50 protein-coding genes and 3 pseudogenes (1 of these 53 running past the window's edge) are annotated in these 56,022 nt (G+C 63.8%); 18 read left to right on the plus strand and 35 right to left on the minus strand.

Annotated features, from left to right (window positions below; all coding sequences use genetic code 11):
* The 4 genes from M1B35_RS21505 to M1B35_RS21520 all read left to right on the plus strand — a co-directional run.
* On the plus strand, window positions 1-224 hold the final stretch of the coding sequence (locus M1B35_RS21505) for a methyltransferase (protein ID WP_268263000.1). 526 nt of this gene lie to the left of the window's left edge; 224 of the gene's 750 nt are visible here — the last part of the coding sequence; its start codon lies beyond the left edge, outside the window; its stop codon occupies window positions 222-224.
* A gap of 11 nt (window positions 225-235) precedes the next feature.
* Window positions 236-844: a DUF4136 domain-containing protein gene (locus M1B35_RS21510; RefSeq protein ID WP_268263001.1), complete on the plus strand. Its 609-nt coding sequence runs from the start codon at window positions 236-238 to the stop codon at window positions 842-844.
* 37 nt (window positions 845-881) lie between these two features.
* Window positions 882-1,439, plus strand: a complete 558-nt coding sequence (locus M1B35_RS21515; RefSeq protein WP_123329776.1) for a DUF4136 domain-containing protein — start codon at window positions 882-884, stop codon at window positions 1,437-1,439.
* Window positions 1,440-1,577: 138 nt separating this feature from the next.
* The gene (locus M1B35_RS21520) at window positions 1,578-3,581 is read left to right on the plus strand and encodes a pilus assembly protein TadG-related protein (protein ID WP_268263029.1); all 2,004 of its coding nucleotides are present in this window, start codon (window positions 1,578-1,580) and stop codon (window positions 3,579-3,581) included.
* Window positions 3,582-3,587: 6 nt separating this feature from the next.
* On the opposite strand, the gene M1B35_RS21525 is transcribed toward M1B35_RS21520, so the two are convergent.
* Together M1B35_RS21525 and M1B35_RS21530 are read right to left on the minus strand one after the other, a co-directional pair.
* Complete coding sequence (locus M1B35_RS21525) at window positions 3,588-6,332, minus strand: ATP-binding protein (RefSeq protein ID WP_268263002.1); 2,745 nt, start codon at window positions 6,330-6,332, stop codon at window positions 3,588-3,590.
* The gene (locus tag M1B35_RS21530) at window positions 6,329-6,766 is read right to left on the minus strand and encodes a TadE/TadG family type IV pilus assembly protein (protein WP_268263003.1); all 438 of its coding nucleotides are present in this window, start codon (window positions 6,764-6,766) and stop codon (window positions 6,329-6,331) included. The genes M1B35_RS21525 and M1B35_RS21530 overlap by 4 nt, the downstream gene beginning before the upstream one ends.
* 73 nt (window positions 6,767-6,839) lie before the next feature.
* Here M1B35_RS21530 and M1B35_RS21535 point away from each other — a divergent pair, with 73 nt between their 5' ends.
* Both M1B35_RS21535 and M1B35_RS21540 read left to right on the plus strand, forming a co-directional pair.
* Window positions 6,840-7,310 (plus strand): prepilin peptidase, encoded by a 471-nt coding sequence (locus tag M1B35_RS21535; protein WP_268263004.1) that lies wholly within the window; start codon window positions 6,840-6,842, stop codon window positions 7,308-7,310.
* Between the two features lie 144 nt (window positions 7,311-7,454).
* Complete coding sequence (locus M1B35_RS21540; protein WP_279653866.1) at window positions 7,455-8,222, plus strand: response regulator transcription factor; 768 nt, start codon at window positions 7,455-7,457, stop codon at window positions 8,220-8,222.
* Between the two features lie 43 nt (window positions 8,223-8,265).
* Here the strand turns inward: M1B35_RS21540 and M1B35_RS21545 are convergent, their stop codons facing one another.
* From M1B35_RS21545 to cpaB, 8 genes are read right to left on the minus strand one after another with little or no spacing between them, the layout of a single operon-like run.
* Entirely contained in the window at window positions 8,266-8,538 is a 273-nt protein-coding gene (locus M1B35_RS21545; protein WP_268263006.1) for a DUF3613 domain-containing protein, read from the minus strand.
* A 14-nt stretch (window positions 8,539-8,552) separates the two neighbouring features.
* Window positions 8,553-9,260, minus strand: a complete 708-nt coding sequence (locus M1B35_RS21550; protein WP_268263007.1) for a tetratricopeptide repeat protein — start codon at window positions 9,258-9,260, stop codon at window positions 8,553-8,555.
* 10 nt (window positions 9,261-9,270) lie between these two features.
* Window positions 9,271-10,155 (minus strand): type II secretion system F family protein, encoded by an 885-nt coding sequence (locus M1B35_RS21555; RefSeq protein WP_268263008.1) that lies wholly within the window; start codon window positions 10,153-10,155, stop codon window positions 9,271-9,273.
* A 1-nt stretch (window position 10,156) separates the two neighbouring features.
* Window positions 10,157-11,041, minus strand: a complete 885-nt coding sequence (locus M1B35_RS21560; protein WP_268263009.1) for a type II secretion system F family protein — start codon at window positions 11,039-11,041, stop codon at window positions 10,157-10,159.
* Window positions 11,042-11,057: 16 nt separating this feature from the next.
* On the minus strand, window positions 11,058-12,332 hold the full coding sequence (locus M1B35_RS21565) for a TadA family conjugal transfer-associated ATPase (RefSeq protein WP_123329794.1): 1,275 nt from the start codon (window positions 12,330-12,332) through the stop codon (window positions 11,058-11,060).
* Window positions 12,329-13,516, minus strand: coding sequence for a CpaE/TadZ family protein (locus M1B35_RS21570; RefSeq protein WP_268263010.1), 1,188 nt, complete (start codon window positions 13,514-13,516; stop codon window positions 12,329-12,331). The genes M1B35_RS21565 and M1B35_RS21570 overlap by 4 nt, the downstream gene beginning before the upstream one ends.
* A complete protein-coding gene (locus M1B35_RS21575) occupies window positions 13,513-14,754 on the minus strand; it encodes a type II and III secretion system protein family protein (RefSeq protein ID WP_123329798.1) in 1,242 nt (413 codons plus the stop codon). Before M1B35_RS21575 ends, M1B35_RS21570 begins: the two co-directional genes overlap by 4 nt.
* 20 nt (window positions 14,755-14,774) lie before the next feature.
* Window positions 14,775-15,713 (minus strand): Flp pilus assembly protein CpaB, encoded by a 939-nt coding sequence (gene cpaB / locus M1B35_RS21580; protein ID WP_123329800.1) that lies wholly within the window; start codon window positions 15,711-15,713, stop codon window positions 14,775-14,777.
* A gap of 330 nt (window positions 15,714-16,043) precedes the next feature.
* Between cpaB and M1B35_RS21585 the strand changes: the two genes are divergently transcribed.
* Complete coding sequence (locus M1B35_RS21585; protein ID WP_123329801.1) at window positions 16,044-16,250, plus strand: Flp family type IVb pilin; 207 nt, start codon at window positions 16,044-16,046, stop codon at window positions 16,248-16,250.
* A 55-nt stretch (window positions 16,251-16,305) separates the two neighbouring features.
* Window positions 16,306-16,719 carry a response regulator gene (locus M1B35_RS21590; protein WP_123329915.1) on the plus strand — a complete coding sequence of 138 codons (414 nt, stop codon included), beginning with the start codon at window positions 16,306-16,308 and terminating at the stop codon, window positions 16,717-16,719.
* Window positions 16,720-16,906: 187 nt separating this feature from the next.
* On the opposite strand, the gene M1B35_RS21595 is transcribed toward M1B35_RS21590, so the two are convergent.
* From M1B35_RS21595 to M1B35_RS21610, 4 genes are all read right to left on the minus strand, one after another.
* Window positions 16,907-18,577, minus strand: a complete 1,671-nt coding sequence (locus M1B35_RS21595) for a ShlB/FhaC/HecB family hemolysin secretion/activation protein (protein WP_123329803.1) — start codon at window positions 18,575-18,577, stop codon at window positions 16,907-16,909.
* Between the two features lie 193 nt (window positions 18,578-18,770).
* A complete protein-coding gene (locus M1B35_RS21600) occupies window positions 18,771-20,207 on the minus strand; it encodes a collagen-like triple helix repeat-containing protein (RefSeq protein WP_268263011.1) in 1,437 nt (478 codons plus the stop codon).
* A gap of 447 nt (window positions 20,208-20,654) precedes the next feature.
* Complete coding sequence (locus M1B35_RS21605; protein ID WP_268263012.1) at window positions 20,655-21,506, minus strand: MaoC family dehydratase; 852 nt, start codon at window positions 21,504-21,506, stop codon at window positions 20,655-20,657.
* A 2-nt stretch (window positions 21,507-21,508) separates the two neighbouring features.
* Complete coding sequence (locus M1B35_RS21610; protein WP_268263013.1) at window positions 21,509-22,864, minus strand: 3-oxoacyl-ACP reductase; 1,356 nt, start codon at window positions 22,862-22,864, stop codon at window positions 21,509-21,511.
* A gap of 135 nt (window positions 22,865-22,999) precedes the next feature.
* On the opposite strand from M1B35_RS21610, the gene M1B35_RS21615 reads away from it, so the two are divergent.
* A complete protein-coding gene (locus tag M1B35_RS21615) occupies window positions 23,000-24,277 on the plus strand; it encodes an acetyl-CoA C-acetyltransferase (RefSeq protein WP_268263014.1) in 1,278 nt (425 codons plus the stop codon).
* 95 nt (window positions 24,278-24,372) lie between these two features.
* On the opposite strand, the gene M1B35_RS32340 is transcribed toward M1B35_RS21615, so the two are convergent.
* Window positions 24,373-25,140 (minus strand): methyl-accepting chemotaxis protein, encoded by a 768-nt coding sequence (locus M1B35_RS32340; protein ID WP_425273437.1) that lies wholly within the window; start codon window positions 25,138-25,140, stop codon window positions 24,373-24,375.
* Between the two features lie 90 nt (window positions 25,141-25,230).
* A pseudogene (locus tag M1B35_RS32345) lies at window positions 25,231-26,319 on the minus strand (cache domain-containing sensor histidine kinase); the annotation flags it as partial.
* A 457-nt stretch (window positions 26,320-26,776) separates the two neighbouring features.
* Here M1B35_RS32345 and M1B35_RS21625 point away from each other — a divergent pair.
* A complete protein-coding gene (locus tag M1B35_RS21625) occupies window positions 26,777-27,673 on the plus strand; it encodes a PA4780 family RIO1-like protein kinase (RefSeq protein WP_123329816.1) in 897 nt (298 codons plus the stop codon).
* A gap of 118 nt (window positions 27,674-27,791) precedes the next feature.
* Here M1B35_RS21625 and cueR read toward each other — a convergent pair whose 3' ends face one another.
* The 3 genes from cueR to M1B35_RS21640 form a co-directional block, all read right to left on the minus strand.
* Window positions 27,792-28,205 (minus strand): Cu(I)-responsive transcriptional regulator, encoded by a 414-nt coding sequence (gene cueR / locus M1B35_RS21630; protein ID WP_268263015.1) that lies wholly within the window; start codon window positions 28,203-28,205, stop codon window positions 27,792-27,794.
* A complete protein-coding gene (locus M1B35_RS21635) occupies window positions 28,205-30,598 on the minus strand; it encodes a heavy metal translocating P-type ATPase (RefSeq protein WP_268263016.1) in 2,394 nt (797 codons plus the stop codon). Before M1B35_RS21635 ends, cueR begins: the two co-directional genes overlap by 1 nt.
* 111 nt (window positions 30,599-30,709) lie before the next feature.
* Complete coding sequence (locus M1B35_RS21640; protein WP_123329822.1) at window positions 30,710-31,093, minus strand: hypothetical protein; 384 nt, start codon at window positions 31,091-31,093, stop codon at window positions 30,710-30,712.
* 146 nt (window positions 31,094-31,239) lie between these two features.
* On the opposite strand from M1B35_RS21640, the gene M1B35_RS21645 reads away from it, so the two are divergent.
* Window positions 31,240-31,437 (plus strand): heavy-metal-associated domain-containing protein, encoded by a 198-nt coding sequence (locus tag M1B35_RS21645; protein ID WP_123329824.1) that lies wholly within the window; start codon window positions 31,240-31,242, stop codon window positions 31,435-31,437.
* A gap of 94 nt (window positions 31,438-31,531) precedes the next feature.
* Window positions 31,532-32,728, plus strand: coding sequence for a multidrug effflux MFS transporter (locus M1B35_RS21650; RefSeq protein WP_268263017.1), 1,197 nt, complete (start codon window positions 31,532-31,534; stop codon window positions 32,726-32,728).
* Between the two features lies 1 nt (window position 32,729).
* On the opposite strand, the gene M1B35_RS21655 is transcribed toward M1B35_RS21650, so the two are convergent.
* From M1B35_RS21655 to M1B35_RS21665, 3 genes are all read right to left on the minus strand, one after another.
* Window positions 32,730-32,900, minus strand: coding sequence for a hypothetical protein (locus M1B35_RS21655; RefSeq protein ID WP_185039128.1), 171 nt, complete (start codon window positions 32,898-32,900; stop codon window positions 32,730-32,732).
* Window positions 32,901-33,046: 146 nt separating this feature from the next.
* Window positions 33,047-34,060 (minus strand): zinc-binding alcohol dehydrogenase family protein, encoded by a 1,014-nt coding sequence (locus tag M1B35_RS21660; protein ID WP_123329828.1) that lies wholly within the window; start codon window positions 34,058-34,060, stop codon window positions 33,047-33,049.
* A 30-nt stretch (window positions 34,061-34,090) separates the two neighbouring features.
* The gene (locus M1B35_RS21665) at window positions 34,091-34,384 is read right to left on the minus strand and encodes a putative quinol monooxygenase (RefSeq protein ID WP_268263018.1); all 294 of its coding nucleotides are present in this window, start codon (window positions 34,382-34,384) and stop codon (window positions 34,091-34,093) included.
* A gap of 121 nt (window positions 34,385-34,505) precedes the next feature.
* Between M1B35_RS21665 and M1B35_RS21670 the strand changes: the two genes are divergently transcribed.
* The gene (locus M1B35_RS21670; protein WP_123329832.1) at window positions 34,506-35,435 is read left to right on the plus strand and encodes a LysR family transcriptional regulator; all 930 of its coding nucleotides are present in this window, start codon (window positions 34,506-34,508) and stop codon (window positions 35,433-35,435) included.
* 110 nt (window positions 35,436-35,545) lie between these two features.
* The gene (locus M1B35_RS21675; protein ID WP_268263019.1) at window positions 35,546-36,922 is read left to right on the plus strand and encodes an MFS transporter; all 1,377 of its coding nucleotides are present in this window, start codon (window positions 35,546-35,548) and stop codon (window positions 36,920-36,922) included.
* A gap of 61 nt (window positions 36,923-36,983) precedes the next feature.
* Here M1B35_RS21675 and M1B35_RS21680 read toward each other — a convergent pair whose 3' ends face one another.
* The 3 genes from M1B35_RS21680 to M1B35_RS21690 form a co-directional block, all read right to left on the minus strand.
* Window positions 36,984-37,937, minus strand: a complete 954-nt coding sequence (locus tag M1B35_RS21680; RefSeq protein ID WP_123329836.1) for an adenosine deaminase — start codon at window positions 37,935-37,937, stop codon at window positions 36,984-36,986.
* 111 nt (window positions 37,938-38,048) lie between these two features.
* Window positions 38,049-39,014, minus strand: a complete 966-nt coding sequence (locus tag M1B35_RS21685; protein ID WP_123329838.1) for a 2-oxoglutarate and iron-dependent oxygenase domain-containing protein — start codon at window positions 39,012-39,014, stop codon at window positions 38,049-38,051.
* A gap of 66 nt (window positions 39,015-39,080) precedes the next feature.
* Window positions 39,081-40,163, minus strand: a complete 1,083-nt coding sequence (locus M1B35_RS21690; RefSeq protein ID WP_123329840.1) for a BMP family ABC transporter substrate-binding protein — start codon at window positions 40,161-40,163, stop codon at window positions 39,081-39,083.
* Window positions 40,164-40,430: 267 nt separating this feature from the next.
* Here M1B35_RS21690 and M1B35_RS21695 point away from each other — a divergent pair, with 267 nt between their 5' ends.
* The gene (locus tag M1B35_RS21695; protein ID WP_268263020.1) at window positions 40,431-41,522 is read left to right on the plus strand and encodes a calcium:cation antiporter; all 1,092 of its coding nucleotides are present in this window, start codon (window positions 40,431-40,433) and stop codon (window positions 41,520-41,522) included.
* Window positions 41,523-41,582: 60 nt separating this feature from the next.
* On the opposite strand, the gene M1B35_RS21700 is transcribed toward M1B35_RS21695, so the two are convergent.
* The 3 genes from M1B35_RS21700 to M1B35_RS21710 form a co-directional block, all read right to left on the minus strand.
* A complete protein-coding gene (locus tag M1B35_RS21700) occupies window positions 41,583-42,941 on the minus strand; it encodes an 8-oxoguanine deaminase (RefSeq protein WP_268263021.1) in 1,359 nt (452 codons plus the stop codon).
* Between the two features lie 183 nt (window positions 42,942-43,124).
* Complete coding sequence (locus M1B35_RS21705) at window positions 43,125-43,811, minus strand: SDR family oxidoreductase (protein WP_268263022.1); 687 nt, start codon at window positions 43,809-43,811, stop codon at window positions 43,125-43,127.
* A 25-nt stretch (window positions 43,812-43,836) separates the two neighbouring features.
* On the minus strand, window positions 43,837-44,187 hold the full coding sequence (locus tag M1B35_RS21710; protein WP_268263023.1) for a MerR family transcriptional regulator: 351 nt from the start codon (window positions 44,185-44,187) through the stop codon (window positions 43,837-43,839).
* 82 nt (window positions 44,188-44,269) lie between these two features.
* Between M1B35_RS21710 and M1B35_RS21715 the strand changes: the two genes are divergently transcribed.
* Entirely contained in the window at window positions 44,270-44,734 is a 465-nt protein-coding gene (locus M1B35_RS21715; RefSeq protein ID WP_268263024.1) for a hypothetical protein, read from the plus strand.
* Window positions 44,735-44,741: 7 nt separating this feature from the next.
* On the opposite strand, the gene M1B35_RS21720 is transcribed toward M1B35_RS21715, so the two are convergent.
* From M1B35_RS21720 to M1B35_RS21750, 7 genes and pseudogenes are all read right to left on the minus strand, one after another.
* The gene (locus M1B35_RS21720; RefSeq protein ID WP_268263025.1) at window positions 44,742-45,668 is read right to left on the minus strand and encodes an ABC transporter permease; all 927 of its coding nucleotides are present in this window, start codon (window positions 45,666-45,668) and stop codon (window positions 44,742-44,744) included.
* Window positions 45,668-46,774: an ABC transporter permease gene (locus M1B35_RS21725; protein WP_123329854.1), complete on the minus strand. Its 1,107-nt coding sequence runs from the start codon at window positions 46,772-46,774 to the stop codon at window positions 45,668-45,670. The genes M1B35_RS21720 and M1B35_RS21725 overlap by 1 nt, the downstream gene beginning before the upstream one ends.
* A gap of 11 nt (window positions 46,775-46,785) precedes the next feature.
* Window positions 46,786-48,351 (minus strand): ABC transporter ATP-binding protein, encoded by a 1,566-nt coding sequence (locus M1B35_RS21730; RefSeq protein WP_268263026.1) that lies wholly within the window; start codon window positions 48,349-48,351, stop codon window positions 46,786-46,788.
* Between the two features lie 564 nt (window positions 48,352-48,915).
* Window positions 48,916-49,497 carry an IMPACT family protein gene (locus tag M1B35_RS21735; protein WP_123329859.1) on the minus strand — a complete coding sequence of 194 codons (582 nt, stop codon included), beginning with the start codon at window positions 49,495-49,497 and terminating at the stop codon, window positions 48,916-48,918.
* A gap of 13 nt (window positions 49,498-49,510) precedes the next feature.
* Window positions 49,511-50,173: a TetR/AcrR family transcriptional regulator gene (locus tag M1B35_RS21740; protein WP_123329861.1), complete on the minus strand. Its 663-nt coding sequence runs from the start codon at window positions 50,171-50,173 to the stop codon at window positions 49,511-49,513.
* An 87-nt stretch (window positions 50,174-50,260) separates the two neighbouring features.
* Window positions 50,261-51,654: pseudogene (locus M1B35_RS21745) on the minus strand (uracil-xanthine permease family protein).
* A gap of 132 nt (window positions 51,655-51,786) precedes the next feature.
* A complete protein-coding gene (locus tag M1B35_RS21750; protein WP_123329865.1) occupies window positions 51,787-52,707 on the minus strand; it encodes a LysR family transcriptional regulator in 921 nt (306 codons plus the stop codon).
* A 123-nt stretch (window positions 52,708-52,830) separates the two neighbouring features.
* Between M1B35_RS21750 and aptA the strand changes: the two are divergent.
* Window positions 52,831-54,179, plus strand: a pseudogene (aptA, locus tag M1B35_RS21755) (omega-aminotransferase AptA).
* 74 nt (window positions 54,180-54,253) lie between these two features.
* Window positions 54,254-55,747, plus strand: a complete 1,494-nt coding sequence (locus M1B35_RS21760; protein WP_268263027.1) for a CoA-acylating methylmalonate-semialdehyde dehydrogenase — start codon at window positions 54,254-54,256, stop codon at window positions 55,745-55,747.
* Window positions 55,748-56,022 lie beyond the last annotated feature (275 nt).

Genomic DNA, 56,022 nt, shown 5'->3' on the forward strand with positions numbered 1-56,022 from the left:
CCCCGCAGCAACCGCTCGATCCCCGTGAATTGGCGACGCAACTTGAGGGCCTGTGGCAGGTCGAAACCCAGAGTGGCGTGCGGGTTTTCCACGATTACATGCCGGTGGAGTTCCAGGCCCGCGCCGAGCTGGCGGACCTCCTGGAAATGGAACTGGCGCACCGCCGACACCCAAGTTTCGCCGGGCTTGGGCGTTACCTGCATTGGATGTGCCGGCCGATCTAACGGAGTGCCCCATGAAACGCCGTCTTGGTCTGATCCTCCTGTGTTCGGGGCTTGCCGCCTGCCAAGGCCGCAACCCCTATGTCGCCAGTTCCACTCCCTTGCCGCCGGCGCCGCCGCAAGCGGCGACCACGTTCGACCGCAGCGCCTACCCGGCGCCGTCGCGGGATTACGGACGCTACCGCAGTTGGGCCTGGCTCAACGGGCGCCAGCCCGCCGGCTCGGCCTGGGCGGATTCGGCACAGATCGCCGAGGCGGTGGGCAACGCCCTGGATCAGCGCGGCCTGCGACCGTTGTACGATCAGCGCCCGGCGGACTTGTGGGTCAGCGCTGATGTGCACCTGGAAAAACGCCTGCGCCAGGTCCAGGACGACTACGGCTACGGCGGTTACGGTGGCTACAACCGTTACGGCCCGGGTTACGGCATGTACGGCAGCGTGCCGGTCGTGCGCACGTACGAGGTTCAAGTGGTGGTGGTTCGGGTCAACCTGTTCGACGGTCCCACTGGCCAGCCGGTGTGGAGCGCCAGCGCTGAAACCAGCAGCCGGGGCAGTATGAGCGAACGTGCCGCTGCCTTGCGTGAGGCGCTGGAAAAGGCCATGTCGGCCTATCCTCCCAGCTAGTCTGTTCAGAGTGCTGCTTTCTCATCGGAGAACAATCATGTTCCATCGCCTCGTTCTACTGGTCTGCGCCGCGCTGCTTAGCGCCTGCGCCGCCAACCAGGTCAACCACGACTTCGACGCCAGTCGCGACTTTGCCGCTTATCGAAGCTGGAGCTGGAAAGAGCCCGGCCTGCAGTACCGCCCGGATGACCCTCGGATTAAAAGCGACTTGACCGAGCAGCGGATTCGCCAGGCAGTGGCTGAGCAACTGGACCAGCGTGGCCTGCGTCCCGTGATGGGGGCGGCCCGGGCAGACGTGAATGTCCAGACCTACCTGATCATTGAAGACCGCCAGCAGCAGGTCACCACCAATTACGGCGGTGGCTGGGGTGGCCCGTGGAACGGCTACTGGGGCGGCCCGATGTACAACGAAACCCGCAACGTCACCTATAAGGTGGCGACCATCCAGATCGACCTGCTGGACGCCAAGGACGGCAAGCTGGTGTGGCGCGGCAGCGATGAGCAGATGCTCAGCAGCTCGCCCAACCCCAGCGATCGCAGCGCTGCCGTGCGCGCCACTGTGGCGCGGATACTGGCCAACTACCCGCCCCGCTAACGCCGCGCTTCAGGCTGGCGCTTAAGGGCGCAATACCGTCAGTCAGCGGCGCTGGCACCTTGCCAGCGCCGGCTGCAGGCCTTGTCTACACTGCTTTGCATCTATCCAGACAGCGCTTGGCTGTGGGCCGGCAAAGGAGTGCTCGATGTCTTCCCCGAGAGGCTGGTCCGGCCCGGGCGACAACGTGGTGCCATTGGTTTGATCGCGGCGGTGAGCCTGGGCCTGGCCTTGCTCTTGATGCTGCTGGTGGTGGACAGCGGGCGGCTGTATCTGGAGCAGCGCAAGTTGCAGCGGGTGGCGGACAACGCCGCGTTGGAGGCGGTCAGCCGCGGCGGCACCTGCCAGGCCGGGTTGACGGCGGCGCAATACGCCAACCAGAGCGCTGTGCGTAACGGGTTTACCCCGGATGCCGACAGCACCCTCAATACCACCTGTGGCGGCCTGGTGACCGGCGCCAACGGCGTGCGCACCTTCAGCCCGAATGCCAGCCAGTCGGCGGCGGTGCGGGTGATCTTCAGCGATTCGGTGCACACCAGTGTGGCGCGGGGCGTGGGTGCGCTGTTTTCCGCGGGGCCGGTCAGCCTCAATACCCAACTGACAGCCACCGCGGTGGCGGCCGCCCCGGTGCCGAACGTGGCGCAGTTGAGCATTCGCAGCACCCTGGCCACCATCAACACGGCCAGCTCGGTACCGCTCAATGCGGTGGTCGGCGGCATGCTGGGGGGTAATGTCAGCATTGGTGCCCTGGGCTGGAATGGGCTGATCGGCAGCGACATCAACCTGCTCAGCTACCTCAATCAATTGGCGATCAACCTCAACGTCGCTGCCGGCAACTACACCCAGTTACTCAACACCACGGCCACCGTGACTCAGCTGATTCAAGCCGCGGTCACCGTGCTGCAGGCCAATGGTGCGACCGCGGAGGTACTGACCGCCCTGGGGGCGCTGCAAGTGGCGGCGCTCAATGCCAGCCCGGTGAAACTCGGCGATATCCTGCAATTGCAGACCGGCCTGCCTTCCACTGCCCTTGATGCGAATGTGCAGGTGTTCCAGCTGTTGCAGGCGATGGTCCAGCTGTCCAACAGCAAGAGTGCGGCCGCGGTCACCATCCCTGCCAACCTGTTGGGGCTGGCGAACCTGACGGTGCAGGTCAAGGTGATCGAGCCGCCGCAATTGTCGGCCATCGGTGATCCACGCCTGGCCAAGGCCGACCCGCTGGGCGCTAACCGCATCTATGTGCGCACAGCCCAGGTGCGCACCCTGGTCAGGATCAACGTGCCCTTGTTGTCGTCGGACTCTGTGCTGACCACCGCGGTTTCCAATCTGGTGGCGCCGTTGACGCCGCTGCTCAACAGCCTGCTGAGCCTCAACCTGGTCAGCACCCTGGGCTCGGCGTTGTGCCTGCTGGGGGCGGGCTGCGAGCAGTTGTATCCGGCCCTGGCATCGTTCAGTACGATTGATGTCGCCTTGGATGTGGGCGGCGCCAAGGCCTATGTCACTGACTACAGTTGCCCGGTCAACAACACCGGCAGCAAAAGCCTGTCGGTCCGCAGCGTTACATCCTTGGCGGATCTGAAACTCGGTCAGATAGACCCGGCCAATGCCTTTTCCTCCGCTGCGGAGCCCACGGTCAAGCCGTTGCCGCTGGTGGACCTGGGCACTCGCACTTGCTACCAGTTCCTGGTGTTGCCGGGGCGCTGCGATCCAGTCGTGCATTACGCGGCAGGGGGGATTGCGGTGATGGTGGATAGCAGCGTGGCCCAGACCTCCCAGGACTTGCTGTTTTCCAGTGCGGCCGCGCCGTACCCCATCCCGCCCGACGTCAAACTGGCATCGAGCTACCAGACGGTGGTGCCGACCAGCAATATTGTCGGCAGCCTGGCCAGCACCCTGTCAGGGATTAATCTGATCGTCTACAAACCGGTCAATGCCAATCCCTTGGGGGCGATCGTCACCGGGCTGGCCGGTGCCATCAGTGGCGTGACCAACCTCCTGTTGCCCAAAGTCACCGGCCTCCTGAGCCCCGTGCTCGACCCCCTGCTGAACAACCTGCTGTCGATGCTGGGCATTAATCTGATGGACGTCGAAGTCGGCGCCAACCTGACTTGTGGCCAGGCGGGCAGGGCCTACCTGGTGATCTGAAGAGGCTCAGCTCAGGGGCAGCTCGATGCAGAAGCGCGCCCCTTGTTCGGCGTTGCTCACGCTCAGGCGGCCGCCCATGTTTTCGACGATGCCATAGCTCACCGACAGGCCGAGGCCGGTGCCGGTGCCAATGGGTTTGGTGGTGAAAAAGGGCTCGAAAATCCGTTCCAGCAGGCGCGGGTCGATGCCGCCGCCGTTGTCTTCCACCCACAGGCGCACCCATTGCTCGTCCCGGTCGGCGCTGAGGCTGATCCACGGCTGCCCGTGAGCCTGATCAGCGCGTGGGTCGAGCAGGGCATCGCGGGCGTTGACCATCAGGTTGATCAGCACCTGCTCCAGTTGGTCGACATGGCCGCGCACCTGAACCTGCAGGTCGATCTCTCCGAGCCGCAGTTCCACGCCCTTGCCGCGCATGCCCTCGCTGAGCAGCGACAGGCTGCCTTCCACGGCCTGGGCCGGGTTGAAGGGGCGCTGCTCGATCTCCGAGCGTCGGCCGAAGACCCGCATGTGATCGACGATGCGCGCCGCACGTTGCACCTGGGCGTCGATCCGGTTGAGTTTTTCCTGGAGGTAGTCGATCTGCACCTCGCCCTTGCCCAGGCGCTTGAGCACGTTGACGATGGCCATGCGCATCACGTTCAGCGGCTGATTGATTTCGTGGGCCAGGCCGGTGGCCATTTCGCCGAGGGTGGCCATTTTCGCGCTCTGGGTAAGCTGCAATTGGGAGCGTCGGACTTCCGTGTTGTCGCGGCCTACGGCCTGGATCTCCAGAAGTTGCCCCTGGGCATCGAACACCCCGCGATCCGACCAGACCCACCACGCATGTTCGCGCCCGGGCAACTGCAGGCTGATTTCCGCCGTGCTCACCGGGAACTCGGGGCTCAGCAGGGCGATGCGCTGGACAAATGCCTGATGCTGCTCGGCCGACAGCCAGTCGCCGAGGTGGCTGCCCGGCAATTGCTCCGGCGCGCACTCCAGGTAGTTGGCCAGCGGACGGTTGCCGAACGTCAGGGTCAGGTCCGGGCGGTAGCGGCAGATCATCGCTGGCGAGTCTTCCACCAGGATCCGATAACGCTCTTCACTTTGCCGGACCTGCTCGGCGGCCAGGGTTGCGCTGGTGACATCCAGCCACAGCCCCACGGCTTCCACCGGCAAGCCCAGGTCGTCGCGCAGCAGCTTGGCCTCGTCCAGCACCCAGTGGTATTCGCCCTGGCGGTCACGCAGTCGATAGCGGCTGTGGACCGCGCCTTCGCGCAGCAGTTGGCGGGTGCGTTGGAAGTACAGTTCACGGTCATCGGGGTGGACCCAGTCCACCACCGCGCCGCCAGGACAGTCTTCCAGGCTCCAGCCCAGCAGCGGTTGCAGGCTGGCGCTGAAGAAACTCACCGGTAACGCGCCCTCGACGTAGGCCTGCACGTAGATCACCGCCGGGGAACTGGCGATCAGGTTGTCGAGGCGGGCGTGGGCGGCGGCGGCCTGTTGCTGCTGCTCCTTGATGTCGCTGATGTCGAGCATGAACCCGACAAAGCGCCGCTGTTCGCCGTGGCCCAGGGCCTGGCCCTGGACCCGATACCAGAGCGGCGGCGCCGTGGTGTCTGCAGGCAACAGGCGCACGCACAGCAGCAGTGGCTTGTCGTGTTGCAGGGCTTGCAGGCCGCTGGCCAGCTCTTGCCGGTCAGCCGGGTGGATGCGCTGCAACCAACGCTCCACGGACAGGCGACGGGTGTCGGTGTCCAGTTGCAGGCTGCGGGCCAGGGGGGCGGCGACCTGGATCTCGGCGTGCCCGGGCAGCCATTCCCACCAGCCGGTGCCGAGCAGTTCCTGCAAGGCCGCCAGGCGTTCCAGATGCTGTTGGTTGCGCTGCTCACGCAGGCGGCCGAGCAAGGGGGCGGCGAGGGCGGCGCAGAGCATCAGCCAGTCACCGTCTTGCAACGCCACAGTGGGCGCCGCCGAGTAGCCGCCGCACAGCAACCAGGCGGCGACTCCCTGATCATCTCGATAGGGCACCAGCAGCCCTTCGCCGTTGCCGAAGAGCCCCAGCAGGCGCGGGTGGGGCTCAAGGCCATGGAGCAGTTGCAGGCGCAGGGGCGCATTGCCGGCGAGGCTGTCCAGGGCGCTGCCCAGTACCTGGCCGGGTTGCCACAGGTCTGCCGCGTCGTGGGCACGGTAGCAGGCGTGGATCTGCCACTCGTGTTGCTGTTCATCGAGCAGGGCGATCGCCACGCTGGGAATGGCCCAGCGCTGGGCCAGCCCTTGCAGCTGGTCCTGCAGCACGTCGGCCAGGCGCGACAGGCTGCAGCGGCGCAGTTGTTCGCTGAACTGGCCCGCGAGCCCCTGGCAGGTTTCCCGGATTCGCCCGTGTTGCCGCTCCTGGAGCAGGTCGCCGATGTCCAGCAACTGCATCAGCCAGGCATCGGCCCACGGCTGTACCCAACCGCGCAGGTGCAAGGTGCTACGGCCAGGGCCCTGGAAGTCCAGGTCCAGCAGTTGGCCGGTCCAGTCGGCGGGGCCGCCTTCAATCGCCAGCGCACGCTGGGGCCACAGGTAGTCCGCCAAGTGCAATGATGCCAATGCCTGGGGCCGTTGCAGCAGGGCGTGGCGCAACGGGCCGGCGATCTCCAGCACCCGGCCCTGGCCGTCCAGCAGCAGCTGCAGGCCGACCGGTTGGGCGGGCAAGGTCGGCAGGGCTTGCGTGGCCAGAGAGGGCGAGCGGCCGAGCAGGCGGCCCAGGAGTTTGTCCCCAGGGGTCAAAATTGCATTCTCGAGGTGACTTGCAGCTGCGCTGGCAGGTTGGGCACGGTGCCGATCCCGGGTAGCACCAGGAAGGGCATGACCTGATTCAGTTTGCTGGTGGGGTAATTCACCGCAACGGTGAGGATGCCGCCGCTGTAGACCGCGCTGTAGTCGCTGGCGGCGAAGTTGAAGGCGCTGGGTATCCACGCGGTTTTCTGGGCCACCACTTGCTTGGCCAGGGTTTCCACGGCGCTTGCGTAGTTGGGTGTGTTGGGGTCGATCGACACCGAACGCCTGAGGGCTTCGGCGGTGGCCTCGTGGAAGGATTGCACCAGCAGCAATGGCAGGCTGTAGCTGACCAGCCCATAGAACACGGCAAAAAAAATCACGAATACGGCGGCGAACTCGATGGCCACTGCCCCTTTTTCCGCGTTTCGCAGGCCCTGTTTCATAAGTGCGTCTACCCTGACGACCACTGAGTCATCTGAGCATAGATTCATTCAGCCAAAAGGGACGTTTAACTGAATGCAAGGCCTCGTTTTGTACAGCTGGCTGATGCTTTGCGCGGCCCAGGACATTCGTCAGCGGCACATCGCCAACCTCCTGACCCTGGGCGCCGCGCTCCTGGCGCTGCTGTACCTGCTGTGGACGGGCAGCACCTGGTGGGGCGCCACGCCTGCCCAGGGCGGCTGGGCTCTGCTGCTTGCGCTGCTGTTGACCTTGCCCGGCTACGCCCTGGGGCGCATGGGCGCGGGGGATGTGAAGTTGCTGGCGGCGTTGGGCCTGGCGACCGATCAACTGCACCTGCTGGGCACGTTGATCGGGGCCGGGGCCACCAGTCTGCTGTGGATACTGCTAGCGCCAAGAATCTGGCCCCTTATGGGTCAAGGGCTTAAACAGGGTCTGCGACACCTGGACCCGCAACAGTCAAAGAATTGTGCTTTTGCCCCCTTTATCCTGCTCGGAATGCTCTCCACGGCGCTTTGGATCCACTAGTCGCCGAGGTGATTAATGCCATGTACATAGTCCGAAAGTGGGTCTACGTTTATCTCGGAGCAGCCCGCGAAATGCATGACGCAACAGCAATGGTCAGCCATTGACCTAGGCATGGAGTGAGACGTGAACAAGCCAAGTGTCCAGATGAAGGTGCTTGTGGTGGACGATCAGCCCTTGATCGTCGAGGAGCTGTGCGAGTTTCTCGAAGGCAGCGGATACCGTTGCGTCCCGTGTGATTCCAGTCGTCAGGCGGTTGAGTTATTCAGCAACGACGAGGAAATTTCCCTGGTCCTGTGCGACCTGCACATGCCCGAGCTGGACGGCATCCAACTGGTCCAAGAGCTGCATCGGGTGGCCGGCAAGCAACGGGTGTTCGAGGCCATCATGCTCACCGGTCGCGCCGACAAGCAGGACGTGATCAAGGCCCTGCGTGCCGGTTTCGCCGACTACTACCAAAAACCCATTGTCCTCGACGAACTGCTGGCGGGCCTGCAACGCCAGGAAGCGGCCCTCGAGGAGCAACAGAAAAACCTGCAACTGGGGCACCTGAACCAGAAGCTGCAGTTCCTTTCCCAGTCCATCGATGACCTTTACCAGGACCTCGACAAGGTTCGCCGCAGCCCCCAGGCCGCGACGGGCGAGGACGACGGCGAGGCGGGAGGCGAGCTGGACCGGATCGAGATGCCGGCGATGTTCAATCAGTTGTCACCCCGGCAGTTGGATGTGGCGCGCCTGGTGGGCAAAGGCCAGACCAACTACCAGATCGCCTGTGAACTGGGGATCACCGAAAACACCGTGAAACTCTACGTGTCCCAGGTCCTGCGCCTGACCCACATGCACAACCGCACCCAGTTGGCCCTGGCGCTGTCCCCCAGCAGCTCGGTCCACGGGCAGCGCCTGACCGCCCACTGACCCCTGCTCAAGGTGGCTGGCCGCGTTGGCCTGCCGCCGTGCCCTAACGTTTGATTTCCACCTTGCCGGCAGCATCCGGGTCATACAGGTCCGGAATCTCGTATTGGTATTTTTTCAGCCAGCGTTGCAGCGCCAGCTCGCGTTCGACGGGCGTGGCGGTCTGTGGCGTGGGCGAGGCGGCGAGGTTGCGTCGCTGCAGTTGCAGCCAGTTTTCGGTTTCCTGTTGCTGGGCCGAAGACGGCCCAGGCTCGATAGCGTCTACGGCCCAGGGGGCGGCCAGCAGGGCTGCACAGCAGAGGATCGGGAGTTTCATCATCACCTCTTCTTCGCTTACTTGATGCCGGAGGATGGGGCGTCGGCCACTGCCGCGACCTGGGCGCTTTTCAGCGAGCCCTTGAGGGCTTGGGCTCGGGCCTGGGCCTGGCTGAATTGTTCGGGGCTCAGGCCGGCACTGCTGACCACGGCGGCGGCCTGTTCCCAGTTGTCCTGATACAGCAGCAGGGTCACCAGGTTGAGTGCCGGCAGCGTGTCGCCCTGTTTGAGCTCGATGGCGGTGAGGAACTGGAAGCGGGCGTCGTCGAGGCGCAGTTGGTTGAGGTAGACCACGCCCAGGTCGTTGCGGACCTTTTCGTCGGTGGGCGCCAGGCTTGCGGCGCGCTGCAGGTGGGCCTGGGCCTGGCCGTTGTCGCCACGGGCGGCAGCCAGTTGCCCCAGGCCGTGCTCGCCTTCGGCCGCCAGGCACGAGCCCAGCAGGCTGCGGTACAGGGGTTCGGCTTCGCTGCGCCCCAGCAGGCGATAGACCCGGGCCTTGCGCAGGCGCACCTCGCTGAGGTTGTCCGGCAGGCTTTCCAGGTTGGCCAGGCTGGCGTGCAGTTTGCCCTGGTTGGCCAGGTCGTCGGCCAGGCTCATCGACAGTTCTTGCTCGGCCCCCAGCGGGGTGCAACTGCTGGACGAGCTCAAGGCCGACCAGGGCATCTGGCCGTTGTTGGCGCATCCGGCGAGCAACATCAGGCTTGCAGCGGCAATCATGGCTTTCATTAGCGTCCCTCTAATAAGCGAAGGCCCGGGCGATGGCGGTGAAGCCCGGGCCGGCCAATACGATCAGCAAGGCGGGAAAGAGAAACAGCATCATCACCACCGACATCTTGGCCGACATTTTCGAAATGTATTCCTGCAGGCGGGTCAGGCGCCGGTCGTCGAGCAGTTGCTTGAGCGTCTGCAGCGACTTCATTGCGCCCCCGCCCTGTTGAATCAGTTGCTGGAGAATCACGCAGGTGTCGGTGAACTCGTCCACGGCCAGCAGTTGCGCGGTGTTGTTCAGTTCCTGGCCCAGCTCCAGCCCGGAGTCCACCCGAGTCAGGATCAGGCGCAGTTCCAGGGTCAGTTGCGGCAAGAGTTTCTGCGCCTCGCTGGCGAGCACCCGCAGCGCCTGTTCCACCGCCATGCCCGACTCGAAGAGGATGCGCAGCAGGGGGATGAAGGTGGAGATCTCCAGGGCAATCGCGTTTTGTCGACGTTGGGCGCCATACGCCAGGGCCCGCTTGGGCAGCAGGTAACCGACGCCGGCCGCCAGCAGGGGGGCGAGCCAGCGGTTTTCGGCGTGGGGGAAGGCCACGCTCTGGACAAACAGCACCACGCCGATCAGCACCACCGGTGTGCCGATCTGCAGCGCGGCGAACAACGAGCGTTGCTGGGCCCGGCGCCAGCCGAGGCGATTGAGCAAGGTCAGGGTTTCGCTGTCGATGCTCACCGAGCGCTGGCCAAAGCGGCTTTCCCCTAGCGCCCGCAGCCAACTGCCCAGGCGGTTGTCGCGGGTCATGTGGCCCTGCAGGCGCTGGGTGATCTGGCGTCTGCGCTGGCGCTGCTCCACCAGGTTGCCGCCAATCAGCAACAGCGCCCCGAGGAACAGCAAGACACTGGCCACGATAAACATCTCAGACGCTCCGCAACATGCGCCACAGCGCCAGGCAACCGAAAATCTGCAGGAGTACCGCGATGATCAGCATGGTCTGGCCACTGGGATCGCGCCACATGCCCAGCATGTAGCCTGGGTTGGTGAGCATGAAGTAGGCCACCAGCAGCAGCGGCAGGCTGCCCAGGACCCAGGCGGTCATGCGGGTTTCCCCGGTCATGGCGCTCAACTGCCGGGCCCCCTGTTCCCGTTCGCGAATCAGCTTGATCAGGTTCTCCAGCAACTCGCTGGCATTGCCGCCATAGCGATGGTTGACCTTCAGCCCCAGGGCGAACATGCGCAGTTCGTCCTGCTCGTAGAGTTCGGCGAAGTCCTGCACGGCATCGGGCAGGTTGACCCCCAGTTGCACGTTGCGCTGGATCCGGCCCATGGCTTGTTTCAGCGGATCACTGCTGGCCTCGATGCCGCCCAGGACGGCGTCAGCCAGGGTCCGGCCGGACTTGAGGCTGCGCACGCTGTGGTCGAGCAACTGTGGCAGTTGCTCGATCATGCGCTTGAGCCGGCGCTGATACAGCCAGGCCACATACAGCCGCAGCACCAGGGGCGGCAGCAGCAGACAGCCGAGCAGGCCGGGCCAACTGGCCAGGGCGAAACCCAGGAGCATCAGCAGGGCCCAAAGGGCCAGCCACAGCCCCAGGCGCTCCGTGGGCTGGCCCAGCCCGGCCCTTAGGAAAGCGCGTTCCAGGCCGTTCCAGGAGGTTTTTTGCGGGGCCAGGTCCGGCTGCCCTTCGGCCAGGCGGCTAAGCACCCGCTCGGTATTGGTCTTGCGCAGGCCGTTGTAGAACAGCCAAAACGAAAGCCCGAGCAGGATCAGGCACATCAGGGCCAGCAGCACAGGAGCGAGCATGGCGGACCTCGCAGTGTCAGTTGTGGGCCAGGCCGCTGTCGCGGCGCAGCTTGTCGCCGGCCGGGTTGATCGCCTCTCGCACAAAGCCGAAGCCGGTGCGGCGATCGAGGCGGAACAGGGTGTTGGTGACATAGACGTCGTCGCGCACCCCGACCACTTCCACCACTTCGCTGACGCAGCGGCGGCCGTCGGGCATGCGGGTCAGTTGGATCACCACATCCAGCGCGGCGCAGATCATTTGCCGCAGGGTGCGCTCGGCCACTTGGCGCCCGGTCAGGCCCACCAGGGTTTCCAGGCGCAGCAGGGCGTCCTGGGCGTTGTTGGCGTGCACCGTGCTCATGGAGCCATCGTGGCCAGTGTTCATGGCGGTCAACACGTCGAGCACTTCCACGCCGCGGATCTCGCCGAGGATGATCCGGTCCGGGCGCATCCGCAGGGCGTTGCGGATCAGGTCGCTGGCCTTGACCTCGCCGTGGCCCTCGGCATTGGGTGGCCGTGTTTCCAGGCGCACCACGTGGGGGTGGCCCAATTGCAGTTCGGCCACATCCTCGATGGTCACCAGGCGTTCATGGGGGTTGATCAGTTGGCTGAGAATGTTCAGCAAGGTGGTCTTGCCGGTGCCGGTGCCGCCGCTGATCAGGATGTTGCAGCGCTTGCCCACGGCTTCCTGAATGAATTCGAAGATCTGCAGGTCGATGGTTTGCATGGCCATCAGGTCGCTGCTCTTGAGCATGTCCTTGCGAAATTTACGAATCGACAGGCACGGCCCGTCCAGGGCCACCGGCGGGATGATTGCGTTGACCCGGCTGCCATCTGGCAGGCGCGCATCGACCATCGGTGAGGATTCGTCCAGACGCCGGCCCAGCGGCGCGAGAATCCGCTGGATCACCCGCTCCACGTGATGGGCGTCGATAAACCGCAGGTCGCTCTGGTGCAACACGCCTTCGCGTTCGACAAACACCCGGTGCGGGCCGTTGACCAGAATCTCGGTCACCGCCGGGTCGCGCAGCAGCACTTCCAGGGGGCCGAAGCCGGTGAGCTCGTCGACGATTTCCTCGGCCAGGCGCTCCATCTCATAGCGGGAAATTGCCAGGTGCATGCGGGCGATGTATTCCGCGACCTTGTCGGTGACGAACTGCGACAGGTTCTGCCGCGAACTCTCCAGCAGGTTTTTCCCCGACTCTTCGATGGCGTCGATGATGTAGCGGTGCAGCACCAGTTTCAGGCCTTCGTGGTCGGTGTTGCCCGTCGGGCCACGGGGCGCAGCGCCAAAGAGTTTTTCGCTGGTCATTTGCTTCCCCTGAACAGGTCGAGCCAGCCGGCCTTGGGTTTGGGCAGGCCTTCGGAGCGTTTGGCCAGGCGTTCACCCAAGGTTCGCAGGCTCTGGCTCAGGGCCTCGCGGGGGGCCAGTTCGAACAGGCTGATGCCCTGGTTCTTGGCGTTCAGGCGCAGTTCCGGGCTGAAGGCCAGGATGGCGATCACCTCCAGGCCAAAGGTCTTGCCCAGGGTTTCGGCGTCGGGCGCGACATTGCGCAGGTAGTGGTCCACCAGTAGGCGGGCGTGGTCCAGCTTCATGCCTTTTTCCCGCCACAGGTTGAGCACCGCCAGGTTGCGCCGGCAATCGAGCACGCTCTGGTCGGTGCGCCACAGCAACTTGTCGCAATGGCTGACGAAGGTGCGCAGGGCTTCGCTGTCCGGTTGCCCGGCGAGGTTCACCACGATGTGCTGGAAGTGCTGGCGCAAGGCGCTGAGCAACATGTACAGCTCGGCGGCGCTGGTGTGCTCCAGGGCATCGTCATTGTTGGCGTAGGCGAGGATACGCAGCCCGGCCTCGGCGCTGGTGAAGGCGCTGTCGATCAGGGTCGAGTCCAGGCGGCGCAGGTGGCGCAGGGCATCGCCGAAGTGGAACGAGCTTTCCAGCCCCAGCAGCGCCAAGCTGTCGCCCCGGGGCAGGCCCAGGTCGAGGAGCAGGGTTTGTTGCCCGCTCTTTTGCACCACCAGCGCCAAATGGCTGGCCAGCAGCGCGCCGTCGCCGTCGCCCTGGGTGCCGTAAAGCACGGTCAGGCCACCCAGTTGGGTGTTGGGCGCCACGGGCGGCAGGCGCTTGCTCAAGCGGCGTACCAGGCCGGCGACTTCACTGGAGCGCGAACCATAGGCGACGAAATCCCGGGCCCCGGCACGCATGGCGTTGAGCACCAGTTGGTTGTCCATGCCGTCACCCAGGGCGACGATGGCCAGCATTGGCTTGGCCTCCAGCACTCCTTCGATCAGGGCCGCCTGGGCCACCACGTTTTCCCGGTCCAGGCCGATGAACACCAGGTTGGCGAAGGTCACGTCCACCAGCGCCAGCAGTTCATCGAGGCTGCCCCCGGCACCGACCACCTGGCCCAGCGGCGCAAGGGCGCCCTGCAACCACTCAAGGTCCGTGTTGTTGCGGGTGATGGCCAGGAAGGTCTGGCTCAGGCTCTGGCTCATTGCGATAGCCCACTGCGTTTGTCGAAGTTGCCGTTTTCAAGGAAGAACATGCGATAGAAATTCGGGTCGTAGTTGCGCAGCCGCTCACCCGGCAGCGACGGTAATTGGGCGTCGGCGGCCAGGGGCTGAACCAGATGCGGTGTCACCACCATCAGCAGTTCCCGTTCTTCGCGGTTGATGGTCGAGTCGCGAAAGAACGCGCCAATCACCGGAATGTCGCCCAGCCCGGGAAACTTGTTGACCTGGGAGCCGTTGCGGGTGCTGATCAAGCCGCTGATGACGAAGCTTTCACCATCGGCCAGGGCGATGCTGGTGTCGGTGCGGCGCACGGTCAGGGCCGGGACCACGCTCCCGGCGATGTTCACGCCGTTGCTGTAGTCCAGCTCGCTGACTTCCGGCGCCACCTTCAGGGTGATGCGGTTGCGGTCGATGATGGTCGGGGTCAGGGTCAGGCGGATACCGAACTCCTTGTATTCGATGGTGACGCTGTCGCTGCCGGCGCTGGGCACCGGGATGGGAATTTCACCGCCGGCCAGGAAGCTTGCGCTCTGCCCGCTGAGGGTGACCAAGCTGGGGCGCGCCAGGGTGTAGGCGAAGCCGCTGCCTTCCAGGGCGTTGATCAGTGTCAGCACCCGGCCGTTGCCAAAACCCAGGTTGAAGCCGGTGTTCTCCAGGGGGATGTTGGTTCGTAGCCCGCCGAAGGTCGGCGCAGTGCCGCCGGTGGCGGGGGCGGTGCCCGGGGAGCCGAACAGGAAGTTGTGGCCACGGCCGAAAATCGAGGTGCTGGCTTCCTTGAGTTTGGTGCGGCTGACCTCGACGAAACGAATGTCGGTCTGCACCTGGCTGGGCAGGCTCAGGTCCTGGGACGCGGGCCGTGCGGCGGCGGTCAGGGCCGCCGTGGCCTTGCCCTGGACGAACACCATGCTTTGCCGCGGGCTGCTGGAGCAGGCGGTCCAGACCATCAGGCTGGTGGCGCCCGGCGCCATGCCCGTGAGCAGAAAGGCTTTGTTGCCATTGGGGTGGACGTCGGCAATCTTCGGGTCGCCCACTGCCAGGCGGGTGATGGCCACCGGGGATTGCAGTTCTTGTTGCAGGCCTTCGCCGACCTCCATCACGGCCGGCAATGGACCCAGGCCCGAGCAGCCCGCTGCAGGTGCCGCAAGTGCCAGGCTCACAGGCAATGGGGCGCACAGCAGCATCAGCAGGGCATTGAACAGCGGCACGGAACGACTGCGCATGTAGAGGCATCCTTGCTCAATCAGGGAGTTTGTTGGGTGACTTGGTTGCCCCGTATGACTTCGATCGCGGCTCGTGATCCGGTGCCTGGCGTGGCCGGGCTTCTGGGGGCGCTGCCGAGGGCCAGCTGGGTGAACTGGAACAACTGGCTGTTCGCGGCGTCCAGGTGCAGAGGGGCGTCTTGATCCCCGGCCCAGTAACGGGCCAGGCGTTGTTCTTCGCTGCTGCGCACGGCCAGGCGCAGGGTGCCGACCTGGGTGGCGAGCATCATCCGGCTCAACAGTTGTTCGGGCACTGCCAGGACCACGGTGCGCGCGCTGATCCGGCGTTGGTCCTGCTTGAGTTTTTCATCGGTGCTGAGGGCCGGGGATGCCGGTTTGCCGTCATTGGTCAGGCCCAGTTGCTCGCCCACCGCCAGCACGCGCATGGCGGGTACGGCGATCTGTGCTGATTGCTGTGGGTTGGCGGCTTCCTGGCGCAGGAACAGCAGGACATCGACGTAATCCCCGGGGCTCAGCTGCCCGGCAGCGCCGATCACTTCGTCCACGGCCACCGCCAGTGCCCGCTCGTCCGGGTGAATCATGCGTGCCAGGGCGCCGCCGGATTCAAAGCTCTCGTCACTCAACCAGGTGCCGGCGCTCAGGTGTCGCCACGGGGTGCGGCCAACGGCCTGGTCAATGCTGTTCAGGCTGCCGGCTGGCGCGGTAAGGAGTTTTTCCAGGGTCAGGTCGGCGGCGCTGAGGGCGACGAAGGGCGGCACGTCACGGGTCAGTACCACCACCGATTGGCGGGTCTGGTCTTGGGCGCTGGCGGTGGTTTCGGCAATCACTGTGGTGACGACGGGTGCGGGTGCGGGCGCCGGTTCTGCCGGTTGGCGACTCAACACCAAGCCCCAGTAACCAAAGAACACTGCGCCGATGAGCAGTAAGCCGGCCAAACCCATGGTAATGCGACTGTTCATGAAGGCTCTCCCTTTCCCGCGGCACTGCAAAAGCCCACACTTCCAAACGAGTTGTTTTCTCAAACAGGCAGCGCTGAACATTCAACTATTTCGCTATTGGAAGGTAGTCCAGCTAGGACAAAACGCCATTACTCCTGGAAAAATAACCAACGAAAGTCATATAGATGCGTCTGCAATGGGTTTTTTTGACGCCAACATTCCAACTAATACTTAATCATTAATCGTTTCTTACAGTTGAAGGAGCCCTGTTTGTTGTCAATGCTCTGGTGGCACCGAGGAATCATGTCGCGGTGGCGTTACATCGGCATTGTTGCCGCAAGGAGAAGTGCAATGATTCTTCAATACCTGCTGCTTAAAACCCGCCTGTTCTTCAACCGTACCGAAGGTGCTTCGGCAATCGAATATGCGATTGTGGTGGCTATGGTCGCCGTGGTCGTCGTGGCCTTTGTCACACCGATGGGAGATCGGGTACTGGCCATCTTCAACAATATCCTGACCAGCCTGAATGGCACCGCCGTGGTTCGGCCAACGCCTTGAATCTGTTTGAACTGTCGTCTCTGAACCTCGCTGTATGGCCACTCAGGTATTCCACATGAGCACCTCTTCATCTCCACGCCAGCAACTTCTTCTCGTGGACGATGAAGAGGACGCCCTGATGGAACTCGCCGAGTTGCTCGAAGGCGAAGACTTTTGCTGTTTCACCGCCACCTCGGTGAAGCAGGCCCTGGAATTGCTCACCCGCCACCCGGACATTGCCTTGGTCATTACCGACCTGCGCATGCCGGAGGAAAGTGGTTTGTCGTTGATCAAACGCCTGCGTGAACACACCTCGCGCCAACACCTTCCGGTCATCGTGACCTCCGGGCACGCCGACATGGATGATGTCAGTGACTTGTTGCGCCTGCAGGTCCTGGATCTGTTTCGCAAGCCCATCTATCACCTGCGCTTGCTGGAAACCCTCAACAACCTGTTTCCCCAGCCGAGGCTGCACATCGTCAGCCCTTGAAGGCGCTCGCGTCTCTCAACGGTTTCACCTGGATGGACCCACGACGCCTCGCTGACCGCGGGGCGTTTTTGTTGGCGAGGAACGGGGCAGCGGCGGTTGAACGGGTGGTTTTTATCGACGCCGGGTCCCGCCGAGTGCCGTGCATCGCCCCATAAAAAACCGCCCGAGGGCGGTTTTCATGAGGGGCTCAAAGTTGGTAACTGAAACTCAAGGTGTAGCGCGGGCGCCGGTTGAAAGAGTCCAGGGCTTCGTCGGACATCGGCTTGGCGGCCTCAAGGGCGATGTTGTAGTACTTGGCATCGCCAAAGCGCAGGCCCACGGCGGCCGATGACAGGTTACTGCCCTTGATCGGCAGCTGGTTGAACCAGGTTTTCGAGCGGTCCAGTACCACGTAGGGTTGCAACACCCGGACCCAGTTGCCTGCTCGGTTGAAGCTGTAGTTGACCTCGTAGGCCACGCCCCAGCCCTTATCGCCGGACGCTTGGTCGTCGGGGTAACCGCGGGCGAAGTTCTGCCCGCCAAAGGTGGCGCGTTCGCTGTCGGGCAGGTTGTCGTCGCTCCAGTAAAGCGCGCCGGACAGCACCCCCTGCCAGTTGTCGAAGAAGCGGTCGCTTTGCACCCCCGCCAGGCGCAGGCGGAAGAAGTTCAGGTCGTAGAGGGCGTTGTTGGTGTTGGCGCCCATGCCATTGATGCCTTGATAGACACCGGCACTGAGGATGCGCAGTTGCCGCGTGCCGGATTTGCTCCAGTCGGCTTCCAGGGCCAGGGCGCGCAGGTCGGTTTCTTCCTCGAGGCTCAAAGCCGTGTTGAGCACCTTGTAGCGGGTCTTGTCATTGACCCCGTAGAGGCGCACGCCGGCGCTGAGCAGCTCGTTCGGCGAGGCAATGAACGGGTGGCTGACGCCGATGGAGAAGCGGTCGTTCTCGCGGTGGGGCGCCAATTCGAGGCCGCCGTCGAGCAGCACATTGGCCTCGGGGTCACTGCGATAGCGCGCGCCATAGAGGCTCAGTTGTGTGCCTTCGGTGCCCAGCAACTGGCTGTAGTCCAGGCGGTAGTAATGCTCTTTGTCGCTCCCCGGCGGGAACAGTCCGCTGAGGCTCAACTGTTCGCCCATGGAGGTCTGTGAATTGCTGCTCACGCCCAGCAGTGCCTGCAGGCCGTTGCGGTTGTCCTTGGTGGTGCTCAGGGAGCTGGTGAAGGGTTTGCGGCTGGCCTGGGCCAGCAGGTAGGTTGCGCCGTCAGTGGTGCCGGGTGGCGGCACCTGGGCTTGCAGGGTCACGCCGGGGAGGCGGCTCATCAAGGTGGTGTAGCGTTCGAAGGTTTTGCGGGTCAGGGGGCGCTCTGCCTTGAGCTTGGTCACCAGTTTGTCCAGGTAGGCGGATATCGGACCGACGTCGCCCTGCAGTTGGTAGTCCTTGATGTAGCCCTCCACCAACACCACCCGGACCAGGCCCTGGTCGAAAGTCTGTTGCGGCATAAACGCGTAGGACAACAGGTAGCCGTCGTCCTGGTAGCGCCGAGTGATGTTGCGTGTGGCTTCGATCAACTGGCCGAGGGTCGCCTCGTGGCCGATCAGCGGCTGGTAGATGGCCGCCAGCTCTTCAAGGGGGTAAATGGTGCCGCCTTCGATCTGCAGGCGGTGCACGGCCACCTTGGTGCCCATCATCAGGCCCGCACCCTGAGGCGCCGTCGGCTCCGGCAATTGCAACTGGGGTGTCACGGGGCGGTAGGCGTCCACCGGCAGGTTGGGGGTGGGCAGGTTGCGGACGGTGTCGTTGCTGTTGAGAAAACGTGGGAGGGAGTCAGCGTGGGCGTAGGAACAGCAGCCAAATATCAACAAGGAAGCCAAAGCGCGCATAGGACACTCCATGGTCAAACCGCAGCACCGCGAAACGTATCAGTCGTGATCACCGGCCGGGGTCTGTGCCCCGATTGGCAGTGATGGACTGCCTTGCTCCAGATAAAGAAAAAGACGAGAGACTCATCGGAATCTCTCGCCTCAACCAAGCGTAGGCGCTGTAGGAAAGGCCGTCGAATCGGCCAGGTGCAATTTATTTTTTGCCGCCCAGGGCGCCGGTCAGGCCACCCAGTACGCCGCCCAGACCGCCCAGGCCACCGGTGCTGCCACCACCGGTGGTGCCGCCGTTGACCAGGCCGCCGACCGAGGTCACGGTGCTGCCCAGGGTGGTGACGGTTTGCCCCAGGGCGCCGGCCACTGGGTTGTTGCTGGTGCCGGAGAGGGTGGTGCCGACGTTGCCGACCGCGCCGCCCACTTGACCCAGCAGGCCGCTGACCGGACCACCGAGGCCAGTGGCTGCGCCCACTTGTTGGGTCAGGCCGCTCACGGCGTTGGTGACCGGGTTCAGGGCCGAACCGAAGTTGCCGCCGACGCTGGCCAGGGGGGCGGTAACCACCAGGTTGGGGGTGCCGCTGCCGCCCAGTGCGCCGCCTACCGAGGCGATCAGGCCGCCTACCGCACCGCCAGTCACGCCCACGGCGCTCACGGTGCCGTTGGTGTTGCCGGCATTCAGGCCATTGCTGAGGTTGGCCACGGCGCCACCGACGGTTTCCAGCAGGCCGTTGGCGCCCAGGCCGCCGCCCGAACCACCCGAGCCGCTGCCGGTGTTGCTGACATAGCCGCCGGCTTGGCCGACCGCGCCGCTGGCGTTGCTGAGGACGCCGCCCAGCAGGTTAGTGACCGGGTTGCCGTTGCCGGCATCAGTGACTTTATCGCCCGCGCCATCCACGGCCTGGGCCACACCATTGAGCAAGCCTTTGACCGGAGCGCCGAGCCCGGTGGCGCTGCCGACCTTGCCGGTCAGGCCTTCGGCCAGGCTCACCACTGGGACCAGCACGTTGTTGCCGACGCCATCGGTCAGGGTGCCCAGGGGGCCGCTGCTGGTGACGGTGCTCAGGGTGTTGCCGAGCATGGTGACTTTGTCGCCGACGCCATCGAGCACCGGTGCCACTTTGGTGACCACGCCACCCACCAGGGGAATGCTTTGGGTGGCGGTGGACAGTTTGCCGCTCAGGTCCGATACGCCGTCGCCCACATCGCCGACGACGGCGCCAACGGTGGCAGTGGTCTTGCTCAAGGCTTTGGGGTCGGTGCCCAGTTTGCCCAGGCCGTTGGTCACGCCATTGCCGAGGGTGTCGACCACATTGCCGGCGGTGCCGGCCACGCTTTCCACCACGCCGCCCACCACGGGCACGGCGGCCAGGGAGCTGCCCAATTGGCTGACACTGGTGCCGACGCCACTGACGGTGGTGCCCACGGTTGACGCCACGGTGCTGGTGACCAGTGGGGAGGCAGTGCCACCGCCACCTGTACCGCCACCGCCGCCGCCATCGGTGCCTCCACCACCGCCGGCACTCGAGCTGCTCGGGGTGCTCTTATGGCCGCCACCGCCGCTGCTGCAGCCGGTCAGGCCGAGGCTCAGGGCCAGGGTTAATGCAGTGCCTACTTTCCACCAAGTTTGAGTGTTCATGAGAGAGTCCTTGCACCTGTTACAACGTTCGTTGTTTTCGAGGGCTCTCCCTTTCTACTGTTGGAGATGCCTTCGTCCGTTGTGCCTATCAAGCTCCCGGGGCTATCTCCGAACAATTCTCAACTTGGTATTAACAACTTATATATCCGGTATTAAGTGCGGCGTAATGATTAATGCCAAGGTGATAACAGGCCTGTTGTTTAACTTTGTGATCTATGAAAAACAACGGCTTGCGATTTTGTTAGTTGGCTAATTAGTTGCTAGAAACTAAAGTTATATAGTCGTAATTGACCATGTTTTACTTGAGGGTGGCCTTGGTTTGACGGGCACTTACTACCCAGGCCCAGTGCCCATTACAGGCGTTGAGTTGCCTTGCAATAGGCAAAACCACCCCTTGTCCAGGGATGGTTCGATGGGCCTTTCAGGGGGGGCGGACAACGGATGCCCTCAAGCGATGGGGGTCCAACCGCCTTGCATGTGTTGCAGGTCGCCGTTGACCACTTGCAGCTCACCGCTGGACCCCGGTGTGCTGGCCAGCAGCGTCACCTCGCCGGGCAGGCGCACGGGCTTCTGGAATTGCACGGCGATCTCGATGTTCGCCGCGGGCAGGTGTTCATGCAGCGCCGCCAGGGTCCGGGCCTTGGTCCACAAACCGTGGGCGATGGCTTGGGGAAAACCAAACAGCCGGGCACTGAGGGCACTCAGGTGGATGGGGTTGTAGTCGCCCGAGACGCGGGCATAACGCCGGCCGATATCGGCGGGGGCCTGCCAATGGCTCAGTTCGCTCAATGCGCCAAGGGCCGGAGCCGTGTCATCGACCGGGCTGCCCGGTAGTTCGACCCCGCGGCAGAGCATGCGGCTGTGGGCTTCCCAGAGCGGGCCGAGCAGATCATCGACGCTGGTGATCAGGTCGAACACCGCGCCTTTGGCATGGGGCTGCAGGTTGTCGACCTGGACGCTGATGCGCAGGCTGCCGACCCCGCCCATGGGGCGCAGCACGCGAATACGGTTGCTCAGGTGAATCAACCCCAGCAAGGGGAAGGGAAAGTGCTCGGCGGTGAGCAGTTGCATCTGCAGGGCAAAGGCCAGCACCTGGGGATAGGTTGGGGGCAGCAGGCCGTTTTCGACGAATCCGCAGACCTGGCGATAGGCCGCGAGGTGCTCCGGCTGTACGTGAACCCAGCAGCGCAAGCCGTCTTCGGGCAACTGGGTGCCGCTGATTCGGCGGCGTCGGAGGGCTTTCAGGTAAAGCCCGGCCAGACGCGGCGGGCTGGCGAGTTCGTGCCATTGGACGCTCATGTTCATGCCCCCAGTACGCTTTGCCCGCAGACCCGCAAGGCCTGCCCGGTGACGGCGCCGCTGCCCGGCTGGCCGAGCCAGGCCACGGCTTCGGCCACGTCCTGGGGCAAACCGCCCTGGCCCAGGGAACTCATGCGGCGCCCGGCTTCGCGCAGGGCGAAGGGCACGCGCGCGGTCATCTGGGTTTCGATAAAACCCGGGGCCACGGCGTTGATGCTGATGCCGCGCTGCTGCAGCAACGGCGCCCAGGCCTGGGCCAGGCCGATCAGCCCGGCCTTGCTCGCGGCGTAGTTGGTCTGCCCGCGGTTGCCGGCGATGCCACTGATGGACGCCAGCAGGATCACTCGGGCCTGGTCGTGCAGGGTGCCGCTGTCGAGCAGGACCTGGGTCAGCACCTGGGGCGCCTCGAGGTTGACCGCCAGCACCGCGTCCCAGAATTCCGGGGTCATGTTGGCCAAGGTCTTGTCCCGGGTGATGCCGGCGTTGTGCACCAGAATGTCCAGGCCGTCGGGCAACTGTTCCACCAGGCGCTCGCCGGCGTCGCTGGCGCAGATGTCCAGGGCCAGGCTGCGGCCTCCTAGGCGCGCGGCGAGGGCGTCGAGATCGGCCTTGGCCTGGGGCACATCCAGCAGCACCACTTGGGCACCGTCACGGGCCAGGGTTTCGGCGATGGCGGCACCGATGCCCCGCGCCGCGCCGGTGACCAGGGCGGTGCGCCCGGCCAGGGGGCGGCTCCAGTCCTGGACCTGGGTGGCGCAGGCCTGCAAACGAATCACCTGCCCGGAGACAAAGGCGCTTTTGGGCGAGAGGAAGAAGCGCAAGGCCCCTTCGAGCTGGGCCTCGGCGCCTTCGCCAACGTAGAGCAGTTGTAGGGTGCCGCCGTGGCGCAGCTCTTTGGCCAGGGAGCGGCTGAAGCCCTCCAAGGCGCGCTGCACGCTGGCGGCGATGGGGTCGTCGTCGAGGGTTTCCGGGGCGCGGCCGAGGATCACCAGGTGTGCGCTGTGGTCGAGGTTTTTCAGCAGTGGCTGGAAGAACTCCCGCAGCTGTTTGAGCTGCGCGGTCTGGCGCAGGTCACTGGCGTCGAACACCACGGCCTTTAGCTTCGGTCCGTGCCCGGGGATCCAGGGCGTGGCCGGGCCTGGCTCGCTGCCGTAGCTGTAGACCGCGTCGGTGAGGCGTTTGGCCAGTTCGCCGATGTGCTGTACCAACGGCCCGCCGCCGAGCAGCAGCGCCCCTTCGATGGGCCGCAGGCGCCCGGCTTGCCAGCGCTCCAGGCGTTCCGGCGACGGCAGGCCAAGGGCCCCGACCAGGCGTTGGCCGATGGATGAGTTGGCGAAGTCGATATAACGGTCGGACATGGAACGCTCTCCAAGGGCTGGGGTTCAAAGTGTGGACCACGCAGGGTCTTCAGTCGTTCGATCGGCGCGGGACAACCTACGCTTGTGGGGTGGCGCACCGATGACCACGCACACATTCACCATAGGGAGCTTTTCATGACTCAGCTGCGCCGCGTTGCGATTATCGGCGGTAACCGTATTCCCTTTGCCCGTTCCAACGGGCCCTATGCCACCGCGAGTAACCAGGCGATGCTGACCGCGGCCCTGGAGGGGTTGATCGAACGCTACAACCTGCACGGGTTGCGCCTGGGTGAAGTGGCTGCGGGGGCGGTGCTCAAGCACTCGCGGGATTTCAACCTGACCCGGGAATGCGTCCTCGGTTCGCGGCTGGCGCCCACCACCCCAGCCTATGACATCCAGCAAGCCTGCGGCACCGGCCTGGAAGCGGTGCTGCTGGTGGCCAACAAGATTGCCCTGGGGCAGATCGAGTGCGGCATCGCCGGGGGCGTCGACACCACATCCGATGCACCGATCGGGGTCAACGAGGGGTTGCGCCAGATCCTCTTGCAAGCCAACCGCGCCAAGAGCACCGCGGACAAACTCAAGGCTTTGTTGGCGTTGCGCCCGCGTCATCTGAAGCCGGAACTGCCGCGCAACGGTGAGCCGCGTACCGGTTTGTCCATGGGCGAGCATTGCGAGTTGATGGCGCAGACCTGGCACATCCCCCGCGCCGAGCAAGACCAGTTGGCCCTGGAAAGCCATCAGAAACTGGCCGACTCCTACGCCCAAGGCTGGCATAACGACCTGCTCACGCCGTTCCTCGGCCTGACCCGGGACAACAACCTGCGCCCGGACCTGAGCCTGGAAAAACTCGCCGGCCTCAAGCCGGTGTTCGAGCGTAGCGACCGCGGCACCCTGACCGCCGGCAACTCCACGCCGCTGACCGACGGCGCCTCCCTGGTGCTGCTGGGCAGCGAAGCCTGGGCCCAGGAACGCGGCTTGCCGATCCTTGCCTACCTGCGTGATGGCGAGGCGGCGGCAGTGGATTTTGTCAGCGGTGCCGAGGGCCTGTTGATGGCGCCGGTGTACGCCGTGCCGCGTTTGCTGGCGCGTAATGGGCTGACCCTGCAGGACTTTGACTACTACGAAATTCATGAGGCGTTCGCGGCCCAGGTGCTGTGCACCCTCAAGGCCTGGGAGGACCCGGAATACTGCCGCACGCGTTTGGGGCTGGAGAGCCCGCTGGGCTCCATCGACCGCAGCCGTCTCAACGTCAAGGGCAGTTCATTGGCCGCCGGACACCCGTTTGCCGCCACCGGCGGGCGCATCGTGGCCAACCTCGCCAAGTTGTTGAGCGTGGCGGGGCAGGGGCGTGGTTTGATTTCGATCTGTGCCGCGGGCGGGCAGGGCGTGACAGCCATCATCGAACGCTGAAGGGCTCAGCGTCCGGTCAGTGCTCACCGGCAAGCCGGGTGCCTACAGCCGAAAAAATCGGGCTTGTAGGCGTCGGCTGGCCGGTGCAGCAACCCTCAGGTTTTAAAGCGACGCACCAGGCCGTCCAGTTCATTGGACAGCCCCGCCAGGCTCTGGGAGTCCAAGCGCGCTGAATCCGCCAGTTCCGCCACCAACTGCGCATCGCCATGGATCTGGCTGATATGGCGGTTGATGTCTTCGGCCACCTGGTGCTGCTCTTCGGCAGCGGTGGCGATCTGGGTGTTCATGTCGCGGATCACGTCCACCGACTCGCGGATCTGACTGAAGCTGGTGCGCGCCAGGCCGATGCGGCTCACCGATTCCTGCGACACCTCCAGGCTGGCATGCATCTGCTGAGTGACGGCGCTGGTGCGCTTGGCCAGGTTACCGAGCAGGCCGTCGATTTCCGCGGTGGAATCGGCCGTGCGTTTGGCCAGGGCACGGACTTCGTCGGCGACCACGGCAAACCCACGGCCTTGTTCACCGGCACGGGCGGCTTCGATGGCGGCGTTCAGTGCCAGCAGGTTGGTCTGTTCGGCAATCGAGCGAATGGTGCCGAGGATCGACTGGATGTCGTTGCTGTCGCGCTCCAACTGCTGCATGGACTGCGCCGATTGTTCGATTTCCTGGCTCAGCTGATCGACGCTGTTCACGGCGGCGTCGATCTGCTGCTGGCCTTCCCGGGCCTGGCGCTGGCCACTGTCCGCCGAGTCGGCGGCCTGGCTGCAGGAACGCGCGACTTCGTTGGCAGTGGCGACCATTTCGTGGAACGCGGTGGACACCATGTCCACGGCTTCGCGCTGGCGCCCGGCGGCTTCGGCCATGTCCTGGGAGACCCGGGTCGAGCTTTGCGAGGTCGAGAGGATTTTCTGCGCGGCCTGGCCGATGCTCTGGATCAGGCTGCGAATGGCGGCGAGGAACTGGTTGAACCAGCTGGCCAGTTGCGCGGTTTCATCGTTGCCACGGATGCTCAGGTTCTGGGTCAGGTCGCCTTCACCCTGGGCGATGCCTTCCAGGCCGCTGGCGACGCCGCGGATCGGGCGCACGATCAGGCTGGCGAAACTGGCACCGACCACTGCGAAAACCAGCGCCAGGACCCCGGCAATGATGGCGATCAACCAGGTCAACTGGGTCGCTGAACTCATCACTTCGCTCTGCTTGATCAGGCCGATGAAGGTCCAGCCCAGTTGCTCCGAAGGCCAGACGTTGGCCATGTAGCGTTCGCCGTTGAGCTCCACTTCCACCAGGCCTTTACCGGCCTTGGCCAGTTGCGCATAGCCCTCGCCGAGGCTGTCCAGGGCCTTGAAGTTATGCTCGGGCTGCTGCGGGTCCACGAGCACTGTGCCGGTGTTTTCCATCAGCATCAGGTAGCCGGTTTCGCCGAGTTTGATCTGCTTGACGATCTCGGTCAGTTGCTTGAGCGACACGTCAATGTTGACCACGCCGCCCTGGGCGCCCAATTGGTTGGCCACGGCGCGCACGGTGCTGACCAGCACCGCGTCATCGCCGGCCCAGTAGTAGGCGGCGGTGCGCAGGGTCTTGCCCGGGTTGGCCATGGCGGTCTTGTACCAGGGGCGGATGCGCGGGTCGTAGTTAGACATTTTCGGGTCCCCTGGCCAGAACGCGTAACCACCGCTGGACAGGCCATAGGAGACATAGGAATAGGCCGGATGGCTGGCAGCCAGGGCGGCGAACAGGTCGAACAGTTGCTTGTCGATGGCACTGTCGGGGATTTGCGCGGCATCGGCGCCGACTCGGCTTTTCACGCTGCCGTCAGCGCCTTTCACCAACGGTTGGTTGGCCAGGTAGTCGACGTTCTGGCTGATGCCTTCGAAAAACAGTTGCATGGCGTTGCTGACTTGGCGGATCTCGCGACCGCTGCCGTCAATGAAATCGTTCTTGGCGTCATTGCGCAGGTTCATCACCACCAGGGTGGCGACCAGCACCACCGGCAAGCAGGCGATGACGGCAAAGGCCCAAGTCAGTTTCTGTTTGATGTTCATCCGCGCTCCAGATTTTTTTGTAAGACCACGACGTTCAGATGACTCGCGGATTAATGGCAGCAGTGAAACAGGCGGTGACTTCAAGTCCTTGAGGGGGCATCGTGCGGGCCGGCGAGTGATGTTTGCCGGGGCCGAGGCCTTTATGGATGTCGTGGACAAGCTCCCTGTCTCCCTGATGACTTCGGCTGGCGCAGGGGAAAATTGAGCAGCGAGGAAAAAAATCCTGGCGTTTCAGGCCGCCGAGAGTGGGCGGATATCGGCAATATCCTTGTGCGGCATGGGCTACGGACGGTGATCACTCAGCTATGATCTGGGGCGGCTGCTGCTGTGAGGCGTCTGGCACATTGAGTGCGTAGCCAGTATTCACCGGTCGGTAACCCCTCCCCGCCGCGAGAGGATTGCCGTATAACGAGTGACATTCGCGTGTTTGGTAATAAAGGACCCACAATAAAAGCTGATGAAGACTCCAAAACGCATTGAACCCCTGATCGAGGACGGTCTGGTCGACGAGGTGCTGCGCCCACTGATGAGTGGCAAAGAAGCAGCTGTTTATGTGGTGCGCTGCGGTAACGAGTTACGTTGCGCCAAGGTCTACAAGGAGGCGAATAAACGCAGTTTTCGTCAGGCGGCCGAGTATCAGGAAGGCCGCAAGGTCCGCAACAGCCGGCAGGCTCGCGCGATGGCCAAGGGCTCCAAGTTTGGCCGCAAGGAAACCGAAGATGCCTGGCAGAACGCCGAAGTGGCGGCGCTGTTTCGCCTGGCCAGTGCTGGCGTACGAGTGCCCAAGCCGTTCGACTTCCTTGAAGGCGTGCTGCTGATGGAACTGGTGGCCGATGAATACGGTGACGCCGCGCCACGCCTGAATGACGTGGTGCTGGAAGCGGACCAGGCGCGGGAATATCACGCCTTTCTGATTTCCCAGATTGTGCTGATGTTGTGTACCGGTCTGGTGCACGGTGACCTTTCCGAGTTCAACGTGCTGCTGACGCCGGACGGCCCGGTGATCATCGACCTGCCTCAGGCGGTGGATGCGGCGGGCAACAACCACGCGTTCAGCATGCTGGAGCGGGACGTGGGCAACATGGCGTCCTACTTCGGGCGTTTTGCCCCGGAGCTCAAGCGCACCAAGTACGCCAAGGAAATGTGGGCGCTGTACGAAGCCGGCACCTTGCACCCGGGCAGTGTCCTCACTGGCGAGTTTGACGAGCCTGAGGAACTGGCGGATGTGGGCGGCGTGATCCGCGAGATCGAGGCCGCGCGCCTCGATGAAGAACGCCGCCAGGCGATTCGTGCGGCGGACGATGCACCACCGGGCAAACCGGCGGAAGAACCCCCGCCACCGTGGATGCAATGACCCACTGACAAAAAATCCGGCCCAGGCCGGATTTTTTTTGCCCCTTTGTAGGGGCCGGCTCGCCGGAGATCAGGTCATTCAAACCTGCGCCGCCCCTTCGGCGATTCACCGAAACCCCTCAGGCCGTTTTCTGCTCACAGCAACCGCCAGAGGCCAATTCCTTGAGAATCGGGCAGTCCGGACGGTGATCGCCGTGGCAGTGTTCAACCAGGTCTTGCAGGGTGTCGCGCAGTTGCGCCAGCTCGCGGATCTTCTGGTTCAGTTCGTCGATGTGCTGGCGCGCCAGGGCTTTCACGTCGGCGCTGGCGCGTTGGCGGTCCTGCCACAGGGTCAGCAGTTTGCCGACTTCTTCCAGGGAAAACCCCAGGTCCCGGGAGCGCTTGATAAACGCCAGGGTGTGCAACTCTTCGGCGCCGTACAGGCGGTAGCCACTGTCACTGCGATGGGCTGGCTTGAGCAAGCCAGTGGACTCGTAGTAACGGATCATCTTGGCGCTCAGGCCGCTCTGTCGGGCTGCTTGGCCGATGTTCATCACGGCTTCTCCAGGTCTTTGGGTTTCCAGGTTTTCAACAGTAACGCATTGCTCACCACGCTGACGCTGGACAGGGCCATGGCGGCGCCGGCCAGCACCGGGTTGAGCAGGCCGAAAGCTGCCAGGGGAATGCCGATCAGGTTGTAGACAAAGGCCCAGAACAGGTTCTGGCGAATCTTCGCGTAGGTCTTGCGGCTGATCTCCAGGGCCGCCGGTACCAGCCGTGGATCACCGCGCATCAAGGTGATGCCGGCGGCGTGCATGGCGACGTCGGTGCCACCGCCCATGGCGATGCCAATGTCGGCGGCTGCCAGGGCCGGGGCATCGTTGATACCGTCGCCAATCATGGCCACCACGCCGGTTTTTTTCAGTTCGGCCACAGTGGCCGCTTTGTCGGCAGGCAGCACTTCTGCGTGCACATCACGGATGCCCAATGCCTCGGCCACCACCTTGGCGCTGCCGCGGTTATCGCCGGTCAGCAGGTGGCTGCTGATATGCCGCGCGCTGAGTTGCTGCACGGCCTGCAAGGCGCCGGGCTTGAGGGTGTCGCCAAAGGCGAACAGGCCCAGCACCCGTGGCTGCGGACGTTGCTCGATCAGCCAGGAGAGGGTGCGGCCTTCGGTTTCCCAAGCCTGGGCGCAGTCCGCCAGTGGGCCGGCGCTCAAGCCGCTTTCTTCCAGCAGGCGCCGATTGCCCAGGGCCAGCTCCCGATTGTCCAGGGTGCCGGCGATGCCGCGCCCGGTCAGGGACTGGCTGGCGCTGACATCCGCCACCGGTAATTGGCGCTCGGCGCACTCGTCCAGCACCGCCTTGGCCAAGGGGTGTTCGCTGCCCCGTTGCAGGGCACCGGCTTGTTGCAGCAGGGCGTCTTCATTGCCGTCCAATGCCCGTAGATGGGCGATGCGCGGAGTGCCCGAGGTCAGGGTGCCGGTCTTGTCGAAGACCACGGCACTGACTTCATGGGCGCGCTCCAGGGCTTCGGCGTCCTTGATCAGGATGCCGTGGCGGGCCGCGACGCCGGTGCCGGCCATGATCGCCGTCGGCGTGGCCAGACCCAGGGCGCAGGGGCAGGCAATCACCAGCACGGCGACCGCGTTGATCACCGCCACCTCCAGCGGCGCGCCCGACAGCCACCAGCCGATCAGCGTGGCCAGGGCCAACAGCAGCACCACCGGTACGAACACCTGGCTGACCCGGTCCACCAGTTTCTGGATCGGCGCCTTGCCTGCCTGGGCGTCTTCCACCAGGCGGATAATCCGCGCCAGCACGGTTTCCGCGCCCAGGGCCAGGGTGCGCACCAGCAACCGGCCTTCGCCGTTGATGGCGCCGCCGGTGACGTGATCCCCCGGCTGTTTCGGCACGGGCAGGCTTTCACCGCTGATCAGGGCTTCATCGGCGTGGCTTTGGCCTTCGACGACTTCGCCGTCCACCGGGAAGCGTTCACCGGGTTTGACCATGACCAGGTCGTTGAGGCGCAGGGCGCTGATGGCGACCTCTTGCTCGCGACCGTCGATCACTTGAATCGCCCGTTCTGGGCGCAAGGCCTCCAGGGCGCGGATGGCGCTGGCGGTCTGGCGCTTGGCCCGACTCTCAAGGTATTTGCCCAACAGCACTAGGGCGATGACCACCGCCGACGCTTCGAAGTACAGGTGGGGCATGCTGCCCGGCGCGGCGCTGAGCCATTCGTACAGGCTCAAGCCATAACCGGCACTGGTGCCCAGGGCCACCAGTAGGTCCATGTTGCCAGCGCCGGCACGTACCGCCTTCCACGCCGCCAGATAAAAGCGCGCGCCGAAGATGAATTGCACCGGGGTGGCTAGCGCGAACTGGGCCCAGGCTGGAAGCATCCAGTGCAGACCGAAGGGTTCCACCAGCATTGGCAGGACCAGCGGCAGGGCCAGGGCAATGGCGCAGATCAGACTCCAGCGTTCACGGCTCAGGCGCCGCGCCGGGTTGTCACCGGCGGGCTGATCGGCTTGCCACAGGGCCGCGGAGTAGCCGGCCTGGTCGACGGCGGCGATCAGCACGGCAGGATCGACCGGGCCCAGCAGCTCCAGGTGCGCCCGTTCGTTGGCCAGGTTGACGCTGACGCTGCTGACGCCCGGGACTTTGCCCAAGGCGCGCTCCACCCGACCGGCACAGGAGGCGCAGGTCATGCCGGTGATGCTCAGTTCCAGGCGTTGTGCCGGCACCTGATAACCGGCCTGGGTCACGGCGTCGATCAGTGCGGGCAAGCTGTCGCTGGGAGCCTCGACCCGGGCCTGTTCCGTGGCCAGGTTGACGCTCACCGCACTGGCGCCCGCGACCTTGCCCAGGGCGCGTTCCACACGCCCGGCGCAACTGGCGCAGGTCATGCCGGCAATCGGCAGATCGAAGGTGGTTGATTCAGGCATTGCTGACACTCCCTGTAAACGTGGCCTACAGGATCAACCTTGCCATGCGGGCAAGGTCAAGTGTCATCGCCAGGGTGCTTCACATTGTCCCAGCCTGGCGCGGCGAGGGCCTCAGTAGCCCAGGGCGGCTTGCTTGAGGTACATGCCGGCCTGGCTCATGGCGATGCGGTACTTGACCACGTCGCCGGCCCGCAGGGTGATGTCCTGGGAGCCCGGCGCGAGCATGCCCGGGGCGCAACCGGCGGTTTGGCCCGGCAGCAGCTTGAGGCGCAGCGAGACGGTGCCCGGCGGCAGGTTGAAGGAGGTGCTTTGTTCCTGGAACAGCCGGCCTGCCAACTGATCCTGGATGTACAGGCCGATTTCACAGGTGGTGGCCACTTCCAGGCGTTCCCGGGAAATGATCAGGACACCGTAGTCCTCGCCGGCGGCGCTGGCCGAGGGCGCGATGGCACAAAGGCCGAGGAGGCTGAAGAGGCCGAAAGCTGACCAGCGCATGGCTGAATCTCCTGCTGTGATGTCATGGATGATGCAGCTTGGCCGAGGCGGCTGCCGATTTCCAGCCCGGCAGATGACTTCGGAACTTGACCTTGCCATCGTGGCAAGGCTGAAAGTGCCTGCAACCTCACTCCAGGAGATGTGCCATGCAAGTATTCAGCGTTCAAGGAATGTCCTGCGGTCATTGTGTACGTGCCATTACCCAGGCCGTGCAGCGCAAGGATCCGGCGGCCAGTGTCCAGGTCGATCTGGCGGCCAAGGAAGTGGGCGTGGACAGCCGCCTGACCGCCGACGAAGTGATTAGCCTGATCAGCGAAGAGGGCTACGGGGTCGCGCTGGCCTGAGTCTTTTTAATAGTTAGCGCCCTATCGGAATGTTCAAGGGCATCCAGCGCAGCTAGACTGTCGGGCCGCCGACCGCTGTCCCACTGGATGCCCGATGAACCTGCGCATAATCCTCATTCTTGGTGCCTTGAGCGCCTTTGGCCCGTTGGCCATCGACTTCTATCTGCCGGCTTTTCCGGCGATGGCCGTGGCGTTTGGCACTGACGAAAAACACGTCCAGTTGACCCTGGCGGCTTACTTCCTCGGCCTGTCCATCGGGCAGTTGGCGTATGGCCCGGTGGCCGATCGCTTCGGTCGGCGCCTGCCGCTGCTGGCGGGCGTGAGCCTGTTCACCCTGGCCTCCCTGGCGTGTGCCTATGCGCCCAACCTGGAGTGGCTGATCGGTGCACGGTTTGTCCAGGCCTTGGGCGGCTGCGCCGGGATGGTGATTTCCCGCGCCGTGGTCAGCGACAAATGTGATGCCGTGGGCTCGGCCAAGGTGTTCTCCCAACTGATGCTGGTCATGGGCCTGGCACCGATTCTGGCGCCGATGCTCGGCGGCGTGCTGGTCAACCTGTATGGCTGGCAGTCGATCTTTATCATGCTCACGGTGTTCAGCGCCTTGTCCGGCCTGGCGGTGGCGCTGGGGTTGCCGGAAAGCATGCCGGCCCATCAGCCGCGCCAGCCGTTGTCCGGCGCCTTGCGCCAATACGGCCGCCTGTTGAAGGACTCGGTGTTTATTGGCCATGCCCTGACGGGCGGCATTGCCATGGCCGGGATGTTTGCCTACATCGCCGGTTCGCCGTTTGTGTTCATCAAGCTTTATGGCGTACCGGCCGAGCACTTCGGCTGGTTTTTCGGCATCAACGCCGGCGGTTTCATCCTGGTGGCGCAGATCAATGCGCGGCTGCTGGCCAAGCGTGGCCCGGCGTTCCTGCTGGTGCGCACGGTGTGGATTTACCTGGCGGCGGGCCTGGGCCTGCTGGCGGTCAGCGCGTTGCATACGGAGCTGTTGTGGCCGCTGCTGCTGCCGTTGTTCGTGTGCATTGCCAGCCTGGGGTGCATCATTCCCAACGCCTCGGCCTGCGCCATGAATGGTCAGGGCGCCCGCGCCGGCAGCGCCTCGGCGATGCTCGGCTGCCTGCAGTTCAGTGTGGCCGCCGCAGCGGCGTCCCTGGTTGGGGTGTTGCACGACGGCACTGCGCTGCCGATGGCCATGGTCATCAGCTTGTGCGGTGTTTTGGCGGTCACCCTGGCCATGCTCACCCGGCGCTTGCAGAACGCGCGGGCGTTGAAGGCTGCTGGGGGCTGACTCAGCCCGCGGCGCGTTGTTCGCTCTGGGGCAATCGGTGGGGGGCTTGCAGACGGCTTTCCAAGGTGTTGGCGAAGGCACGGGCTTCAGCTTCGCTGCGGAAGGTGACGACATGCTGGTCCAGGCGAACCTGCCACTGGGATTTTGCCAACTCTTTTATCAGGATCTTCATTGCTGACCTCCTAACGGTAAAAGACTGCGTTGCAAAGGCGCTCAGTGTAGACCCGAATGGCGGCACAAATATGACCAGAATCAACCGGCCTGACTGACGGCATAGCCCCCTGTTTTGGCGGTGGCCATGCCCGTCCTGGCGGCTGCTTAGAACCCTTCTAGCACGATCTTGCCCTTGGCCTTGCCGCTCTCCAGCAGCGCGTGGGCGCGACGCAGGTTGGCCGCGTTGATCACGCCGAAATGCTCGCCCACCGTGGTTTTCAGGGTGCCGGCGTCGATCAGCTCAGCGACCCGGTTGAGCAGGTGGTGCTGCTCCTGCATGTCCGGGGTTTCGAACAGCGAACGGGTGTACATGAACTCCCAGTGCAGCGACAGGCTCTTGCGCTTGAGCTTGGTCACGTCGAGGCTTTTCGGGTCGTCGATCAACGCCAGCTTGCCTTGGGGGGCCAGGGCTTCCACCAGTTGGTCCAGGTGCAGATCCGTCTGGGTCAGGCTGGCGACGTGGGTCACGCTGGCCTGGCCGGCGGCTTTCAGGGCTTCGCTCAGGGGCTGGCTATGATCGACCACCAGGTCGGCGCCCAGCTCGCGCACCCAGGCCTGGGTTTCGGGCCGGGATGCGGTGCCGATGACCTTGAGCCCGGTGAGCTGGCTGGCCAGTTGGGTGAGGATCGACCCCACGCCACCGGCGGCCCCAACGATCAGCAGGCTCTGGCCCAGGTCGGCTTTCCCTTCGGCAATCTGCAGGCGCTCGAACAGCAGCTCCCAGGCGGTGATGGCGGTCAGGGGCAAGGCCGCGGCTTCAGCAAAGCCCAGGCTCTTGGGCATATGGCCGACGATGCGCTCATCCACCACGTGCAACTCGCTGTTACCTCCGGCACGGGCTATGGAGCCGGCGTAGAACACCTTGTCGCCGGCCTTGAACAGGCTGACTTCGCTGCCCACGGCCTTGACCACGCCGGCCACGTCCCAGCCCAGCACCTTGGCCGCGCCACCTTCGGGCTGGGCGTTCTGGCGCACTTTGGTGTCCACTGGGTTGACCGAGATGGCTTTGACGTCCACCAGCAGGTCACGAGGGCCGGCGACGGGCTCGGGGAGTTCGATGTCCTGCAGGGCCTTGGGGTCGTTGATCGGCAGGGAATGGTAATAGGCGATGGCTTTCATGATGGGTTCCTGATGAAGGGGTGAAGAGGGTCAGATAATCAACTGCAGGCGCTTGAGCTCGAAGTGCTCGATCGCGTCACGGGTCTGGGCAAGGAAGTGCTGGAAGTGCGCGGTGTTGTTGTGAAACTCCAGGGCGGCCTCATCGTCCCAGCGCTCCAGCACGTAGAAGGTGCCGGGCTGTTCGGCGTCCTGATGCAGTTCGTAGTACTGGCAGCCAGCCTCGTCACGGCTGGGAAGTACCAGGGTGCTGAGTTCGCGCTGCAACGTGGCCTGTTGGCCGGGTTTGGCAATCAGGGTGGCGATGGCGGTGAAGGACTGGGGCATGTGGGGCTCCTGAACGGGGTGGCCGGTCGATGGGGTGATCATTGGCTATTTCTCTGCAAGATAAAACCGGCTAAAAGAGCAGGCTCTTTCAATATTTTTTTGATAATGGCCGGGGCCGCCCATGTTGCGATTCGATGACCTGCAGTTATTTGTGCGTGCGGCCGACCTGGGCAGCCTCTCGGCGGCGGCCCGGGTCATGGACCTGTCGGCGGCGGTGGCCAGTGCTGCCCTCAAGCGTATCGAGCAGCAACTGGGGGCCCGCTTGCTGGCACGTTCCACTCGCAGCTTGAGGCTGACGGCGGAGGGCGAGGGCTTTCTCGAATACGCCCGCGCGGCCCTAAGCAACCTCGATGAAGGCCGGCGTTTATTGGCCAGCGGCCAGGATCAGGTCAGCGGGATTTTGCAGTTGTCCGCGCCCTCGGACTTTGGTCGCAACCTGCTGCTGCCCTGGCTCGACGAGTTCCAGCGCGAGCACCCCAGGCTCACCGTGCGCTTGTTGCTGGGGGACCGGATCGCCGACCTGTTTCGCCAACCGGTCGACATCGCCCTGCGCTACGGCGAACCCGAGGATTCCAGCCTGGTGGCCTTGCCGGTGGCGCCGGAGAATCGCCGGGTCCTGTGTGCCGCCCCCAGCTACCTGGCCCGTTGCGGTGCACCGCGTCATCTGGAGCAACTGGCTCAGCACAATTGCCTGCTCTACATGCTCGGCAGCCGGGTCCACGATCACTGGAGCTTTCACGATGGCAAGCGTGAGGTGAGCCTGACCGTCAGCGGTGATCGCTTCAGTGACGACGCCGATGTGGTCCGCCTTTGGGCACTGGCCGGGGCGGGCATCGCCTACAAGTCCTGGCTGGATGTGAGTGCCGATGTGTTGGCCGGACGGCTTCAGGTGGTGATGCCGGAACTGCGCTGCGAGCGGGCTCCCCTGAACCTGCTGTGTGCCCATCGGGCCCAACTGAGCAAACCGGTGAAACTGTTGCGGGACATGCTGGCGTCGCGCTGCGCCGGGATCACCGCGCAATACCCGGGCAAAAGCCCTTTCGATCAATGATCACGGGGGTGTTGCGTCGCTGCGGGATGCAAGCAGGTCGCATCCAGAAATAGGCCCCGGGGACGATCCCGCACACTCGATTGGCAGACCATTCAATCGGGGGACGGGGCATGGGAATTCAGGGATACAGCGCGGCAGAGCGCCTGGAACGGTTGCCCATCAGCGGTTACCACCGGGTTATTTTCATCATCATTGCCTTGGCGTTTTTCTTCGACTCCATGGACTTGGCGATGATGACGTTTCTCCTGGGCTCGATTAAAACCGAGTTCGGTTTGAGTTCGGCCCAGACCGGGCTGCTGGCCAGCTCGAGTTTCTTCGGCATGGTGCTGGGGGCATCGCTGTCGGGCATGCTGGCCGACCGCTTCGGGCGCAAGCCGGTGTTCCAGTGGAGCATCGTGCTCTGGGGCGTCGCCAGTTACCTGTGTTCCACGGCCCAAACCGTGGACAGCCTGACGCTGTTCCGGGTGCTGCTGGGCATCGGCATGGGCATGGAATTTCCCATTGCCCAGTCGATGCTGTCGGAGATGATTCCGGCCAAGCGTCGAGGTCGCTACATCGCCTTGATGGACGGTTTCTGGCCCCTGGGGTTTGTCGCCGCCGGGGTGCTGTCGTATTTCCTCCTGCCGCTGATTGGCTGGCGCGACATCTTCCTGGTGCTGGCGATTCCGGCGGTGTTCGTGCTGGTGATCCGCTTCTTTATCCCCGAGTCGCCACGCTGGCTGGAACAGGCCGGGCGCCACGCCGACGCGGACCAGGTGCTGTGCGCAATCGAGGACAAGGTGCGGGCCTCCCTGGGGCGTAGCGAGCTGCCGGAGCCGATCCGCCTGCCTCGGGTGGAGAGTGCCCCGGGCACCTTTTTCTCGGCCCTGGCGCAGATCTGGTCGCCGCAGTATCGCCAGCGCACGATGATGATCTGGAGTGTGTGGTTCTTTGCCTTGCTGGGTTTTTATGGCCTGACTTCCTGGCTCAGCGCCTTGCTCCAGCAGTCGGGGTTCGCGGTCACGCAGTCGGTGTATTACACGGTGCTGATTTCCCTGGGCGGGATTCCCGGCTTCCTGATGGCGGCCTGGCTGGTTGAGCGCTGGGGGCGCAAGCCGGTGTGCATCGTCACCCTGTTGGGTGGCGGCGTCATGGCGTTTTTCTATGGGCAGAGCGCCGTGTTCGGCGGCAACGTCAGCTTGCTGATCGGCTCTGGCCTGCTGATGCAGTTCTTTCTGTTCGGCATGTGGGCCGTGCTCTACACCTACACGCCGGAGTTGTACCCCACGTCGGCGCGGGCCACGGGGTCGGGCTTCGCTTCGGCGATTGGTCGGGTCGGTTCGTTGCTGGGGCCGCTGATTACCGGGCTGGTATTCCCGATTACCGGGCAGGGCGGGGTCTTCGCCCTGGGGGCGGCGTGCTTTGTGATTGCGGCAGGGGTGGTCTGGTTGTTCGGGATGGAAACCCGAGGCAAGACCCTGGAGGAGTTGAGCGAGGCGGGAAATTGAGGTTCGCCGGCAAGCTGGCTCCTACACGAACCTGTAGGAGCCGGCTTGCCGGCGAAGGCCGTTACGGCTTGACCAACCGCGCATCCAGGCTGTTTTGCGCCAGGCGCTTGGCCTGGTCTTGGGTCATGCCCAGGTGGGTGTGCAGTGCGTGGAAGTTCTCGGTGACGTAGCCGCCGAAGTAGGCCGGGTCATCGGAGTTCACCGTGACCTTCACCCCGCGCTCCAGCATCTCGAGGATGTTGTGCTGGGACATGTGGTCGAACACGCAAAGCTTGGTGTTGGACAGCGGGCACACGGTCAGCGGGATCTGCTCGTCGATGATGCGCTGCATCAAACGCTCGTCTTCAAACGCCCGTACACCGTGGTCGATGCGCTGGATCTTCAGCAGGTCCAGGGCTTCCCAGATGTACTCGGGCGGGCCTTCTTCCCCGGCATGGGCCACGGTCAGGAAACCTTCGCTACGGGCCCGATCGAACACGCGCTGGAACTTGCTCGGCGGGTGACCCATTTCCGAGGAGTCCAGGCCGACCGCGACAAAGGCTTCGCGAAACGGCAGGGCCTGGTCCAGGGTTTTCTGCGCTTCGTCTTCGCTCAAGTGGCGCAGGAAGCTCAGGATCAGGCCGCTGCTGATGCCCAGTTGCTGCTCGCCGTCTTTCAGGGCGCTGGCGATACCGTTGAGCACCACTTCGAAAGGGATGCCCCGGTCGGTGTGGGTTTGCGGATCGAAGAAGGGTTCGGTGTGGATCACGTTCTGCGCCTTGCAGCGCAGCAGGTAGGCCCAGGTTAGGTCGTAGAAATCCTGGGAGGTGCGCAACACGTCCGCGCCCTGGTAGTAGAGGTCGAGAAACTCTTGCAGGTTGTTGAAGGCGTAGGCCTGGCGCAGGGTGTCGACGTCGTTCCAGGGCAGGGCGATCTTGTTGCGTTCCGCCAGGGCGAACAGCAGCTCAGGTTCCAGGGAACCCTCCAGGTGCAGGTGCAGTTCGGCCTTGGGCAGGGCGTTTAGCCAGTCATACATGGTTCTTGTCTCATCAGGTTCAGTCTGGCGCGGCGAGTGGTGCCGGGCCCGAAAGCCGCCATTCTACAGGCGGCGGGGCAACTATTCGGTAAAACCTGACCAGACGGTTGATCAGGCCGGGTTCAACTCCCGGCGGTAAGCGTAAGTGTCGGCGAAGCGCGAGAGCAGGAATTCGGCGCAGGTGGTCACTGGGTACTTGGCCGGGTGCTCGGCGTCCTGGCAGCCCGGCAGGCATTCGATCAGGGTGTCCGGGTGGGGCTCGGCGAAGAACGGCATCGAGTAGCGATCCACGCCCAGGGGGCTGATGACCCGGTGCGGTGTGGACAGGTAACGGTCGTTGCTCCAGCGCGCCATCATGTCCCCCAGGTTGACCACGAAGGTGCCGTCGATGGGCGGCGCGTCGATCCACTCGCCTTTGACGTTGCGTACCTGCAAACCGCCGGCCGTGTCCTGGTACAGCAGGGTGATGCAGCCGTAGTCGGTGTGTGCGCCGGCCCCTTGTTGTTCCTCGGAGCTGGCGGTGTGGCGCGGCGGGTAGTGGATCATCCGCAGCACACTGACCGGGTCGGTGAAACGGCGGTCGAAAAAGTCGCGCTCGATGCCCAGGGCCAGGGTCATGGCCCGCAGCAGGGTCTGGGCCAGGGCCTGCATGTCCAGGTAGTGCTGCTCCATCAGGGCTTCCCAGCCGGGAATGGCCGGGTGGCGATTGGGGCCGCGCAAGGGTTTTTCTGCCAGCACCTCCGGATGCTCGGCCGGCAGGTGCAGGCCCATGTCGAAGGTTTCCTTGAGGTCGCTGGGCTTGTTCGGGTCCAGTTGCTCGGTGGCGATGGCGCCGTAGCCGCGGTGATGGCGGGTCTGGGTGATGTCGATCTTGAGCTTCTCGGCGGCGGGCTGGCCGAAGAAGTGCCGGGCGCTGTCCAGCAGTTGCTGGATGCGTTGCGGGCGGATCGGGTGCCCCTTGATGTAGAAAAAGCCCCACTCGCGGCAGGCACGGTCAATCGCCTGGGCGACGCTCTCCCAGCCTTGGGCCTGGTCACTGTAGAGGGGGCTGATGTCGATGATGGGAAGCGAGTGCATGGACGGTCCTTTTATTCTTATGCCGTGGCGAAGGGCCGGGCCCCAGGCCACGAATCGGGTGCGTGGTTATTTGGGAATATCGGCCTTCATGCCTTCGACGTAGTAGTTCATCGACGCCAGCTCGGCGTTGCTGGCAACCACCCCGGTGGCGAGTTTTTCCACGCCGGCCTGGTCCTTGATCGGCCCGGTGAAGGGGTGGAACTCGCCGCTCTTGATGCTGGCGATCAATTGTTCGGCCTGGCCTTTGACGTCGCTCGGCACCAGGTCGCTGATGGGCAGTTCAACCGTGCCTTCTTTCAAGCCGCCCCAGTAGTCCTGGGGTTTCCAGCTGTGGTCGATCACGCTCTGGGTGGCCTGGATGTAGTGCGGGCCCCAGTTGTTGACGATGGAGGTCAGCACGGCCTTGGGGCCGAAGTGGGCCATGTCCGAGGCGTAGCCCACGGCGTACACGCCGCGTCGTTCGGCGGCCTGGATCGGCGCCGGGCTGTCGGTGTGCTGGAAGATCACGTCGGCGCCTTGGTCGATCAGGGCGTTGGCGGCGTCGGCTTCCTTGCCCGGGTCGAACCAGGAGTTGACCCACACCACCTTGATCTCGGTGCCCGGGTTGTACTTGTTCAGGGCCAGCTGGATGGCGTTGATGTCGCGAATCACTTCAGGGATCGGGAAGGACGCCACGTAGCCGATCTTCTTGGTCTTGGTCATCTTCGCCGCGAGAAAACCGCCGACGTAGCGACCTTCATAGGTGCGCGCCAAGTAGGTGCCGAGGTTCTTGTCCTGCTTGTAGCCGGTGGCGTGTTCGAAGGTCACCTTGGGGAACTGTTTGGCGACTTTCAGGGTGGGGTTCATGTAGCCGAAGGACGTGGTGAAGATCAGGTCGTACTTGTCCTTGGCCATGTTGCGGATGACCCTCTCGGCATCGGCGCCCTCGGCGACGTTCTCCACGTAGTTGGTCTTGATCTGGTCACCGAATTTCTCCATCAGGGCCTTGCGCCCCTGTTCATGCTGATAGGTCCAGCCGTGGTCACCGATGGGGCCGATATAGACAAAGCCGACTTTCAGCGGGTCGGCGGCGCTGGCGCTCAAACCGACACTCAAGCCGATGGCCGCGGTCAGGGCGCACAGCAGCTTCTTCAACGGACGTTTATGCATGAATTGGAGCTCCATATTGTTGTGGGGGTTGGCGGGGATGGCTAATGCAAATAGCTGACCAACAAGACAACAAAAGGAATTTTCGCCAACAACCCCTCTGTTAGAGGGATCGGCTGCAGGAGCCGGCGTGCCGGCGAAGCTGTTTCAGGAACCAACCCGGTGCGCCGCGCCTGAGCGTGGTGCACTAACGTCTAACGAAACATTAGTGACTCGCAGCAGTCTGTAGCTCATCTCCTGTCTTTGTTTCGAATTGTGTAAAGGACTGCAATGCTCACTTCCCTCAAGCAAGAAAGCTTCCTGCTGCTTGCCCTGCTCGCGGCGCTGGCCGCTTTCGCCCTCGAACACCTGTTGCTCAACAACGGCCAGGGCGTGGCCCTGATCGCCGGGTTGGTGCTGATCGGCTTTATCGTCGTCGCCTCGATGCGCGTGGCCCATCACGCCGAACTGCTGGCGGAAAAGGTCGGCGACCCTTACGGCACCATGATCCTGACCCTGGCCGCGGTGCTGGTGGAGGTGGTGATCCTGGCCATCATGATGAGCAACGAGGCCTCGCCGACCCTGGTTCGCGACACCATCTATTCGGCAGTGATGCTCGACATTAATGGCATCCTCGGCCTGGCGGCGCTGATGGGCGGCATCAAGCACGGTGAGCAGTCATACAACGACGACTCGGCGCGCACCTACAGCGTGATGATCCTCACCGCCATGGGCGTGTCGATGGTGGTGCCGGAGTTCATTCCCGAGGCGGACTGGAAGGCGTATTCGGCGTTCACCATTGGCGCCATGGTGGTGCTCTACACCTTGTTCCTGCGCATGCAGGTCGGGCCCCACAGCTACTTCTTCAGCTACAGCTACCCGGAAAAGCGCCGTAAGCAGGAGCCTCAGGAGCAACAGGCCCAGGCGGTCAACCTGGGGCTGAGCATCGGTATCCTGGTGTTTGGCGTGGTGGTGATTGGCGCCTTGGCCGAAGTGATGTCCAAGACCCTGGACCTGGGTCTGGAAGGCACTGGTGCGCCGCCGGTGATCACGGCGATCCTGGTGGCGGCAATTTCCGCCGCGCCGGAGATTCTCACCGCCTTGCGTGCGGCCCTGGCCAACCGGATGCAGTCGGTGGTCAACGTGGCCTTGGGGGCCTCGTTGTCCACGGTGATCCTCACCGTGCCGGTGATGGAAGCGATGGCGCTGTACACCGGCCAGCCCTTCCAGATGGCGATGACGCCGGTGCAGACGGTGATGGTGTTGATCACCCTGGTGGTCAGCGCGATCAACCTCAATGACGGTGAGACCAATGCCATCGAGGGCATGACCCACTTCGTGCTGTTCGCCACCTTCATCATGTTGTCGTTGTTGGGGCTGTAAGCATGGTTTCGCCGGCCAGCCCGCCCCCGTAGGAGCCGGCTTGCCGGCGAAAGCGCCCGATCAGGCGCCGCCGATCAATTCGCGCGCAGCCTGCCGGTGATCGGCAATCAAGCCCCTCACATCCAACCCATCCACCTGCCCGTCGACCACTCGCCATTGGCCGCCGACCATCACCCGGTCCGCCCGATCGGCGCCGCACAACAGCAAGGCCGACAACGGATCGTGACTGCCGGAGAAGCGCAGCTCATCCAGCTTGAACAGGGCCAGGTCGGCCTGTTTGCCCACGGCCAATTCGCCGATGTCCGTACGCCCCAACAACTGCGCCGAGCCGCGAGTGGCCCAGCCCAGCACTAATTCCGGGGTGATCTTTTCGGCGCCATAGCGCAGGCGTTGCAGGTACAGGGCCTGGCGGGTTTCGAGGATCATGTTCGAGGCGTCGTTGGACGCCGAACCATCCACCCCCAGCCCGATCGGCGCACCGGCGGCGCTCAGTTCCAGGGTCGGGCAGATGCCCGAGGCCAGGCGCATGTTGGAGCTTGGGCAATGGCAGATGCCGGTGCCTGCGGCGCCGAGGCGGGCGATTTCGTCGGGGTTGAAGTGAATGCCGTGGGCCAGCCAGGTGCGCGGGCCGAGCCAGCCGACGCTGTCCAGGTAATCCACGGTGCGCAGGCCGAAGCGCTGCAGGCAGAAGTCTTCTTCGTCGAGGGTTTCGGCCAGGTGGGTGTGCAGGCGCACATCCAGTTGTTCGGCCATTTCAGCGCTGGCGCGCATGATTTCCGGGGTCACGGAAAACGGCGAGCAGGGCGCCAGGGCGATCTGGATCTGCGCGCCGTCGCCACGCTCGTGGTAGGCCTGGATCAGGCGCTGGCTGTCTTCGAGAATCACCGTGCCTTGTTGCACTGTCTGCTGCGGCGGTAGCCCGCCGTCGGCTTCCCCCAGGCTCATGGAGCCGCGGGTGAGCATGGCGCGCATGCCCAGTTTGCGCACGCTGTCCACCTGCACGTCGATGGCGTTTTCCAGGCCTTCGGGAAACAAATAGTGGTGATCGGCGGCGGTGGTGCAGCCCGACAGCAGCAGCTCGGCCAGGGCCACCTTGCTCGCCAGGGCGAGTTTTTCCGGGGTGAGCCGGGCCCACACCGGGTACAGGGTTTTCAGCCAGGGGAACAGCGGCTGGTTGACCACCGGTGCCCAGGCTCGGGTCAGGGTTTGGTAGAAGTGATGGTGGGTGTTGATCAGGCCCGGCAGGATCACATGTTCGCGGGCATCGAATGTGCGCTCGCAGGGTGTGCCGGGTTGTTGCCCGGCCGCGAGCACTTCGACAATCAAACCGTCTTGCAGCACCAGGCCGCCACGGGCATCGAGGCCGTTGGCAGTGAAAATGGCCAGGGGATTTTTTAACCAGGTACGGGTCGCAGGCATGGTGGCCGGCTCCTCTGAAAGTGGGTTCAGGTTAGCCAGCTCAGTGTTGCCCTGTCTGCTGATCCAGGGGCGTCAGGATCGACGCGGGGAGCAGTTTACGGCGAGACCGCGTTGCGGTCTATCGCGGGCAAGCGCCACGTCTGTAGAGGCGCTTGCTCGCGATGACGTGCGTTCAGGCGCCACTTACCAAGGAATGGTCTCGCCCTTGTAGTTGACGAAGTGATGCCCGCCCTTGCCGGTGTAGGCGTTGACCTGGGCGATCAAGCCGCGGGTGCTGGTTTCCACGTCGATGTCAGCGCCTTCGCCGCCCATGTCGGTTTTCACCCAGCCCGGGTGCAGGGACAGCACGGTGAGTTTCTGCTCGCCCAACTGGCTGATAAAGCTGTTGGTCATGGAGTTCAGCGCCGCCTTGCTGGCCTTGTACAGCGCCAGTTCCGGGGCATCGGGCATGGTCACGCTGCCCAGCACCGAACTCATGAACGCCAGCACGCCGCTGCCCTGGCGGATCTGCCCGGCAAAGCGCTGGGCCAGGTTGATCGGTGCCACGGCGTTGGTGAAGAACAACTGGCCGACCTCCGCCTGGGTGGCGTGGCCCGGGAGCTGGTTATCCGGGCCCTTGACCCCGGCATTGACGAACAGCAGGTCGAACACCTGGTCCTTGAGTTTCTGGTTGAGGGCGATCACCGCTTGCTGGTCGTCCATGTCCAGTTGTTCGATCTGTACCTTGCCCAGGGCCTGCAAGGCCTCGGCTTTCTGTGGGGTGCGCACGGTGGCGGTGACTTGCCAGCCGTCTTCCAGCAGGCGTTGTACCAGGCCGAGGCCCAGGCCCCGGGAGGCGCCGATGATCAGTGCGGTTTTTGGCGAAGACATGGAAGGATTCCTTGATGAGTGAGGATCATGGATTCAATGGGCAGGCTTGCCCGAGCCGTTGTCGCAGCTCCTGGCGCAACTCGCCCAATTCGGCAATGCGGGTTTCGATCAGGTTCAATTTGTCTTGCAGCAATTGGCTGACGGCGCTGTCGGGATTGGGCGCCTGCCACAGGGCGCCGACGCTGCTGCCGATTTCGCCGAGGCTAAAGCCCAGACGCTGGGCGGTCTTGATGTAGAGCACCAGTTGGACCATTTCCGCGGGGTAATCGCGGTAACCGTTGGCACTGCGCTGGGCGGCGATCAACCCGCGCTGCTCATAGAAGCGCAGGGTGTCGCGACTGATGGCGCAGGCCTCGGCCAGTTCTCCGATGCGCATGGGGGGATCTCAAGAGTGCTTGACCCTGGAGCATACTCCAGGCTTTAGCCTGCACGCTCCTTGAATCTATGGAGCTGTAGCTATGTGGACTGCTGATCAATATCGCAAGTTGGTACGGGCCAGTGGCTGGTACGACTTGTTGGTAACCCTCGCCTTTGTCACGCCCTGGAGTTTTATCGCCCTGCACGGGCTGATGCAAAGCACGGCCCAGGCCTTGAACCTGCCGGGTGAACTGCCGCCCTTCGAGCCCATGCACAGGATGATGGCCAACCTGATGGGCTCGATTGTCTGCGTGTGGTCGGTGCTGCGGATTCGCGACCCGCAGCTGGCATTTGGGCGTTACGATGCCGTTGGCCGCATCCTGTTTGCCACCTGGCAGATCTACGCCCTGGCCCACGGGGCGACGGCGCTGATCGGGGTCATTCTGTTCTTCGAACTGGCGTGGTGCGTGGCGCAATTGCTGCCGGTGCGCTCGGGTGTCCTTGAACGCGCCGCCAGCAACCCGCCCCCCACCCACCTCCAGCAGGAGCCGGCTTGCCGGCGCTAGGGGGTTATCAGCGTCCCGCCTGCCAAGGCTGCCCCAGCGACACCGGCGCATACAGGCGGGTACGCAAGGCATCGCGGGACAACAGCACCAGCACCAGAATGGTCGCCACGTACGGCAGCATCGCCAGCAGGTTGGAGGGAATCGCCAGGCCCAGCCCTTGCGCCACCAGATGCAGGATGCTCGCCAGCCCGAACAGATATGCCCCGAGCAGCAAGCGCCAGACCCGCCAACTGGCGAACACCACCAGCGCCAGGGCGATCCAGCCCCGGCCGGCGCTCATGTTCTCGGCCCACATCGGCGTGTAGGCCAGGGACAGGTAGGCCCCGGCCAGGCCGGCCATGGCGCCGCCGAACAGCACCGCCAGGGTGCGTACCCGCAGCACCGGCAAACCCATGGCGCTGGCGGCATCGGGGTTTTCGCCGACCGCCTGGACGATCAGCCCCAGGCGGCTTTTCAGGATCACCCAGGCCACCAGGGCGAAGAGGGCAAAGGACAGGTAGACCAGCAAGTCCTGGGCAAACAGCATGCGTCCGATCAGCGGGATGTCGCTGAGCAGGGGGATGGCCACTGGCTCGAAGCCGGCCAGGGGCTTACCGACCCAGGCCGCGCCGACAAAGCTCGACAGGCCCACGCCGAAGATGGTCAGGGCCAGGCCCGTGGCTACTTGATTAGCGTTGAACACCAGGGCCACCACAGCGAACAGCGACGACAGCAGCATGCCCGCGCACATGGCCAGCAGCACCCCCAGCCACAGGTTGCCGCTGTTGAGGGCGACGATAAAACCGATGACCGCGCCAAACAGCATCATGCCTTCCTGGCCCAGGTTGAGAACGCCGCTTTTCTCGCAGATCAGTTCGCCCAGGGCCACCAACAGCAAGGGGGTGCCGCAGCGGACCATGGCGTAGAAAATATTGCTCAGCAGATCGATATCCATCACAGGGCTCCCGCGTGTACGGAGGGGGACGAGGCGCGGCGGGCCCAGCGCAGGTTCAGGCGCGGCCGATAAAGAATCAGCACATCGCTGGCCAAGAGGAAGAACAGCATCATGCCCTGGAACAATTGGGTGATGGCCTGGGGCAGGTTGAGGCTCATTTGCGCGCTCTCGCCACCGATGTACAGCAGGGCCATCAGCAGGCTGGAAAACACGATACCGATGGGGTTCAGGCGGCCGAGAAAGGCCACGGTGATCGCCGCATAGCCGTAGCCCGGCGAGACCTGCGGCACCAGTTGGCCAATGGGCCCGGCCACCTCGCAGACCCCGGCCAATCCGGCCAGGCCGCCGCTGATCAGCAGGGCCAGCCAGATCAGGCGCTTTTCGCGAAAACCGACAAAACCGGCGGCGCGCTTGTCCAGGCCGAGCACTTTGATCTGAAAACCGACGAAGCTTTTCTGCAGCAGCACCCACACCGCCACCAGGGCCAGCAGGGCGAAATACACCCCGGCATGAACCCGGCCGTCTTCCATCAACAGGGGCAGTCGGCTGGCGTCGCCGAACATGGCCGATTGCGGGAAGTTGAAGCCTTCGGGGTCCTTCAGTGGCCCGTGGACGAAGTACAGCAAGAGGTTCAGGGCGATGTAGTTGAGCATGATGCTGGTGAGGATTTCATTGGCATTGAAGCGCGTGCGCAGCCAGGCGGTGAGGCCGGCCCAGGCGGCACCGGCCAGGGTGCCGACCAGCAGGATCAACACCAGGGCCCAGCGGCTTTGCAGGTCGATGATGTTCACCGCCAGGGCACTGCCGGCCAGGGCGCCGAGCAACAGTTGGCCTTCGGCGCCGATGTTCCAGATCCGCGCCTGGTAGGCCACGGCCAGCCCCAGTGCGCAGAGCAGGATCGGCAGGGCCTTGACCAGCAATTCCGAGACGCCGTACAGGTCGCTGATCGGAGCGATCAGCAGGGTGTGCAAGGTCAGCAGCGGGTCGTGACCCAGGGCGATAAACAGCAGTGAGCCGCAGCCCAGGGTCAGGACGGCAGCCAGCAGCGGCGAGCACCAAAGCATCAGGCGCGATTGCTGGCCGCGGGGTTCGAGAGAAAGCAGCATGTGCAGCTCCGTTAAACCGCCAGGGCGGAGGAGGGTTGAGGGGCATCGAACTGGCCGGCCATCCAGCCGCCGACTTCGATCAGGCTGGTGTCGGCGGTGGCCTTGAGCGGTGACAGGCGCCCGCTGCACAGGGCGGCCAGGCGATCGCTGATCTGGAACAGTTCGTCGAGGTCTTCGGAAATCACCAGGATCGCCGCGCCGGCTTCGCGCAGCGCCACCAGGGCCCGATGGATGGTGGCGGCGGCGCCGACGTCCACGCCCCAGGTTGGGTGGGCGGCCACCAGCAACTTGGGCTGCTGGAGAATTTCCCGGCCGAGGATGAATTTCTGCAAGTTGCCGCCGGACAGGCTGCGGGCGGCGGCGTGGGTGCCAGGGGTTTTCACCCCGAAGCGGCGAATGATCTCCTGCGCCAGGGCCTCGACCTTGCCGCGCTGGATCAGGCCGTTGCTCACCAGGCCATGCTGGAAGGCCGTGAGCAGGGCGTTATCGGCCAGGCTCAATTCAGGCACGGCGCCATGGCCCAGGCGTTCGGCGGGCACAAAGGCCAGCCCCAGCCCGCGCCGGGCATCGGCGGGTAAATGGGCGACGGGCTGGCCGGCGAAACTGACGGTCTTGGCCTCGCTGCGGTGCAAGCGCTGCTCGCCATTGAGCAGGGCCAGCAGTTCGTCCTGGCCGTTCCCGGCCACGCCGGCGATGCCGACGATTTCGCCGCTGCGTACCTGCAACTCGAGTTGATGCAGGGAGCAGCCGAACGGGTCGGGGTTGTGCCACGACAGCTTGTGCAGTTCCAGGAAGGTGTTGCCGCCAGTGACCTTCGGGTAATCGGTCATCAGCGCGGCGGCTTCACCCACCATTAACTGCGCCAACTGCCGATCCGTGCACTCGGCCGGAATGCAGTGCCCGGCCACGCGGCCGCCCCGCAGCACCGTGGCGCTGTGGCACAGGGCGCGGACTTCGGCGAGCTTGTGGCTGATAAACAGAATGCTGCAGCCCTCGCTGGCCAGGCGCCGCAGCGTGATGAACAGGTCGTCGGCCTCTTGCGGGGTCAGCACGGAGGTGGGCTCGTCGAGGATCAGCAGGCTAATGTCTTGCATCAGGCAGCGGATGATTTCCACGCGCTGGCGCTCGCCGATGGACAGGCTGTGCACCAGGCGTTCCGGTTCCAGTGGCATGCCGTAGCGCTGCGAGACTTCGCGGATTTTCGGCTCCAGTTGCTTGGGCGTACCTGCGGCGGCGCCCATGGCCAGGGCGATGTTCTGCGCCACGCTCAGGGTTTCGAACAGCGAGAAGTGCTGGAACACCATGCCGATCCCCAGGCTGCGGGCCTGGGCCGGGTTGCGCATGACCTGACGCTGGCCCTGCCAGATCAGTTCGCCCGAGTCGGCCTGGGCCACGCCGTAGATGATCTTCATCAAGGTGCTTTTGCCGGCACCGTTCTCCCCCAGCAAGGCGTGGATTTCCCCCGGCCGGATGCTCAGGTCGATGGCGTCGTTGGCCAGGCAGCCGGGGTAGCGTTTAGTGATGCGGCGCAGTTGCAAGCGCGGTGTTGGCTCGGGTTCAGGCACAGGGTTTGGCATGGCGGACTCGGGTCGCTTGGCGTTATGCCTGTGGATAAAGCAATTTCCTGGCCAGTGAGTCAGGAAAACCTCTAGGCCGCGCTCGGCAGCGGTCCCGAGCAGGTCAGGCGCCCTGCCTAGGCGCTAAAGCCAGGCACGGGTGGGCACCACTTCAGGGCAGGGCGGAGGAAAAGGCGCCGATTAGGCCCGTTGTCGGGTGGTCAAAAAACGATCAAACGGCTGGGGGCCATACGCTGTCAGCGGCGGGTGCAGCCTTGCACGGGTTATCCACAGCTTGCTCCACAGTATTTGTGTGCAAGCGGCCCGCTCGGGCATAAGCCGGCGGGGCTTGTCTTCCAAAGGTGATAAATCGGGCTAAGCCGCTGTTTTCTTGTGGAAAAAGTCATCTCGGGAGGGCTTTGGACAAAAAATGATCAAGCCCCGCAAAGCCACGTGACAGAAGGGTTACAGGGGAATGTGCTCAGCTTATCCACAGTTGGGTGCACAGTAGATGTGGGCAAGTGTTGGAGGGGCGCCGAGGTTATGCACAGCCGGTAAGTGGTCGCGTGGACGCTGTTGGTGCGCTCAGCGCTGCAAGAGAATGCGCCCACGACTCAGGTCGGCCAACTGGCTTTGCAGGGTGTCGATCTGTGCCGCGCCCAGGGCCAGCTGCAACTCCACTCCGTTGGCGGTGAAGTTTTCCGCGACCACCAGCCCGCCCAATTCGCCTACCCGCAGTTTCACCAGGGCCAGCTCACTGAAGGAGCAGGCGCAACTCAGGGGGACGCGGCTGATCAACTCGATGCGCTCGGCGCCTTGCAGGCATTTGTTGGCACTGCCGCCATAGGCTCGGGCCAGGCCGCCGGTGCCCAGTTGGATGCCGCCGTACCAGCGAATCACCAGCACGGCCACGTGATCGCAGTCCTGGGCTTCGATGGCCGCGAGCATCGGCCGCCCGGCAGTGCCGCCGGGCTCGCCGTCGTCACTGCTGCGGTACTGGTCGGCCAGCTTCCAGGCCCAGCAGTTGTGTGAGGCATTGAGGTCGCTGTGCTGCTCGATAAACGCCTGGGCTTCAGCGGGGCTGGTGATGGGCGCGGCGAGGGCGATGAAACGGCTTTTGCGAATTTCTTCGCGGTATTCGCAAAGGCCGACAAGGGTAAAGGGCATGGGCGCGGATCTTTTACAGGGCGGGGGTGAGGCCACAGCCTTTGAGGATGATGCGGATCAGGTTGTTGCCCGCGTCTTCCATGTCTTGCTTGGTCAGCTTGCTGCGTCCGGTGACGCGGCAGATCTGTGTGGCGAAGTCGGCGTAATGCTGGGTGCTGCCCCACAGCAGGAAGATCAGGTGCACCGGGTCGACGGGGTCCATTTTGCCGGCGTCGATCCAGGCCTGGAACACGGCGGCGCGACCCTGGAACCAAGTGCGGTAGTCCTGGCTGAAATACTCGCTCAGGCATTCACCGCCGCTGATGATTTCCATGGCGAAGATGCGCGAGGCCTGGGGTTGGCGCCGGGAGAATTCCATCTTGGCGCGGATGTAGCGCGACAGGGCTTCGGCAGGATCGTCGTCAGCGCTGAGGTGGTTGAAGGTGCTGTCCCACAACTCGATGATGTTGCTCAGCACCGCCACGTACAGCCCCAGTTTATTGGTGAAGTAGTAGTGCAGGTTGGCTTTGGGCAGGCCAGCGTTCTGCGCGATGGTGTTCATGCTGGTGCCTTTGAAACCGTGACGGGCGAACTCGTCTTCGGCGGCCTGGAGAATGGCTTCTTCGTTCTTTTGACGAATGCGGCTGGCGGGTTTACCGGAGTGAGCGCCTGCGTGGGCTGGGACTTCAAAGGTCATGGACATTTCCGAGCTGGTCTGTGGGTGCAACCAGTGCGTTGATAGCGCACCCACAACAATCCGACAAGCCTTAAGGCGACAAAAGCGTCAAAGGGGTTTCGCCGTGTCGCTTTCGAAGGCGGTGTTTGCGTCAGGCGCGGCCGCCTTGGCCTCCGGCAATAGCAGGCACATGAAGATTGCGGTGAGCCCGCCGCTGGTGATCGCCGAGTCGAACAGGTTCTGCACCACCTTGGGCAACAGGTGCAGCAGGTTGGGTTGCGCCGCGATGCCCAGGCCGACCCCGAAGGAGGTGGCGATGATCAACATGCTGCGGCGGTCCAGGGGCGCCTGGGCGAGGATGCGCACGCCGGCGGCGGCGACGCTGCCGAACATCACCAGGGTCGCGCCGCCCAGCACTGGCTTGGGGATTTGCTGCAGCACTGCGCCGATCAACGGGAACAGGCCGAGGCAGAACAGGATCAGGCCGATGTACAGGCCGACGTAGCGGCTGGCCACGCCGGTCAACTGAATCACCCCGTTGTTTTGCGCAAAGGTGGTGTTGGGGAAGGCGCTGAAGGTGGCGGCGATCATGCAACTGACGCCATCCCCGAGAACGCCGCCCTTGAGCCGGCTTATATAAGAAGGGCCGCTGATGGGCTTGCGGGCGAGCATGCAGTTGGCGGTCAGGTCGCCGACGGTTTCGATGGTGCTGATGAGGTAGATCAGTGCCACCGGGAGGAAGGCTGTCCAGTCGAAATTGAAACCGAACTTGAAGGGAATCGGTACGCTCACCAGGGGCAGGTCGGGTAGGGCGTGTGGTACCAGCTTGCCGCTGAACCAGGCCGCGAGGCTGCCCAGGGCCAGGCCGATGATGATGGCCGATAGGCGTACCCAGGGCGTGTTGCTGCGGTTGAGCAGGATGATGGTCAGGAGCACGAACACCCCCAGCGCCAGATTGCCCGGAGCGCCGAAGTCCGGGGCATTGAAGCCGCCGCCCAGGTCGGTGATGCCGACCTTGATCAGGCTGACCCCGATCAGGGTGATGACGATGCCAGTCACCAGCGGTGTGATGACTCGGCGCAGTTGCCCGATAAAACGGCTGAGGACGATTTGCACCGCCGCGCCGAAAAAGCATACGCCGAAGATCATTGCCAGGATGTCCTCCGGGCTGCCTCCACGTTGCTTGACCAGGAACCCGGCCGAGAGCACGGCGCCCAGGAAGGCGAAGCTGGTGCCTTGCAGGCAGATCATCCCGGCGCCGATGCCGAACGGCGTCGCGCCTGGATAAAGGTACCGACCCCCGACACCATCAGCGCCATGCTGATCAGGTAGGGCAGGTGAGCGCTCAGGCCCAGGGCCGAACCGATCACCAGCGGCGGAGTGATGATACCGACGAATGCCGCTAGTACGTGTTGCAGGGCGGCGAGGGTGGCGGCGGCGGGTTTGGGGCGATCGTCGAGGCCGTAAATCAGGTCGCTGGAGCTGGGGTCTTCTGCGTGCATGGGCTTGGAACTCAGGGCTGTCGGTTCAGGTGCCGATGCCTTGCAAAAAGCTGTCCAAGTGCTCAGGTTATTTTTTCTATGTTTGGGTTTTGTCCAATAAAACAAGGGGGTTTAGCCCTGGATTATGAAGTTTCAACGGGTGGCTTCCAGGCTTTCGAGGAAGCTTTCCAGCACCAAATGGGGGCGTCGGCCTTTACGCGTGACCGATGCCAGGCTCAGGTCGTAGAAACGCGAAGCGGGCTTGAGGGCGCGCAGCCGGCCCTGTTGCACCCAGACATTGGCGTAGTGGTCCGGCAAGTAGCCAATGTAGCGCCCGGTGAGGATCAGAAAAGCCATGCCTTCACGGTCCGAGGCGCTGGCGGTGCAGTTGAGGCGCTGGTAATGGGCCTGGATTTCTGCGGGCAGGCGAAAGGCCGGGGCGATGGCGTCCTGCTCATTGAGGCGTTGGTCCTCGAGCTGGCGGTCATCGACATAGAACAAGGGGTGCCCGACGGCGCAGTAGAGCAGCGAACGCTCGCTGTACAGCGGCTGGTATTCCAGGCCCGACAAGGCGCTGGCCTGGGGCACCACGCCGACATGCAGGCGGCCGTCGAGCACCCCTTGTTCGACTTCGTTAGGGGCGATCATGCGGATCTGGATCTGCACATCCGGGCCGCGTTCTTTCAACTGCGCTAGGGCGTGGGTGATGCGCATGTGGGGCAGGGTCACCAGGTTGTCGGTCAGGCCGATGATCAGTTCGCCGCGCAGGTGGCGGTGCAGGCCGTTGACCTCGGTGCGGAAGGTTTCCAGTGCACTTAACAGTTGCAGCGCCGATTGATAGACCTCGCGGCCTTCCTCGGTCAGGGAGAAGCCGGCGCGACCTCGTTGGCACAGGCGCAGGCCAACCCGCTGTTCGAGGTCGCTCATCTGCTGGCTGATGGCCGAGCGGCCAATACCAAGCACGGTTTCTGCGGCGGAAAAACCACCGCATTCGACCACGCTGCGGAAAATCCGTAAGAGGCGAATATCAAAGTCGCTGACTTGGGCCAGCGGGTCGATTCGGCGAACGCTCATAGTTTAGCCATGGCCTGACTGAAGGTTATTAAAGTTGGATTTCATCGACTTTATAGCCGTGGCAACTTAGCTGCAATAACGCTTCGATCCCGATGCCGCTCATTGCCTTGCGAGGACCTGCACATGAACATGCCCGAAACCGCTCCCCAGTCTTTGGCCAGCCAGCTCAAGCTCGACGCTCACTGGATGCCTTACACCGCCAACCGTAACTTTCAGCGCGACCCGCGGTTGATCGTCGGGGCTGAAGGCAGTTGGCTGATCGATGACAAGGGCCGCCGGGTATACGACTCGCTGTCGGGCCTGTGGACCTGTGGTGCCGGCCACACCCGCAAGGAAATCCAGGAAGCGGTTTCCAAGCAACTGGGCACCCTCGATTACTCCCCAGGCTTCCAATACGGCCACCCGCTGTCGTTCCAACTGGCCGAGAAAATCACCGACCTGACCCCGGGTAACCTCAACCACGTGTTTTTCACCGACTCGGGCTCCGAGTGTGCCGACACGGCGGTGAAGATGGTGCGGGCCTACTGGCGCCTAAAAGGCCAGTCGACCAAGACCAAGATGATCGGCGCGCCCGTGGCTATCACGGTGTGAACATCGCCGGCACCAGCCTTGGCGGCGTCAACGGCAACCGCAAGCTGTTTGGCCAGGCCATGATGGATGTCGATCACCTGCCCCATACCCTGCTGGCCAGCAACGCTTTCTCCCGCGGCATGCCGGAGCAGGGCGGTATCGCTTTGGCTGATGAGCTGCTGAAACTGATCGAACTGCACGACGCTTCGAACATCGCGGCGGTGTTCGTCGAGCCGATGGCTGGTTCTGCCGGTGTACTGGTGCCGCCACAGGGCTACCTCAAGCGCCTGCGCGAGATCTGCGATCAACACAGCATCCTGTTGGTGTTCGACGAAGTGATCACCGGTTTCGGTCGCACCGGCTCAATGTTCGGCGCTGACAGCTTTGGCGTGACCCCGGACCTGATGTGCATTGCCAAGCAAGTCACCAACGGTGCGATTCCGATGGGCGCGGTGATTGCCAGCTCCGAGATCTACCAGACGTTCATGAACCAGCCGACCCCTGAGTACGCGGTGGAATTCCCCCACGGCTACACCTACTCGGCACACCCAGTGGCGTGTGCAGCCGGTTTGGCGGCGCTGGATCTGCTGCAGAAGGAAAACCTGGTGCAGAGCGTGGCGGAAGTCGCGCCGCATTTCGAGAATGCCTTGCATGGCCTGAAGGGCAGCAAGAACGTGATCGACATCCGTAACTACGGCTTGGCCGGGGCGATCCAGATCGCCGGGCGTGACGGTGATGCCATCGTGCGTCCATTCGAGGCCGGCATGGCCTTGTGGAAGGCTGGTTTCTACGTGCGCTTCGGCGGCGACACCCTGCAGTTCGGCCCAACCTTCAACAGCAAGCCGCAAGACCTCGACCGTCTGTTCGATGCGGTTGGCGAAGTGCTGAACAAGATCGACTGATTCGCCCTTCTATATAGAACACAGATCAGGCGCGGAGCGATTCGTGCCTGTGGACAACTTTTCAGGAGCCCTGCATGAGCCTTATCCCGCATTTGATCAACGGCGAACTGGTGACCGACAACGGTCGTAGCGCCGACGTATTCAACCCGTCCACCGGCCAAGTGATCCACCAAGTGCCGCTGGCCAGTCGTGACACCATGCAGCGCGCTATCGATTCGGCCAAGGCTGCCTTCCCGGCCTGGCGCAACACACCGCCGGCCAAGCGTGCCCAGGTGATGTTCCGCTTCAAGCAGCTGCTGGAGCAGAACGAAGCGCGGATTGCCCAACTGATCAGCGAAGAGCATGGCAAAACCCTGGAAGACGCTGCCGGTGAGTTGAAGCGCGGTATCGAGAACGTCGAGTACGCGTGTTCGGCGCCGGAGATCCTCAAGGGCGAATACAGTCGTAACGTCGGCCCGAACATCGATGCCTGGTCTGACTTCCAGCCCCTGGGTGTGGTGGCGGGGATCACCCCGTTCAACTTCCCGGCCATGGTGCCGCTGTGGATGTACCCACTGGCGATCGTCTGCGGTAACTGCTTTATCCTCAAGCCGTCGGAGCGCGACCCAAGCTCGACATTGCTGATTGCTCAACTGTTGCTGGAAGCCGGCTTGCCTAAAGGTGTGCTGAGTGTGGTGCACGGCGACAAGGGCGCGGTGGATGCGCTGATCGAAGCGCCGGAAGTCAAAGCCTTGAGCTTTGTCGGCTCTACGCCGATTGCCGAGTACATCTATTCCGAAGCCACCAAACGCGGCAAGCGAGTGCAGGCGCTGGGTGGGGCGAAAAACCATGCGGTGCTGATGCCGGATGCGGACCTGGATAACGCCGTGAGCGCGTTGATGGGGGCGGCGTATGGTTCCTGTGGCGAGCGTTGCATGGCGATCTCGGTGGCCGTGTGTGTCGGCGATCAAGTGGCGGATGCACTGATTGCCAAGCTGGTGCCGCAGATCAAGGCGCTGAAGATCGGTGCAGGCACCTCGTGTGGCCTGGACATGGGGCCACTGGTTTCTGCTCAGGCGCGGGATAAGGTCAGCGGCTATATAGAAGACGGCGTGACATCGGGCGCCAAGCTGGTTGTTGATGGCCGTGGCTTGAGTGTGGCTGGCAACGAAGACGGCTTTTTCCTGGGTGGCTGCCTGTTTGATCAGGTGACCCCGGAGATGCGCATCTATAAAGAAGAAATCTTCGGGCCTGTGCTCTGCGTTGTGCGGGTCAATAGCCTGGAAGAGGCCATGAAACTGATCAACGATCACGAGTACGGCAACGGCACCTGCATCTTCACCCGTGACGGTGAAGCGGCGCGCCTGTTCTGTGACGAGATTGAAGTGGGAATGGTTGGGGTCAACGTACCGTTGCCGGTACCGGTGGCTTACCACAGCTTCGGGGGTTGGAAGCGTTCGTTGTTTGGCGATCTGCATGCGTATGGCCCGGATGGCGTGCGCTTCTATACCCGTCGCAAGGCCATTACCCAGCGCTGGCCACAACGGGCCAGTCATGAAGCGTCGCAGTTCGCGTTCCCTAGTCTGTAATCAGGCAAGGCATAAAGGCCGGCCCCTTGGGGCGGCCTTTGTTTTTAGGGGCGATTTTGACCGTTATGACAGAATTGTGAAATTAACGGTTGACGGCAGATTCTATGGGCCTATAATTCGCCCCACTTCCGGCGCAGTCGAAACGGAAAACTCCTTGAAACTCAACGAGTTACGCAGTTTTCGACAGCGACTTGCTTCAGTTTATCGAGGCCCAGAAGGAGTTGATGGAGCGGTTTAGTTTGGCTCTATTAACGTTTCGATCTTCTCGGTCGAAA

It is taken from the genome of Pseudomonas morbosilactucae (assembly GCF_023241665.1).
Taxonomy (GTDB): Bacteria; Pseudomonadota; Gammaproteobacteria; order Pseudomonadales; family Pseudomonadaceae; genus Aquipseudomonas; species Aquipseudomonas morbosilactucae.

Bases quoted from the DNA above. Each gene is read 5' to 3' on its own strand.
- M1B35_RS21510 (WP_268263001.1), top strand. From the start codon at position 236: ATGAAACGCCGTCTTGGTCTGATCCTCCTGTGTTCGGGGCTTGCCGCC.
- M1B35_RS21515 (WP_123329776.1), top strand. From the start codon at position 882: ATGTTCCATCGCCTCGTTCTACTGGTCTGCGCCGCGCTGCTTAGCGCC.
- M1B35_RS21530 (WP_268263003.1), bottom strand. From the start codon at position 6,766: ATGAAACAGGGCCTGCGAAACGCGGAAAAAGGGGCAGTGGCCATCGAG.
- M1B35_RS21535 (WP_268263004.1), top strand. From the start codon at position 6,840: ATGCAAGGCCTCGTTTTGTACAGCTGGCTGATGCTTTGCGCGGCCCAG.
- M1B35_RS21540 (WP_279653866.1), top strand. From the start codon at position 7,455: ATGAAGGTGCTTGTGGTGGACGATCAGCCCTTGATCGTCGAGGAGCTG.
- M1B35_RS21545 (WP_268263006.1), bottom strand. From the start codon at position 8,538: ATGATGAAACTCCCGATCCTCTGCTGTGCAGCCCTGCTGGCCGCCCCC.
- M1B35_RS21550 (WP_268263007.1), bottom strand. From the start codon at position 9,260: ATGAAAGCCATGATTGCCGCTGCAAGCCTGATGTTGCTCGCCGGATGC.
- M1B35_RS21555 (WP_268263008.1), bottom strand. From the start codon at position 10,155: ATGTTTATCGTGGCCAGTGTCTTGCTGTTCCTCGGGGCGCTGTTGCTG.
- M1B35_RS21560 (WP_268263009.1), bottom strand. From the start codon at position 11,041: ATGCTCGCTCCTGTGCTGCTGGCCCTGATGTGCCTGATCCTGCTCGGG.
- M1B35_RS21565 (WP_123329794.1), bottom strand. From the start codon at position 12,332: ATGACCAGCGAAAAACTCTTTGGCGCTGCGCCCCGTGGCCCGACGGGC.
- M1B35_RS21570 (WP_268263010.1), bottom strand. From the start codon at position 13,516: ATGAGCCAGAGCCTGAGCCAGACCTTCCTGGCCATCACCCGCAACAAC.
- M1B35_RS21575 (WP_123329798.1), bottom strand. From the start codon at position 14,754: ATGCGCAGTCGTTCCGTGCCGCTGTTCAATGCCCTGCTGATGCTGCTG.
- cpaB (WP_123329800.1), bottom strand. From the start codon at position 15,713: ATGAACAGTCGCATTACCATGGGTTTGGCCGGCTTACTGCTCATCGGC.
- M1B35_RS21585 (WP_123329801.1), top strand. From the start codon at position 16,044: ATGATTCTTCAATACCTGCTGCTTAAAACCCGCCTGTTCTTCAACCGT.
- M1B35_RS21590 (WP_123329915.1), top strand. From the start codon at position 16,306: ATGAGCACCTCTTCATCTCCACGCCAGCAACTTCTTCTCGTGGACGAT.
- M1B35_RS21595 (WP_123329803.1), bottom strand. From the start codon at position 18,577: ATGCGCGCTTTGGCTTCCTTGTTGATATTTGGCTGCTGTTCCTACGCC.
- M1B35_RS21600 (WP_268263011.1), bottom strand. From the start codon at position 20,207: ATGAACACTCAAACTTGGTGGAAAGTAGGCACTGCATTAACCCTGGCC.
- M1B35_RS21605 (WP_268263012.1), bottom strand. From the start codon at position 21,506: ATGAGCGTCCAATGGCACGAACTCGCCAGCCCGCCGCGTCTGGCCGGG.
- M1B35_RS21610 (WP_268263013.1), bottom strand. From the start codon at position 22,864: ATGTCCGACCGTTATATCGACTTCGCCAACTCATCCATCGGCCAACGC.
- M1B35_RS21615 (WP_268263014.1), top strand. From the start codon at position 23,000: ATGACTCAGCTGCGCCGCGTTGCGATTATCGGCGGTAACCGTATTCCC.
- M1B35_RS32340 (WP_425273437.1), bottom strand. From the start codon at position 25,140: ATGGCCGAAGCCGCCGGGCGCCAGCGCGAAGCCGTGGACATGGTGTCC.
- M1B35_RS21625 (WP_123329816.1), top strand. From the start codon at position 26,777: ATGAAGACTCCAAAACGCATTGAACCCCTGATCGAGGACGGTCTGGTC.
- cueR (WP_268263015.1), bottom strand. From the start codon at position 28,205: ATGAACATCGGCCAAGCAGCCCGACAGAGCGGCCTGAGCGCCAAGATG.
- M1B35_RS21635 (WP_268263016.1), bottom strand. From the start codon at position 30,598: ATGCCTGAATCAACCACCTTCGATCTGCCGATTGCCGGCATGACCTGC.
- M1B35_RS21640 (WP_123329822.1), bottom strand. From the start codon at position 31,093: ATGCGCTGGTCAGCTTTCGGCCTCTTCAGCCTCCTCGGCCTTTGTGCC.
- M1B35_RS21645 (WP_123329824.1), top strand. From the start codon at position 31,240: ATGCAAGTATTCAGCGTTCAAGGAATGTCCTGCGGTCATTGTGTACGT.
- M1B35_RS21650 (WP_268263017.1), top strand. From the start codon at position 31,532: ATGAACCTGCGCATAATCCTCATTCTTGGTGCCTTGAGCGCCTTTGGC.
- M1B35_RS21655 (WP_185039128.1), bottom strand. From the start codon at position 32,900: ATGAAGATCCTGATAAAAGAGTTGGCAAAATCCCAGTGGCAGGTTCGC.
- M1B35_RS21660 (WP_123329828.1), bottom strand. From the start codon at position 34,060: ATGAAAGCCATCGCCTATTACCATTCCCTGCCGATCAACGACCCCAAG.
- M1B35_RS21665 (WP_268263018.1), bottom strand. From the start codon at position 34,384: ATGCCCCAGTCCTTCACCGCCATCGCCACCCTGATTGCCAAACCCGGC.
- M1B35_RS21670 (WP_123329832.1), top strand. From the start codon at position 34,506: ATGTTGCGATTCGATGACCTGCAGTTATTTGTGCGTGCGGCCGACCTG.
- M1B35_RS21675 (WP_268263019.1), top strand. From the start codon at position 35,546: ATGGGAATTCAGGGATACAGCGCGGCAGAGCGCCTGGAACGGTTGCCC.
- M1B35_RS21680 (WP_123329836.1), bottom strand. From the start codon at position 37,937: ATGTATGACTGGCTAAACGCCCTGCCCAAGGCCGAACTGCACCTGCAC.
- M1B35_RS21685 (WP_123329838.1), bottom strand. From the start codon at position 39,014: ATGCACTCGCTTCCCATCATCGACATCAGCCCCCTCTACAGTGACCAG.
- M1B35_RS21690 (WP_123329840.1), bottom strand. From the start codon at position 40,163: ATGCATAAACGTCCGTTGAAGAAGCTGCTGTGCGCCCTGACCGCGGCC.
- M1B35_RS21695 (WP_268263020.1), top strand. From the start codon at position 40,431: ATGCTCACTTCCCTCAAGCAAGAAAGCTTCCTGCTGCTTGCCCTGCTC.
- M1B35_RS21700 (WP_268263021.1), bottom strand. From the start codon at position 42,941: ATGCCTGCGACCCGTACCTGGTTAAAAAATCCCCTGGCCATTTTCACT.
- M1B35_RS21705 (WP_268263022.1), bottom strand. From the start codon at position 43,811: ATGTCTTCGCCAAAAACCGCACTGATCATCGGCGCCTCCCGGGGCCTG.
- M1B35_RS21710 (WP_268263023.1), bottom strand. From the start codon at position 44,187: ATGCGCATCGGAGAACTGGCCGAGGCCTGCGCCATCAGTCGCGACACC.
- M1B35_RS21715 (WP_268263024.1), top strand. From the start codon at position 44,270: ATGTGGACTGCTGATCAATATCGCAAGTTGGTACGGGCCAGTGGCTGG.
- M1B35_RS21720 (WP_268263025.1), bottom strand. From the start codon at position 45,668: ATGGATATCGATCTGCTGAGCAATATTTTCTACGCCATGGTCCGCTGC.
- M1B35_RS21725 (WP_123329854.1), bottom strand. From the start codon at position 46,774: ATGCTGCTTTCTCTCGAACCCCGCGGCCAGCAATCGCGCCTGATGCTT.
- M1B35_RS21730 (WP_268263026.1), bottom strand. From the start codon at position 48,351: ATGCCAAACCCTGTGCCTGAACCCGAGCCAACACCGCGCTTGCAACTG.
- M1B35_RS21735 (WP_123329859.1), bottom strand. From the start codon at position 49,497: ATGCCCTTTACCCTTGTCGGCCTTTGCGAATACCGCGAAGAAATTCGC.
- M1B35_RS21740 (WP_123329861.1), bottom strand. From the start codon at position 50,173: ATGACCTTTGAAGTCCCAGCCCACGCAGGCGCTCACTCCGGTAAACCC.
- M1B35_RS21750 (WP_123329865.1), bottom strand. From the start codon at position 52,707: ATGAGCGTTCGCCGAATCGACCCGCTGGCCCAAGTCAGCGACTTTGAT.
- M1B35_RS21760 (WP_268263027.1), top strand. From the start codon at position 54,254: ATGAGCCTTATCCCGCATTTGATCAACGGCGAACTGGTGACCGACAAC.